We start from the raw sequence: 57,671 nt of genomic DNA, 5'->3' as shown, positions 1-57,671 counted from the left end.
CACCGCCACCACCTTCGGCTTCAGCTCCACCACTGCCGCCATTTCCACCGCTGCCACCGAAAACCGTTTGCCCGATGGCGACGGCGGCCGTACCGCCGCTGTCCAGGATGGCTCCATAGCCGCCAGCGCCGCCGCCACCGCCACCGCCACCATATCCGCCGCCAAGGTTCCACCCGTCTCCACCGTTTCCACCGGCTGCACCAGTCACGTCGGAGGCTGGCAGGCTTCCTCCAACAAAACCGTGCTCTCCTCCATCACCTCCATCGCCGCTGCCAGAGCTGCCGCCTCGACCACCGCCACCGCCGCCAGCACCACCACCACCGCCGCCACCTCCATTAAGCGGGTGCGATCCTCCGTCGCCGCCCTGAGGATTCTCCAGCGTGCCTCCTGCTCCGCCGCCGGACGCTCCGTCTCCACCGGCACCACCATCGGCAAGCGCGAGCGACAGCGACCCTGACAGCAGCAGCATCGATAGCGCTGTCGAATACAGAAGCGCACGTGTATTCAGGCGTGAACTGCGATTGCGACCTGTCATGGAATTTTCTCCGTATCGCTCATCGAGGCGGGCAGGCATCTCGATTTGTTTTTTCATACTGGAGGCCCACCTTGCGTATGGCGGGCCTCCATCTGCCCCTTCCCCCTTTAGAACCTGACCCTGAAGCCGGCGGTGCCGTTGAGTGTGTAGCTGTCGGCGAAGTTGCTGAGACTGGTGTTGAGCGAGACCTCGCCATAGAGCGCGTATTTATCGTCGTTCCAGTTGTAGCTGCCGCCGGCGCCGATGCCGCCCCATGTCCGCTCGTTCTCGTTGGAGAACTTGATGCCCGCCACGTCGGTCACGCTGCCGTCGAGGAACTCGTGATAGAGGTTGGCGATGCCATAGACATGGCTGCGGCTGATCTTGCCGGTATCGCCCAGCCATGCGCTCTCATAGCTGGCGGCAAGGCCGAGCCGGCCCCTTAAGCTGTCGCCGCTGTCGAGCGTCACACCTGCGCCGAAAGGATCGGTGAAGCTGTCGAAGTCGACACTGGAATAGACCAGTTGCGCCTGCGGCGTCAGCGTCCAGTTGGCGTTGAGGTCGATGCGCTTGCCGGTCTCGGCACTGAAGGCATAGCCGAACCCGTCATTGCCGTCGGCAAGCCTTCTCCCGAGCGTATCCGAGGTCAGGTCGCTGTCGTACCAGGTCGCCCTCGCCTGGCCGTCCAGATAGAAGCCGTTCTGGCCATACCAGGTCAGCGTGGCGCCAAGTCCATAACCGTCAGTGTCGATCGATCCCGTGCCGTAGGGCGAGGAAATATCGGCCGAGGCATGGCCGTAATGCACAGTCACCCCGCCGATCAGCCTGCCGGCTTCGCTTTTATAGAACTGGCCATCGATGCCGGTCTCCATCTTGAAGGTGTCGAGATCATAGTCGGCCGAGCCTGTCGAGCTCTTTGGCTCGTAATGGCCATGAGCGCCTTCGATGCGCGCCCAGATGCCGCGGGCATCCATTGCCACGCCGCCGCCGGCCGATGGCATCGGCTCAGCTTCAACTGTACCCGGTCCGTCGCCCTGCGCCACACTTCCATTACCGGCCCCCGTCCAGTAGCGGTTGCCGACACGCTGCCGCAGCGTGGAAACTCCGTTCAGTCCCTGCAGCAGCTGCCCATAGACCTCATAGATCGGCGCGCCCGGCTGAAAGACCGGATCAGCTGGATCTGTCGGACCACCCGGATCAATCAGGCCTGAGCGAAGATACCAGTCGCCGTCGTCGGGCGTGCTGACGCCGTTCTTGTGCAGAGTATAGCCATAGGCCCCGACGACCACGGCCTGCTCACCGTTCATGATATAGTCGCCCAAAAGCGAGAATGTGGCATCGGAGGCGCCGCCGACATCGACGATCTTGATGCCTTCGACAGTTGCCGCGCCCGTGCCGCCACGATTGATGATCTCGACGGCGGCATTGCCCGACGTATTGCCGGTCACGACCAGAAGATCGGTGTCGGAACTGTCGTCGCCCAGCACCGTCTCGATCTCCAGCACACCGCCGTCGCCGATGAAGTCGCCGTTGACTGTCAGCGTACCGATAGAGGCACCGGGTGCAATCACGCCGCCTGAATGAAGCGTCGTCGTGCCTACGGTGCCATGACCGCCAAGCCGTCCGCCCGAAAGCACGTCAAGAACACCGCCCAGCATCGTCGCGGAACCCGCACTCCCGCCGACCAGAAGCGTGCCACCCACCACATCCGTCTGGCCCGCAAAACCCGACCCGTCGCCTTCGAGCGTCAGTGTGCTCGCGCCTGTCTTGGTAAGACTTCCATTGCCGGAAATAAGGCCGTTCACCGTCAGATCGGCATCGGTCTGAAACGTCCCGCCACCGCCATCGACGGTGAAATTGCGTGCGGTCGTGAAGGCCGCCGTATTTTCCAGCGTGCCACCGTCAAAGGTGACGTCGCCGGAAGCGTCGCCGAGGTTGACGTCGGACGAGATGGAGAGCACGCCGTCGAAAAGCCGTGTGCCGCCGGTATAGGTGTTGGTGCCCGACAGCGTCAGCGTGCCCGGCAGCAGTTTGAAGAGCCCATTCGAGCCGGCAAGAATTCCTGAGAAATTGCCGGTCGCTATGCCAAGCGCAGATTGCCAGTCTACCGTGCCGCCGCCCGTCGGGCCGTCTTGCAGGTTCCAGATGTTCGTCGAAAAGGAACCGAGATCGAGCGTCGCTGCCGTGTCTACCTTTATTGCTTTCGAATTCCATGACAGATAGTCGGCGAAAGTGTTGTTGCCAGCGACAAGGGTGCCGCCAGCGATGAGCACTTCGCTTGTTCTGTCGGCCCCTAGATGCACGCCGGCCGGCTGGAAAAAAATCGTCCCGGTGTCGATGGCGGAGCCGAAAACGACATTGCCGTCGACATCAAAGGACTGCCCCCGAGTGCCGTTGATATAAAGTATTGTGCCCGACGCGGTCGTGATCGTGCCGGTCGTGCCGGCGGCGATCAGATACGAATTCAGCGTGCTGGCGGCATTAAGCGTCGAGCGCAGCGTGCCGCCTGCAAGTGTGATCAGGCCGCTGCCCAAGGCGTCGATGACGCCGTTTCCGTCGGCACGGCTTGCCTCGATGACGCCATCAACGATCGTCGTGCCACCGGTGTAGGTGTTGGCACCCGAAAGCGCCAGCGTGCCGGCGCCTGTCTTGGACAGACCGCCGACGCCGGAAATAATGCCGCTTACCCCCAGGTCGGCATCGGTCTGGAACGTCCCCCCACCGGCATCGACCGTGACATTGCGTGTGGTATCGAAGGCAGCCGTATTCTCCAGCGTGCCGCCGTCGAAGGTGACAGGCTGGGAAGGGTCGCCGAGCTGATTGTCGGCGGAGATCGAAAGCGTCCCGTCGACCAGCGTCCACGGAGTTGCGGCCGTCGTTGCGCCCGTCAAGGTCCAGGTGCCGGTGCCGGTCTTCTCGAACGCGTCGAAGCCGCGATATTGCGCAGCATCGCCGATCAAGCCTGTGTCGAAGACATCATCGCTGCTGCTGCCGCCGAGCACCAGCGTATCCTGCGCGCCGTTGGCGATGATATCGCCGTTGAAGACATAGCCGGTGCGAAGCTCAAGCCGGTTGACGCCGCCGGTGAAATCGACTGCCGCAGCCTGCGTCCCCGTCCCGTTGTCGGCCAGGCCGCCGGCAATCGTGCCCGAATTGATCACCGTCAGGTCGGAACCGGTGACGCCGACACCGCCGGCCCCGACGATAGAGATTCCCGTCGTCGCCGCCGCGCCGCCCGCGCCTCCTGAGATCACGCCGGTATTGAGAATCGTCAGAGCAGTACTGTCGACGCCCGCGCCGCCAGCCCCGCTAGAAATCCCATCCCATCCCGTTCCGCCCACGCCACCGGAAATCGTGGCGCTGTTGTCCAGATTGCCCGAAGCGGTGACGCCAGCACCGCCATTGCCGGCCTCACTGAACGCACCCGCGTCTGCTCCGACGCCGCCCGTTATCGTTGCCGAATCCTGATTGACGATTGTTACGGTATCGAATGCCCGGATACCGGCCCCGCCATTGCCCCCCAGACCTTCGCCCGCGGCACCGACACCTCCTATGATGGACCCGCTGTCCTGGTTGGTGATGTGGGCATTCTCGCCCACGAAGATGCCATGGCCGCCATTGCCATTGGCGCCGGTTACGCGGACTCCAGGCCCGTTGCGAGCGCCCGCACCACCGGTTGCCAATCCCTGATTGACGATGGCGACATGGTCACCGCCCAGGATCCCCGCACCGCCATTGCCGCCACCGCCGCCGATGCCAGTGAGAGTTTGCCCGCCTTCGCCGCCGGTGCCTCCGATAGCGTCTCCCGTATTGACGACCGAGGCTCCGTCGCTCAATCCGATGCCAGCCCCGCCGTCGCCTCCGCTCCCTGCGTTGGTTATAAAACCACCACCTTCATGACCTCCACCCAGACCGCCGTTTCCGCCTTGGGCTGTCCCGGCATTGCTGGCCGCGCCCGCATCCACCTGTGCGCCGTACCCTCCGGAGCCGCCACCGCCTGCGCCACCGCCGCGTGTAGTACCGGCAGCCTCGCCACCGGCGCCGCCTGCACCGCCCTTTACGGTTTCGCCTTCCGAAATCTCGATGGAAGCGCCCTGAACCCCGTGGGCGCCGCCGCCCCCGCCGCCCGCGCCGGTCCCGTTGGGGGCCATCTTGCCGTCCTGGCCATCTTCACCGGGCGCCGCCCCGGCGGCCCCGCCCGCAGAACCTGCGGTGCCATGGCCGTTATCGCCGCCGTCGCCGCCAGCGGCGGCGGCGCCTCCCCCGCCGCCCCCGGAACCGGTCGCCAACTTGGGATTAATGCCTCCGCCAGACCTGGTCTGGCCCTTCTCGCCGACGTCGCCGGCGTTGACACCTCCGGCACCGCCTGGAGCTGACGGATCATCGCGATAAGCAGCACCGCCCGCACCACCCGCCGCATAGACAGATGTCGGCGCCAGGATGAGACCGGGCACGGACAATGCGCCAGCCAATGCCAGCGCCGTCAAAGATACGGAGTGGCGAAGCTGCCTCTCTTTAATAGATTTCGTCATGTCAAATCAGTCCTCTTTGCCGCCTTGAGGACCCGGCCTTTAACAGCGTTCGCGAAATCGATTTGACAGTTCTTGCCTTTCTGGTCAGGCAATCTACGGCGTCGTCATTTTGCGCTTTGACGCCCATGCGCTCCAGGAAGCTTCATGTTGTAGGCCATGTTGGCGAAGACGACGCGGCTTCGGCGCGAGCGGTTCCGATGGTGCGGATGAACAGCCCCATACGGTCTTTCTGCTTGGCAAAACATGCTCGACGCGGGCGCAGGGCGTTGGCGTCGGGAACGGCATCGCCGGGACCGGGACCACAGAAGCGCACCCAACTCAGCCGATCGGCACGACATCGAAGCCGGGACGGCGGCCTCCGCAGGCGTCGCTGCGGCGCACCGCCTTCTCGAGCAACGCTCGAAACATATGGGAACCCACCGTTGCCGACGGCGGCATCGACGTCGCGACGTCAGGCTGCGGTTGGCAGACAGGCTGGCCCGATCGGCTCGAAACTCTTGTAGGTCAGGATAAACTCGCGATGGCCGAGATGCTCCGACTTGGTTTTGGTACCGCGTGCCACTTCCATTATCAACGTGAGTATCTCGGTGCCGACCTCATCCAGCGTCGCATCGCCTTCAAGAATCCGTCCCGCATCAACGTCCATGTCACCTGCAAGCTTGCGATAAGTCTCGGGGTTAGCGCAGACCTTGATGACCGGCGAGATCGCCGAGCCGGCGACCGAACCACGCCCCGTGACAAACAGGGTCAAATGGCAGCCAGAAGCGATCATCTCCACGATCTCGGCATTGTCCGAGATGTTGGGAAAGCCGAACCGCACCTCGCCATCGGGCACAACATCCATCAGGAACAAGCCACCTGTTGGCGCAATGTCGCCCGGCTTGATGATGCCGGAAATCGGCGAGGAGCCGGATTTGGCATAGGCGCCCATCGACTTTTCCTCGATAGTGGAGAGCCCGCCATCGGCATTGCCAGGTGCGAAGCTGCCATAGCCGAGCGTGGCGTAGTAGCGTGCGGCCTTGGCCACCGAAGCGCGCAGTTCATCGGCGAGCCCTGGAGTAGTGGCGCGATCGGCCATGATCTCCTCGCAACCGATAAGTTCGCCGGTTTCTTCGAAGATGCAGGTCGCACCTGCCTCGACCAGCCGGTCGAAGGCCCGACCCACGGCCGGATTGCCAGTGAGCCCGCTCGTGCCGTCTGAGCCGCCGCAGACGGTGCCGACGACGAGTTCGTCGAGGCGCATCGGCACGGTCTCAGCCGCTTTCAGGGCTTCGAGTTGCTCGCCCACCCAGGCCGTTCCATCTTCGATAGTCGAAAGCGTGCCGCCATTGTTCTGGATGGTCAGCGTCGCCACCGGGCGGTCGCTCGCCGCGACTATCCTGGAAAGCGAGAATTTGTTGAAGCTCTCGCAGCCGAGCGAAAGCAAAAGCACGGCACCTATATTGGGATGCGTGCATAACCGCTCCATCATGTGCTGTGCATATTCGTTGGGGAAACAGCCGGGGAAGCCGATCAGATGCACGTCCTTGCCACGAAAATTCGAGACGATCTCACGCCCGACATGGTGGGCGCATTCGACCAGATAGGCAACGATCACTACATTGCGAATGCCTTTGCGGCCGTCAGAGCGAGGATAACCGCGAAGCTCGGTCGCCTTAACGTCGGATTGTCTGCTCATCTTGACTTCTCCTCATCCGAGGCATCGATGATATGGGTGCGGGTGTAATCGCTTTTCATGTTGTGGACGTGCACATGCTCGCCCAAGGCGATCGCTCTGGTCGCCGACCCGATCGGCGCACCGTATTTACGCACCTTCTCGCTCTCGGCGATGGTCTGCCGGGCAATCTTATGTCCGAGCAGGATGTCTTTTCCGATGTGAACCGGAACGCCTGTGACCAGTATGGTCTCGCCCGCCGAAATGGGCTGGCGCGCGACCAACACATTGTCCTCGTCCGAAAGCAGCAGCAACCGGCCGTCGCTGCCGTCATCAGCCTGCGCATCTTCCGGCGTAGCCATCACATCACCCCGAAGGTCGAGAAAGCCTCGCAGGCGCTCATGCCGCCGCGGATGGCGACCGCGACTTCGCTTTCGGTGCGCACCTTCTCCAGCGCGCGTTCGATGGCTTCCGCTTCCACGGCGCGAGGAATGATCAGCACGCCTTCACGGTCGCCGAAGATGAGGTCGCCCGGCTCGATGCGGACACCTTGGATTTCAATGGCGCAACGATAGTCGATCACCTTGCCGCGCGCGCCCTGGTCCTGGGCGTAGATGCCGCGTGAAAACACGTTGAAGCCGAGCTTCTCAATCTCTCCGGTGTCACGAATGTAACCGTCGAGAATGGCGCCCGCCGCCTTCAGATGCAGTGCGCGGGTGGACATTAATCCACCCCACAACGCATAGCGCAACGACGCGCCTGTGGCGATGTAAACCTCGTCCTCCTTGAGATCGTCGAGCGCCTCCATCATCAGGCCAAATGGCTTATTGGCAAGCGGTCCCTTGGCATTGGGTGAGCCGTCGGAAAAGATGTCCGCCTCCAGCACCGGCATAGCTCGTCCCACCACCTTCATGTCGGGCTTTAGCGGAGAAAGCCCCGCCGGCAGGAACTGGTGACGATGACCGAGGACATCGAGCACATCGCCGACGACGGCGGTGAAGAGTTCTGTCCTGAGAGCGTCGAAAACCGCCTTGTCGGAAGAGAGTTTATGATCGGACATGATGAGCAATCCTTTTTATTGGGCGAGAAGTGTTGAGAGGATCGGCACGTAGGTGACCAGCAGCAGAAAGGCGAAGAGACCCGCATACATGCTGACTGCCTGGCGCGTGAAATCGCTGACCTTCACCTTGGCGATGTTGCAGACCATCAGCATCACCGTGCCGACCGGCGGAGTGAGCGTGCCGATGGAAAGGTTGACGATGATGACGATGCCGAAATGGATCGGGTCGATGCCCATCGCCTTGACCGTGGGCAAAAGCAGCGGAACCAGGACGATCATCAGCGCCGTTCCCTCGATCAGCATGCCCAAAAACAGAAGCACGATGTTAACCACCAACAGGAACAGATAGGGATTGTCCGTGATGGTCGAAATGAGGGTGGCCAGCGATTGTCCGGCCTGCTCCAGCGAGAATACCCAGGCGAGCGCCGATGATGCCATGATGACCAGCAGGACCGTAGCGGTCGATTTCGCGGTATCCACCAGCGATTCCACCACATGTCGCACCTTCATCTCGCGATAGACGAAGAAGCCTATGATGAGCACGAAGGTGACGGCGACAGCACCAGCCTCGGTGGGGGTAAAGATGTTGGCGCGAATGCCACCCAGTATGGCGATGATGAGCAGCACCGCCGTCCAGGCAGAGCCCAGCGTCTGGCGCACCTCGGCGCCGGTGAGCGCGCGCTCGCGGCTCGGCCTGTAACCGCGCCGGACCGATGTGGAATAGGCCGCGAACATGAGGATCGCCGCGCCAACGATGCCGGGTAGGATGCCGGCCATGAACATTTTGCCAATGGAGACATCGGCAAGCAGGCCGTAAATGATCAGTGCGATGCCGGGCGGGATGATAGGCGTAATCAGCGACCCGGCGGCGGTGACCGCACAGGAGAAAGCACGGTCGTAACCGCGCTTTTCCATCTCCGGCACCATCATTCTTGTCAGCATGGCACTGTCGGCGAGGTTCGAAGCACTGACGCCGCCCATCAGGGTGGAGACCATGATATTGGTCAACGCCATGCCGCCGCGCAGGCGTCCAACGAGCAGATCGGAAACTCTGATCATACGCTCGGCGATCCCTGTGTGCGACATGACGGTGCCCAGCATGATGAAAAACGGAATGGCGAGCAGCGAGGTGTTCTGCGCGGGACCGATGAAGCGCTGCACGGCAATCGCGATCGGAATCGGGTTGAAGAACACGAAATAGGCGAAGACCGCCATGAGGATGCCCACATAAAGACGCATATTGAGCGCGAACAGGGCAAGCATGATGAGGAAGACGGCGGTCAGGGTCATGGAGTGTACTCCGCAAAGGCTTTGCGTGCCTGAGCAACGCCTTGCGCCACCATGTAGGCTGCGATGACAACGAAACCGGCCGGAATTGCGATATCGATCCAGAAGTAGGAAACCCGCAATATGCCCGTGACTTTGAACTTCACGGAGAGCGCCAGCATCAGGCCCACATAGGCCACGTAAAGAAGGAACGCCGCCGACAGCACCGAAACGACGAGATTGATAAGGACCGTGACCTTCGGTGCGAACAGATCGACGAGAACGGGGATCGCCAGGTGCTGGTCGTCCCGTTCCGCGGCAATTGCGCCGAGCATGACGATCCAGACTATCAGCAGGCCGGAAACCTCTTCGGTCCAGTAAAGCGGGCGGTCGACGAAATACCGCATCACCACCGCGACGTTGAAAATCACAAGCAGCACGAATAGCGGCAACGCCGCCAGCCAGTCCGTAAGGCGGGCTATGAATTTCATGGAAACGTTCCTTGAGAGGCGTTCCTGGACAGGACCTCGGCCATTCAGGCGCAAGGCTGATGGTTGGGTTCGCGACGGAGGGAAGCCGTCATACCGCCTCCCCTCCATCGTCGGGAACGATGCCTAATTCAGCTCGGCCTGGATCTGGTCATAAAGACCGGGCGTCCAGTCCGGGAACTCGGTGTAAACCTTCTCGGTCAGCGCCTTGAACGGACCTTTGTCGACATCGATCACCTCGACGCCCGCCTCCTTCATCTTGGCAACCATTTGGTTGTCCAGATCCGTGGTCAGCTTCTGGCTGTAGAGGCCCGCGTCATAGGCGGTATCCTCGATGAGCTTGAGCTGGTCTGCGGGCAGTGTGCTGAAGAAAGCCTCGCCGCCGACGAACATGGCGGTGTTGGTAAGATAGCCGATCATGGAGAGATATTTGGCTTCTTCGTGGAACTTCTGGCCATAAAGAACCGAGATCGGATTCTCCACGCCGTCGATCACGCCCTGCGCCAGCGCCGGGAAGGTTTCCCCCAGCGGCATCGGCGTGGGCGTTGCCCCCATCGCTTCGAAGATCTTGATCTGCATATTGTTGTTCGGCACGCGAATCTTCATGCCCTTGAGGTCGTCAGGCGTACGCACCGGCTTCCTGGTGATGAGCTGGCGCACGCCGTAGAGGTAGTTGCGCATGACGACATGGATGCCCTTGGCCTTCAGGCCCTCGGACTTCTTCTTGAACCACTCGCCATCATAGATCTTGAACAGCTTGGATGGATCATCCGCCAGATAGGGGCCAAACAGCACGCCCAGATCGGGATCGTAGTCGGCAAGGAAACCGACATCGGTGATGGTAATCACGTTGAGGCCCATCATCGCCTGCTCAGTGACGTCCTTCTTGGAGCCGAGTTGCGAGGACGGATAAAGCTCGAGCGTGATTTCGCCATTGGAGCGCTTTTCGAGGTCATCCTTCCAATGATGCATGACCTGATCGACCGGCTCACCCGGATTGTTCTCATAGGCGACCTTGATGGTCACATTGGCGGCAACCGCCATGGCACTGGAAGCCAGCAGCACGCCGGCGGCCACAAGACATTTTAAAACAGGTTTCATTCTTTCCTTCCCTTTGGTTGAACTAAAACGGCTCAGAAGCCGACGAGAGCACCGCCATCCACGACCAATGTCTGGCCGGTGACATAGGCGGCGGCGGACGAAGCCAGGAAAACGGAAGCCCAGCCGATATCGTCAGGTGTTCCCACACGCCCCATTTGGATACGGCCCATGATCTTGTCGTAGCGGGCCTTGTCGTTGGACGTGGCGGCCCGGAACATGGGTGTGTCGATCCAGCCGGGCGCGATGGCGTTCACCCGCACGTTACGGCCGGCATATTCAGCCGACAGTCCGCGCACCACACCGGTCAGCGCAGACTTCGCGGTGGTATAGCCGATGACATAGGGCTGACCGATAAAGGAAGTCATGGATGCGATGAACTGGACTGAGCCGCCGCCCCGCGCCACCTGGCCTGGAATGATGCAGCGTGTCAGTTCCAGTGCGCCGCGCACATGCACATCAAAGACCTGATCGAGGTCCTCGACGGTCTGCTCCTCGAAAGGCTTCTTTACGGTGTTGCCGGCATTGTTCACGAGGATGTCCACTGGACCATACGCGACTTCCACCTCGGTGGCGAAGCCCTTGAGCGAGGCCATGTCACGCAGATCGAGACCCATGCCGTGAGCGCCATGCCCGATTTCGGCGACGGCCTTGTCCAGCAGTTCCATACGCCGGCCGGCGATGGTGACACTGGCACCGGCTGCGGCCAGCGCCTTGGCGATGGCAAGACCCAACCCGCTGCCGCCCCCGGTGACAAGCGCGTGTCTGCCGGCGAGTCCGAAGGCATGCTGCAATGCAAGCGTGGAGTTCTCCGCCATGTTCAAACCCGCTCTATGATGATCTTGAGGGCATCACGATGGCCGTCCCAATAGGGAAGCGCCGCCTCGGCCTCATCGAACGGGAAGACTTTGGAGATAAGCAGATCCGCCGTGTCGCCAATTGTCTCCAGGTGGGAAATGACATTGCGGAAATCCTGCAATGTGGCATTGCGCGACCCCATGATGTCCAGTTCCTTCAAGTTGAAATACTGGGTCTGGTAGATCACCGGCGCCTTGGAATAGCCGACATAGACAACGCGACCGGCAAAGCCGGCGAGATCGACCGCTTGCGTGAAGGTGGCCGGCGAGCCGACGGCCTCGAAGGCCGCATCGACACCGTCGTCGTCTGTCAGCTCCATTACCCTGGCCACCAACTCCTCGCCGCCAGCGGGCAATGCCTGCCAAGCTCCGAATTTCAATGCCAGATTGCGTTTCTCTTCGCTTGGGTCGATGGCGATAACGCGTGCGCCCTTGGCCACCGCACCGATCAGCACGCCCATGCCGATCATGCCGCAGCCGAGCACGGCAACGGTTTCGCCCGCATCCACGCGCCCCCGCCCGACAGCGTGGAAGCCGACCGAAAGCGGCTCGACCAGCGCCAGATGGCGGGGTTTCAGCGTGTCGTTGAGGATCAGCTTGTCGGCGGGCAGGACGATCTCTTCGGCTAGCCCGCCGTCCTGCTGCACGCCCAGCGTCTTGTTGTGGCGGCAGGCATTGAAACGACCTTTCCGGCATGACGAGCATTTACCGCAATTTGTATAGGGCATGACGATGACATGGCGGCCGGGCCGATAGGTTTCGTCCACCCCAGCGCCCGACGCGATAATTTCACCGCCGATTTCATGGCCAGGAATGCGCGGCAATTCAACGAGAGGATTCAAACCCTTGAAGGTGTTGTAGTCGCTGCCACACAGGCCCACGTGATGCACCGACACCCTGACCTGCCCTTCGCCGAGGCCGACCCGGGCCGTTTCGTGGAAACGGGTTCGGTTTTCCTTTTCTATGCGCAGCACCTTCATCATCTGCCCTCTTGCTGTCGGCCGTCCGTACCGGCGATCTGCGGCGCGGCCTTCTCGAAGACTGCTCTCACGCTTTGCTCGCTGTAATTGTAATGTTCGCTGAATGCCTTGATCGCGGCCTCAAGCGAGCGGCCCCGCAATGCCGTGATGATCGCCCGATGGTCATCAAAGGTTTTTTCGCGATTGACTGGATTGCTCTTGCCGATCTCCATGTAGAAAACCAGCGTGTGAGACAGCACCTTGTAGAGCGTCTCCAACACATGATTGCCGGAAATGCGGACAATTTCATTGTGGAAAGCGTAGTCGGCCAGCGCGTCCTCGCGCGCCGTCAGCGACCGCTGCATTTGAACGACATGACCTTCGAGCGTTTGCACGTCTGCGTCGGTGATATGCTTTACCACCTGCGAGAGTGCACCGATGTCGATCATGCGCCGGAAGTTAAGCAGGTCCAGGCATGTCTTGAGACTGCGATCGAAATACTGATCCATGACATGGAAAACAGCTCTGACGCTCGGAGCGCAGACCCGCGGGCCGCGCTGGGTCTTCTCTATGATGCCAAACGCTTCGAGATGAATAAGCGCCTCGCGTACGGTGTTGCGGCTGACGCCGAGACGTTCAGCGATAAGCCGCTCGTTCTGCAAGAGATCGTCCGGTTTATAGTTCTGCTGAATGTCGGCGCGCAGAATTTCTGCAATGCTTTGCACGGCGCTTGTGCGGACCATAATTCCTCCATTGGTCCAACAATAGGACCAATGGAGGCGATCGATAGCATATGGATATTCGTTCTGTCGATAGGGTGCTTTCCAGGCGCAGCAATTTCTGTTCCGGCTTCGACAGCACTCTTCAGTTATCTCGTCCTGATCGCGCCAGACGGCGCATTGCCCGAAATCGCCTGAATGGAGATCCGGCCCATTATCCGTTCTTGGTAAGCGGGCCGCCCAATTGTGCTGTTGTTCTCGGTATGGCGTCGATTGATGTTAGTCCCCGCGGGAACACACAGACATAGCTATGCCCGCCTGCCGGAGCGATAGAATTATGTCGGCTGATCTTTCAGCAAAAGCAGGACGCGAATTTGGAAGAAGCAGAAGGAGAAAGTCGGCGACCGGTCTGGTTATGTCATGGCGGACTGTGGAATGCTGGGGCGCCGGCGCATGTCTGTTCTTGAATACGGGGGCTTTTTTCCCGCTTATGCTGATCGGCTCGGACGCAGCGCTCGACGAGGCGGCCAAGGCGAAATTGCGGCTTCTGTTGCTGCCCGCCTACGCATTCACACTTTTGATCCTCTCGCGTCACGTGCGGCAGTTCATCACTGCGCTTGTCCGGAACCCGCTTTTTAATCTGCTGATCGCCATGGCGTTCGTCTCCGTTTTCTGGTCGATCAGCCCTTCGGTAACATTGAGACGCGCGACAGGATTATTATTTAGCGTCCTTTCATCCTACATGTTGGCGATCTGCTTTACGCCCCGCCAACTGCTCGTTCTCGTGACAGCCACGGTCGGATTATGCATCTTGCTCAGCCTGGCCTTGCTTGGTGTCTCACCTACGCTTGCCATCGATCAAGAAGGTATGCTGCAGGGCGCATTTGTCACCAAGAACATCTTAGGATGGTATTCGTCCATACTGGCAGCGGCCACATTCATCATCTTGATGGATGGCTCGTTTGGTATGCGCCGGGCCGCAGGTATCCTGTTAGCCGCAAGTCTTACCTGCTTGGCCTGGTCCATGTCGATGACTTCGATCATCGCAACATCGTGCGCCTGCTTCCTGATCTGGTTTTACTCCAGCTTACCAAAGATGCACGGCCTCGCCCGTGCGGTGTTCATGTTGGTCTTCATCCAAGCGACCGTCGTTCTGCTGATCCTCTTGCACGAATTTCTGGTGCCAGTGCTTTTGACGTTGGGCAAGGATGCCACTTTGACCGGACGCGTGCCGCTTTGGGAACTCGTCGACGCATCTATCGGACGCCGCCTTATGTTGGGCTATGGATACCAAGTGTTCTGGACAGAAGCCAATCCCGACGCGTGGGCGATCTGGTCTCGGATTCAATGGATGGCTCCCCACTCACATAACGGATTTCGCGACACGCTCTTAAGCTTCGGATTAGGCGGGATGGCCTTGTTCGCTATGATCATTGCACGCGCGTTACGTCAGGGTGCGTCGCTGCAATGCCGCGTTCCGGAAGCCGGTTGGTTATGGTTGAACGTCTTCATGGTCATGATTTTGGTGATGAACCTGACCGAAAGCATTTTTTTGGTTCAAAACGACGCCATCTTCATCCTGTTTGCCACTGCCATCATTTCCTTTTCACTGCATAGCCCAGCTTCCTTGAAGCGGGTTGGTTCAGTTCACAGCAGGGTTCGCGCAGCCGAAAGGGCCGCGGCAATGTCGAGCGGGCAAGACAATAGGTCGGATCAGGCCTGGCGGCAGCAGATTGGAGCCAAATAGATAAGACGATGAGGTGACACGTGCGAATTCATGGCCTTTGTCTTGTTAAGAACGAGGCGGACATTGTGAAGCAAGGTCTCACGGCAGCCCGGCAATGGTGCGACCATATCTATGTCTTGGATAATGGGAGCACTGACGGGACTTGGGAGATCGTGTGTGAGATGTCCAAAAATGATCCCGGCATCGTCGCATGGAAACAAGACCCCTTGGCGTTCACAGACGCGTTGAGATGTTACATTTATCGGGAATTCAAAGGAAACGCCCTTCCCGGCGATTGGTGGGCGCGGGTTGATCCTGACGAGTTCTATGTCGAAGATCCACGCGAATTTCTCGCGGCGGTACCCAGAAGAGACGGCTATGTCTGGTATGCATCGCTATCCTTCTATTTCAGTACGGAAGAGGCGCGACGCTACGAGATCGATCCGAGCCAATTTGCTGACGAGGTCCCAATTACCGATAAGTGCAGGCATTATTTCAGTCATTGGAGTGAACCAAGGTTCGTTCGTCATGAACATATGGAACCATGGCGCGGCGAGGGTGAGCACTTCTGGCCTGGGTGGCCTGAACAGTTGCTTTACAGAGCAAGGTCACACCAGCGGCGTATCTTGTGCCGTCATTTTTCGTACCGCTCGCCGTCACAGATAGAACTCCGCCTGAAGACGCGTGCCGCCAACGCCGTGAATGGCGGAGAGTTTTGGCCGGAGGCCGTCAAGAACTGGAGCGAAATGTTCAGCCCGGCCGCGATAAGGGCGCGGCGACGCGGGCATCGATGGGGCACGGCCGAATTCCAGGCAAATCAATTCCAGGCGCCCGATCAGTCTTCATATTCCGATTGGCGGAGCCGCGTCATCGACGCCGCGCAGCTTGAATTCGATGCGCATGACGGCGCATTTGTTGTCAACGAGGACCTGATGCCGCCCATGCCGCGCTTCCATCCACTGTACTACGAATGGAAGCGTAGACTTCAACGAGTATTGAAATCGAAATAGCTTGCCTCTGACATGGACAAGTCCGGCTCGATCACCTGGCCAGCAGACAACCGGCCGCGCATCAAGCCTCACCGGCGACTGCAATGGCACGAAATTCTTCCGCTCATGCCGCACAAATGAATGCCGCATTGTTGTATCCAGCACAGATGCCTTTCATGTGGCCACGTCGTTGACACACTGGCAGAGCGATGGCCACTCTATTGCTGGCGGATCCAACGTTAAACGGACCAACTGCTGGAGGAGCTTCATGCCATGGCGAAAATGGCCACCACTCTCGTCGAACGTTTGCTGGCCATATCGCATGCACTTTCGGGCCATATTGATCCTGGGGAAGCATTCAGGGCAACCGCCATCGAAATCGGGACAATCATCCCGCATGACCATATGGATGTCGCTATCCTGTTGCACGATGGGCAGCAGCATGTTTGCTACGAGGCCGGCGTCCATACAAGCTGGGGTGCGCTCGCGAAGGCTCCGCTGTCGATCAATGTCAGCCCTGTCCGTTCCGTCCTGCGTGGAGAGGCGGCCTATCTGCTAACGGCGGATGCCCTGGAAGACCCGCGTTTCCATTTCGACGGCGCCATTGACGAGCCCATCTATTCGGCTGGCCTGCGCAGCCGCATCATTGTGCCATTGAAGGCACGCGGCGAAATCGTCGGCGCGCTCAACATCAGCAGGCACACGCCCGATTGCTACAGCGCCGATGACGTGGAAGCCGCCCAACACTGCGCCGACTTCGTCGCACCCTACATCTATGCCCTTATCCAGAGCGAGCAGGCACGCCGCGCAATGCTTGCGGAAAACGAGGCGCGTAACCGCAAGGAGCTTCTGCGCGTCGGTGCGGCGCGGCTGACCGAAGGCATGGAATGCGAACGGCGACGCATCGCTATGGATCTGCACGATCAGACGCTCGCCGACCTGTCACGCATCGTTCGGCAGATTTCCGCGCTACACCATCAAGGGGTGGCGCGCGCCGCCCAACTCGCGGACCTCGAACGGGAGATCGTCAATTGTCTAACCGAACTGCGTCACATCGTAGACGACATGCGGCCGGGCGTGCTCGAGCTTTTCGGCTTGCGCGACGCCATCGAAGCCCATCTGAACCGTAGCGTCAGCCGCGCGACACCGCCGATCGCCGTCCATATCAAGGATCAGAGTGAGGGAGCCGCTGACATGCTGCCGGAGCGCATCCGCACCGCCCTCTACCGGATCGTGCAGGAGGCAATCAACAACGCGGTGCGGCACGCCGCGCCCAAGCGGATCGACGTATCGCTGCTGGCCACCGGCCCGACACTCACGATTAGTATCACCGACGACGGTGTCGGCTACCAGGCGACGGAGGCGGAAGAAGGCGGTGGGATTGGTCATATGCATACGCGCGCCGCACTGATCGGTGCGGACCTTAAGGTCGAGCCCGGAAAAGAGCGCGGCACCCGTGTCTGCGTGGAGGCAGCGCTCGAAGGCGCCGCGGCGCCGATACTTCTCGAAGCCGATGTGATGGAGTAGGCTTGATGCTGGTCATGATCGCCGAGGACGACGGGCTGCATCGCGCCTTCGCGCGCTCAACGATCGAGCGCATCTGGCCGGGCGAGGTAGAGGTGATCGAGGCTGGCGACGGCGAGGAGGCGATCGAGGTCGCTGGCCGGCGGCAGCCGCCTTTTGTCGTGCTCGATCTGCAACTTCCGAAGGCGACGGGAATTGACGTAGCCCGTTCTATATGGGGACAGCACGCCGAGACCCACATTCTGTTCTGGTCCAATTTCGCCGACGAATCCTATGTTCGCGGCGTGGCGCGGATCGTGCCGCCCGGTTCGGTCTACGGCTATGTCCTCAAATCCGCCACCGAGGAAGGCATGCGCTCTGCCCTGCGCGGTGTCTTCGGCGAAGGTCACTGCATCATCGACCGCGAGGTGCGAGGCATCCAGAACCGGGTGCAGAACCGGCTCGAAGGCATAACCGACGGCGAGTACGAAAGTCTTATCGACGTCGCGCTGGGCCTGACCGACAAGGCCATCGCAATGCGTCGTGGTCTCTCGACGCGAGGCGCGCAGGCTCGCATACGCCATCTCTACGAGAAACTCGGCATCGCAGCGTGCGAAGACGGAGCGGATGTCGCATCCCTCTTCAACTCGCGCACCCGCGCCATCTATTTGGCGCTGGCGCGCGGCCTCATCAATGTCGACGCACTCAGGCGAGAGCAGCAACGCCTCGGAGCCTGGATCGGGAACGATGGGCATCGCTCCGATGACGACTGACCGGCCATGCCAAGGAAGTGTGCGAAAGCACAGTCGGCAATGCGCTTATACCCCTATCGAGTCGCGCTGCGCGCGTTTAGCTTCCGGGATCAACAAGAATAAAAATCCGGGAGAATGCCGATGCCGTTCGTCAATATACGGATATTGAAGGGCCATTCGCAACAGCGCAAGGATGAGATCGCCCGGCGCGTCACCGAAGCCGTCAGCGAAGTCGCCGAGCTTCCCAAGGAAGCCGTATGGGTTGTCTTTGAGGATGTGACTGCGCCCGACTGGTATGTCGGCGGGACGACTGTCGAGAAGCCGGCGAGTTGAATGCCATGGCGCAAAAGTATCGCGATGCGGATTTTGGCGATGTCGTCGGTGAATTGGCGCTGGAGACGCTCGCCTCGGGATTCAGTTTTATAGAGGGGCCGATCTGGCATCCATACGAGAAGTGGCTGATCTTCAGCGACATGGCAGGAAACCGCATGCACCGGCGCGGACCGGACGGCAAAATCGAGATTTTTCGCGAACCGAGCAACAAGGCAAACGGCAACACGCTTGATCGCCGGGGCCGGCTCCTGACCTGTGAACACGCGACGAGCCGGGTAACGCGGACAGAGGCCGACGGTAGTATCGCCGTACTTGCCACCCATCATGACGGCAAGGAACTGAATAGCCCCAACGACATCGTCGTCGCTGCCAACGGTTCAATCTATTTTACCGACCCGACCTATGGACGAATGGAATTCTACGGCGTTCCGCGCGAGCAGGACCTCGCCTTCCAGGGCGTCTATAAGATGGAAGTGGACGGCGGCGGTCTGGTGCTTCTGGTGGACGATTTCGCCCAGCCGAACGGCCTTTGCTTCTCGCTCGACGCCTCGCGACTCTTCATCAACGACACGGAACGCCAGCATATACGCGTTTTCAACGTTGCGCCCGGCGGCAAGCTCACTGGCGGCGCCGTCTGGGCGGAAACGAAAGGAAAAGAGCCGGGGGCGCCCGACGGTATGAAGATCGACAGCCGCGGCAATCTCTATTGCTGTGGTCCCGGCGGCATCCACGTCTTCAATCCGTCGGCGGATTTCCTGGGTATAATATCGACGCCCGAACAGGCCGCCAATTTCACTTTTGGGGATGACGATCTGCGAAGCCTTTATATCACCGCGTCGACATCTCTATACCGGCAACGCGTGCGCGTGCCGGGGTTGAGACTGTTCTGAGCCGGAGGTCCGGTTTGGAACCGTCGCTGGTTCAGCGACGGAACAGGGTGCGCAGGCACGGGGAAACGGTACGCCTACGGCTGAAGGCGGCCGCAACGACCAACGGGAGGTAACGGAAATGAAGAAAAAAATATTGGCCTTGAGTGCGCTTGCAGTCCTGCTTGCGTCAGGAACCGCATTCGCCGACACAAGCGACAAAAAGATCGCCTTCTCCAACAATTATGCCGGCAATTCCTGGCGGCAGTCGATGCTGAAAAGCTACGAAAAGGTGGCCAACAAAGCTGTCGCGGACGGGATCGTGGCCGCTGCGGACGTCTTCACGACGGCGGACAAGGAAGTGCCCACTCAGGCCGCGCAGGTCCAGAACCTCATCCTGCAGGGTTATGACGCAATCGTCATCAACGCCGCCTCCCCGGACGCACTGAACGGCGCCATCAAGCAGGCATGCGATGCCGGCATCGTCGTCGTCTCCTTCGACGGCATCGTCACGGAACCCTGCGCCTATCGTGTCGTTGTCGACTACGAGAAGATGGGCAAGGAAGAAGTCGAACGCATGGCCAAACTCCTGCCTGAAGGCGGCAATCTACTCGAGATCCGCGGCCTGGCCGGCACTTCGATCGACGACGCGATCCACAAGGGCATCGAGGAAGGCGTGAAGGCGCATCCGCAATTCAAGATCGTTGGCTCGGTGACCGGCGACTGGGACCAGACGACGGCGCAGAAGGCCGTCGCAACCATCCTCCCCTCACTTCCCGAGATTGTCGGGGTTGTTGACCAGGGCGGCGACGGCTACGGCGCGGCGCAGGCATTCGCCGCTGCAGGCAAGCCCCGCCCGACCATCATCATGGGCAACCGCCAGGACGAGTTACAGTGGTGGAAGGAGCAGAAGGATAAGGATGGGTATGTGACCTGGTCGGCCTCGATCGCTCCCGGCGTCTCAACGCTCGCCTTCTGGGTCGCACAACTCGCGCTCGACGGCCACGATGACATTCCGCATGATCTGATCGTGCCGTATCTGTCCTTCGACCAGGACAATTTCGAAGCTGCCCTGCCCGATATCCCGAAGGGCGGCGTCGCTTCCCACGAGTATACCCAGGAAGATGCGCTGACGGCCATCAAGGACAACATGAAGTGAGGGGCCGCACTCTTTGTGGGCGGCTTGATCTGTCGGCTATCGTGAGCGATGGTTGACGCGCGCACGATATTGGTGAAGCTGGAGGGCGTCGAAAAGCATTTCGGCGCCGTCCGGGCGCTCGACGGGGTTGATCTCAATATCTTCGCCGGCGAGTGCGTGGGCCTTGTCGGCCATAACGGCGCAGGCAAATCCACGCTGATGAATATCCTCACCGGAACGCTGGCTACCGGTGCGGGCACGATTTCGATAAGCGGATCGGTGGAAGACAGATACTCGGTCAGCCGCGCGCTGGCACTCGGCATACGCTGCGTGTTCCAGGAATTGTCGCTTTGCCCGAATCTCAGCGTGGCGGAAAACACGCGCATTAATCACCCGTCGCTCAAAGGCATCGGCTGGCAGCGCAAGGCCGCAGCACTTATCGCACAGAAGCTCGACGAGATTTTCCCCGGCCATAGCATCGATCCCTCCGATATCGTCGGCGACCTGTCGATCGGCCGACGTCAGATGGTGGAGGTCGCACGCGCATTCACAGTGACCGACGCGCCACTGGACCTCGTCATTCTGGACGAACCGACCTCATCGCTGGACTCGCATACGGCCGGGCAACTGCTCGATTTCGTGCGCCGCTTCGTTGGCAGCGGCAAGAGTTGCATCCTGATCTCGCACCTCCTCGGCGAAGTGCTCGGCAATGCCGACCGCATTGTCGTCATGCGCGACGGCAAGGTCGTCGCGGCGGATCGTGCCGCCGTGTTCGACCGGGACAAGCTGGTCACCTCGATGGGCGGTGCAGCGGCGCGGGAAAAAGTCGCCGCCGAAGCGGCGAAAGGAACAAGGGAAATCGGTCCGATTTGCGTCAAGGCACGGCCAGCGCGCCAGCGAGACGACATGCAACTCGTCGCCCGTTCCGGCGAAATCATCGGCCTCGCCGGCCTCGCCGGAAACGGACAAACGGACCTCTTGCTGGCAATATTCGAAGCGGCCGGCGGCAGCCGGTCCGGCATCGAGGTGACGGCACCGCTTGCGCTCGTCGCCGGCGACCGTCAGTCCGATGGCATCTTCCCACAATGGTCGATCGCCCGGAATATCGGTATCCGTTCGATCGAACGGATGGTGCGTGGCATGCTTATCTCGTCGCGGCGGGAAGCGGAGCTTGCCTCCCGCTGGCAGGAGAGGATCAAGATCCGCACGCCGGACATGAACAACAATATTCTGTCGCTTTCTGGCGGGAACCAGCAGAAGGCGCTGTTTGCGCGAGCACTTGGCTCGGACGCCAGGATCATTCTCATGGATGACCCGATGCGCGGCGTTGACATCGGCACCAAGCTCGACGTCTACGACCTCATCCGCGAGGAAGCAGATAGCGGCCGCACCTTCCTCTGGTACACGACCGAGACGGAAGAACTCGACAACTGCGACCACGTCTACGTTTTCCACGGCGGCCGCATCGTCGCCAATCTCAGCCGGGACGAACTCACCGAGGAAAAGGTGATCCAGTCCTCCTTCGACGAGGCGGTCTGATATGCCGGCGCTCCCGCCTGCCAATGCGGCGAATTACTCGGCTCGCGAGACGGCGCGCCGGACGCGGCTCCTACGCGTGCTCCTTCCGGCGCTTTCGCTGGCGCTCGTCCTTCTCGCGATCGCCTGGCTCAATCCACGCGCCATCAGCTATTTCGGCTTCAGCCTGATGCTCAACCTGGCGATCCCGATCGCGCTGGCGACCATCGCACAAATGTTCGTCATCACAGGCAATGAACTCGACCTTTCCATCGGCACATTCGTCGGCTTTGTCGGCTGCGTCACCGCAACCTGGCTGCGTGACGCGCCTTTGCTCGGCATCGCTGTCCTGCTCGGCTCCATTGCTGTCTATGCATTACTCGGCGCACTCATTTACCTGCGCAATCTGCCTTCCATCGTGGTGACGCTCGGCATGAGTTTCGTCTGGCAGGGTCTCGCCATCCTCGTCCTTCCCAAACCCGGAGGCAAGGCGCCGGACTGGCTGATGGCCATTACCGGTTTCAAGCCACCCTTCGTACCCTTTCCGATCATAGCCGCCCTGCTCATCGCCGCAGTCGTCCATTTCGGGTTGATGCGGACATCTTACGGAGCAGTGCTGCGGGGGTCGGGCGGCAACCCGGCAGCCATTGGCCGCGCAGGCTGGTCGCTGCTTCGGACCAAGATGGTGCTTTTTGGAATGGCCGGCGTGTTCGGTGTGCTTTCCGGCATGACTCTCATCGGCATTACGACATCCGCCGATGCCAATATCGGCAATGGCTACACGCTCCTGGCGATTGCCGGCGTCATCCTCGGCGGCGGCGAATTCATGGGCGGGCGCGTCTCGCCGGTCGGCGCGGTGATCGGCGCGCTTACACTGGCACTCGCCGCCTCGCCGCTTCTGACCTTCATGCGCGTTCCGCCCGATTGGCAAGTGGCCGCCAATGGCGCCATCCTCATCATCGTACTGGCAGCCCGTGTCCTGATCAGCCGCAGGGAGGCTTGAACGATGGAGCGGGCTCGAGCACTTCTGGCAAAACCATGGATCTGGTCGTTCGTGGGAGCATTCATAGTCTGGGCAGCGACGGTGGCCTTTACCGGCGGCCATGGCGGAGGCGGCATGATAACAGCAGCTTTGGCGCTGGCCGTCTTCATGGTGATCGTCGGCATCGGCCAGATGTTCGTCATCACGCTCGGGCCTGGCAATATCGACCTGTCTCTGCCCGCCAATATCGGCCTGGCGAGCGCGGTCGCGATGAAAGTCATGGACGGCAGCGACAGCATGCTGGCCATCGGGCTGATGGCTGCTCTCGCCAGCGGCTTCGCCGTCGGCACGGCCAACTATCTCCTGATCCGGGCGCTGCGCATCCCGCCGATCATCGCGACGCTCTCGGCGGCCTTCATCATCCAGTCGATCGACATCAGCTACGGACGCGGCCTGCAGATCAAGCCGCCGCCCGGCTTCGCGGATTTCGCCAATCTCAGATATTTCGGCATTCCGGTCCTGGCGATATTGGGAATCGTGCTGGCAATTGCAGCTGCGATAGCGCTCAACCGCACGGTCTATGGACGTTCGGTGCTCGCCATCGGGCAGAACATGAGGGCGGCAAAGCTCGCAGGGGTGAAGGTGCACCGCACAAGCTTCATAACCTATGCGTTGTGCGGCACACTAGGCGGCCTCGACGGTGCCTTGCTCGCCGCCTATTTTCGTGGCGCCAATGTCGATATCGGCAACGAATATCTGTTGGCTTCGATCGCCGTCGTTGTCATCGGCGGAACATCGGTTGCCGGTGGCAAGGCCAATGTCCCTGGCGTATGGGGCGCGGCACTCTTTCTCGTGCTATTACTCACCATGCTCAACACGTTCGGCTTCAGTGTTGGCGTGCGCCTCGTGCTCACCGGCTTGATCATCGTCGGTGTGATTACCGCCGCCGGTGGGCCGCGTACGGAACGCTGAAAATTAGTTCCAACTAATGTAGTAAACCTTCGCCAGTCGATCGCGCGGGTGTTAAGTCGTCAATGGTCGATCGATCCCAGAGTTGGCGAAGAGATTTGCTGCCCAGTCAACGAAGACCCGGAGCCTGTTGCTGAGATGCCGGTTCGGTGGATATACGACATGGATCGGCAGCGGATCAGGATCCCATTCAATCAGGACCGGGTCGAGAGCCCCTGTCTTCATGGCATCACGGACCATGAAGAGCGGGGCTTGCGCGAGACCGAGTCCGGCCTTAATCGCGGAAACGTAGGTCAGTGCCTCATCGACAGAGACGATGCAGTTGCGGACGACTTCGATCCGCTCACCGTCGCGGCAAAAGATGAATGGAACCTGGCTCCCGTTCTGCGGCCGGAAATAACTGACAATGTGATGACGTTCCTGCAGATCGCGAGGATGACGGGGTTCCCCGAACTTCTTCAGATAGGACGACGCGGCGCAGGTGACCATGCGCATCGAAGAAATCCTTCGGGCGATAAGTGATTGGTCCGACAGTTCGCCAACCCGTACCGCACAGTCGACGTTCTCGGCGAGAATGTCGTTCTGCCGGTCGGAAACGCCGAGGTCGATGCTGATATCCGGATAGGCTTCATGGAAGCCGCAGAGCGCAGGAACAACGATCATGCTGGCAAGCGCTCCTGGCATTTCAACGCGCAGCTTGCCTCGTGGCAACGTTCCTGACGAGGCCATGCTGCTGTCGAGTTCATCAATGTCGGCAAGAACTCGTATGGCACGTTCGTAATAGAGCGCCCCGTCCGGAGTCACCAGAACGCGACGAGTGGTGCGATTCAGCAGCTTGGAGCGAAGATGCGCCTCCAGGTTTTGGATGAGTTTGGTGACAGTGGCCTTGGGCGTCGAAAGTGTGTCTGAAGCCCGCGTGAAATTCCCGGCTTCGACAACTCTGACGAAGGCCCGCATCGCAGCAAGTTGATCCATGAAAGTTCTCAGATGATTGATTGTTCATGATTATGAACAGTGTTCTCCGTTTTGTCCATCTTTTCCCAGGCAAGAACAATACCATCTAGCTTAACAGTACGGCGTCTTGCCGGATACCTGACATGCAGTTGTCAGGTGGCTTGTGCGATACGGACGTCCGGGTGGCGAAGTGCCGATGTGAATGCCAGGATGGGCGAACAGGAAAATGAACTGGCGAGAGGAAATCCTCGACTGTGACGCGGCCGGCCCGGTACCGGTTCGAATCTATAAATGCTCTGGTGCGCACCCCGCACCGCCGCTTGTCCTGCACCTGCATGGGGGACGTTTCCTTGGCGGTTCACTCGCCGGTGGAGAACGGATCGCCTTTCAGTTGGCTCGCGCCGGTGCAATCGTTGTTTCAGCCGACTACACAGTGGCGAACGAAAAACCTTTTCCTTCTGCGCTGCGCTTCGCGTTCGCCGTTTTGACGTCGTTGCGCCAGCGATGTGCAAAGCTCGCAGGTCGGAAGTCATTTCTCCTGGTTGCCGGAGAAGAAGCCGGCGGCAATCTGGCGGCGGGTCTGGCTTTAATGGCAAGGGACCAGTTGCCGAGCGCGCTACAGGGGCAGATTTTGCTGTCGCCGATGCTCGATCCATACATGGCGACCGTATCATTCCGTGAGGAGACATTTTCGGATCAGTGCCGGTGGGCAGAAGGCTGGAATCGCTATCTGGGCTCGTCCGCCAGGGCCTGCCATCCCTACGCGGCGCCCGCTTATTGCCAGCGTCTCGCCGGTGTTGCGCCGGCACTGGTCATCACCGCACAAGACGACCCGATGCATGACGAAAGCCTCGATTACGCAAGACGCCTGCGGGAGGCAGGGGTGGCTGTGCGCCAACATATCCTGACTAGCCGAACCGGCTGGCCAGCCAGTTATGCGGATTGCACAGATGTAAAGCGGGACTGGGAGGAGACCGTATGCGGCGAGTTCGCCGCGTTCTTTCACGAAGTGGGGGCGTTGTCTCACTAGCCGGTAAACTTCTCTGGTCGGCTTCGAGCCGTAAAGGACAAAAGCAATGGAATCTATCATCACTCGCCGGCTCCTCATGGGCGCCGGACTGGGACTTGTCGTCTCTGTCGCCGCAGTCTCGATCATCATGGACCGTGCCAGCGATGCAAAGGCCGGACCGGCGGCAGCCGCGCCGGCACCGGCAGTTCCGGTCTCGGTCGTGACCCTCAAGCCGCAAGACGTGACCACGTGGCAGGAGTTTTCGGGGCGGCTTGAAGCCGTCGACCGCGTCGACCTGCGCTCGCGAGTCGCCGGGGCAATTCTGGCCGTCAATTTCCGTGAGGGAGCGCTGGTGAAGAAGGGCGATCTGCTCGTCAAGATCGATCCGGCTCCCTATGAAGCGGCAGTTGCCGAGGCCCAGGCTCAGGTTTCGGCGGCTCAGGCACGCGTCGAACTGACAAAGCTTGAACTCGAGCGGGGGCGCAAGCTCATCGAAAGTCGAACGGTCTCGCAAAGTGCCCTCGATCAGCGGCGTAGCGCTTATCACGAGGCAGATGCCGCCTTGCGTTCGGCCGAAGCGGCCTTGCAATCAGCACAGCTTGATCTTGGCTACACGGAAATCCGCGCGCCGATCTCGGGGCGTGTCGGCAAGCGGCAGATCACGGTCGGTAATCTGGTCACCGCGGGTGCCGGATCGCCGGTACTAACGACACTTGTCTCCACCGATCCGATCTATGCGAGCTTCGATGTCAGCGAACAGGTACTCGGTCGGGCTTTGGGCGGGCTACCGTCTGGCGATGACGGAATGCGGCCTATCGGACGCATTCCCGTCGAGATTGAGGCGGCAGGTGCGGCCGGCGGGCCGATTCACGGTCACCTTCAGTTTGTCAACAACAGGGTCGATACGGGAAGCGGCACGGTTCAGGTCAGGGCGGCTTTCGATAATCCCGACGCTCTCTTGATTCCGGGGCAGTTCGTGCGGGTGCGCATCGGGCAGCCCAAGCCGCAGCCGCAGCTCCTCATCAGCGAGAAGGCGATTGGAGCCGACCAGGACAAGAGGTTCGTCCTGGTGGTGGGCAAAAACAATCAACTCAGTTACCGCCAAGTCGAACTCGGCGATTGGGTCAATGGCCTGCGCATTGTTGCGAGTGGTCTGAAGCCGGGTGAGCGCGTCGTCGTCGACGGTCTGCAGCGCGTGCGCTCAGGCGCCTTCATCGATCCGCAGCCCTTGCCGACAGGCCCTGTAGAGCAGGCATCCGCTGCCGGATTCTAGTGGTCGGCTACTGGTACTACCGGTCGACGTGCCTGGTCAGTCGAAAACATCAACATGCAGTCGCGGTCGACACATTCATCGGCAGCGATCGATCCTTGAAGCCAGATTTACACGCCCGAAGGGGGACGTGAGATGAATATTTCCAGGTTTTTCATAGACCGGCCGATCTTCGCCGGTGTCCTTTCTGTCCTGATACTGGTGGCAGGGATCCTCGGCCTTCGGTCATTGCCGATCTCTGAATATCCTGAAGTCGTGCCGCCATCGATCGTTGTGCGTGCGCAGTATCCAGGCGCCAATCCCAAAGTGATAGCCGAAACGGTCGCCATGCCGATCGAGGAGGCGATCAACGGCGTCGAGGACATGCTCTACATGTCCAGTCAGGCGACCACCGACGGTCAAATGACGCTGACGGTCACTTTCAAACTCGGCACTGATCCGGATAAGGCGCAGCAACTCGTCCAGAACCGCGTATCTCAGGCCGAGGCGAGGCTTCCTGAGGAAGTACGCACTCTCGGCATCACCACGGTCAAGAGTTCGCCGGACCTGATGATGGTCGTCCATCTGCTCTCGCCGCAGGGCCGCTACGACGTCACCTATCTTCGCAACTACGCCGTCCTCAATGTCAAGGACAGATTGGCAAGGATCGACGGCGTCGGTGATGTGCAGGTGTTCGGCTCTGGCGATTATTCCATGCGCGTGTGGCTTGATCCTGAAAAGCTTGCCGAGCGGCAGCTTTCCGCGAGTGATGTCGTCACTGCAATCCGCGAACAGAATGTCCAGGCAGCGGCGGGTATCATCGGTGCTTCGCCTGGCGAGGACGGCCTGAACCTGCAGCTTTCGGTCAACGCCCAAGGGCGGCTCGAGACCGCGGATGAGTTCGGCGACATCATTGTAAAGACAAGCGAGGGGGGCGCCATTACGCGTCTGCGAGACGTCGCCCGCGTCGAGCTTGGCGCGGCGGACTACTCACTGCGGTCTCTGCTTGCCAACAAGCCGGCGGTCGCCATTCCGATCTTCCAGGCACCGGGATCCAACGCCATCGAAATCTCCGACGCCGTACGCAACGTGATGGACGAACTCCAACAATCCATGCCGGAGGGCGTAAAATACCAGATTGTCTATGATACAACGCAGTTCGTGCGTGCCTCTATCGACGCCGTGGTCCATACGCTGCTCGAAGCGATCGTATTGGTCGTGCTCGTGGTCATCCTGTTCCTGCAGACATGGCGCGCCTCGATAATTCCGCTCATCGCAGTACCTGTATCGGTGATCGGTACCTTCGCGGCGATGTATCTGCTTGGCTTTTCGATCAATGCACTCAGTCTGTTCGGTCTGGTGCTGGCGATCGGCATCGTCGTCGATGACGCCATCGTCGTGGTGGAGAATGTAGAGCGCAACATCGAAGAGGGCCTGACACCGCGCGAAGCGACTTATCAGGCTATGCGCGAAGTCTCCGGGCCGATCGTCGCAATTGCCCTGGTATTGGTTGCGGTTTTTGTTCCGCTTGCTTTCATCACAGGTCTGAGCGGGGAGTTTTACCAGCAGTTCGCCCTCACGATAGCGATCTCGACGGTGATCTCCGCCTTCAATTCGCTTACGCTCTCGCCAGCGCTGGCAGCCTTGCTGCTACCATCGCACAATGCACCGAAGGACCGAGTTACCCGCGCGATGGACTTTGTGTTCGGACGGTTCTTCCAGGGCTTCAACCGCTTCTTCACACGCAGTTCGGCGGCCTATGGCGGGGCTGTCGGGCGCCTTGTTTCGCGCAAGACGCTTGTGATGGGGGTCTATCTTCTTCTTGCGGCAGCAACTTTTGCAATGTTCAAAACGGTTCCCGGCGGCTTTGTGCCGGCACAAGACAAGCAGTATCTCGTTGGTTTTGCGCAGCTTCCGGATGGAGCGACCCTCGACCGCACGGAGAGCGTGATCCGCCAGATGAGCGACATCGCACTCAAGCAGCCGGGGGTGGAGAATACAATCGCCTTTCCAGGCCTGTCGATCAACGGTTTCACCAACAGCTCCAATGCGGGCATCGTTTTCGTGACGCTGAAGCCGTTCGAGCAGCGGGAGGGTGCGGAGCTCTCCAGCGGGGCGATCGCGCAAGCACTAAACACACAATATGCCGGGATCCGCGACGCTTTCATTGCCATGTTCCCGCCGCCGCCTGTCCAGGGCCTTGGCACGATCGGTGGCTTCAAGCTTCAGATCGAGGACCGCGCCGGACTGGGCTATAGGGCGCTTGACGACGCGACGAAGGCATTCCTCGCCAAAGCCTATCAGGCGCCGGAATTGGCAGGGCTTTTCTCGAGCTACCAAATTAACGTACCGCAGCTCTTCGCCGATCTCGACCGCACCAGGGCGCATCAGCTTGGTGTTTCGGTAACCGATATTTTCAACACGCTCCAGATCTATCTTGGTTCGCTCTACGTGAATGATTTCAACCGGTTTGGACGAACCTATTCCGTGCGGGTCCAGGCGGATGCCTCCTATCGCAGTCATGCCGATGATATCGGTCGGCTGGAGGTGCGCTCGAAATCCGGGGAGATGGTGCCGCTATCGGCGTTACTGAAGGTCGAGCCGGCCACGGGGCCGGAGCGCGTCGTGCGATACAATGGCTTCCTGTCGGCCGACATCAATGGCGGCCCGGCTCCGGGTTATTCATCCGGCGAGGCGCAGGCGGCTGTGGAGCGCATCGCGGCGCAGACCCTGCCGAAGGGAGTCGCGTTCGAATGGACGGACCTCACCTACCAGCAGATCATCGCCGGGCATTCGGGGGCGATTATTTTTCCGCTCGCCATATTACTGGTCTTCCTGGTCTTGGCCGCCCAATATGAAAGCCTCGCCCTTCCGATCGCGATCATCCTGATCGTTCCGATGGGACTTCTGGCCGCCCTGACCGGCGTCTGGCTTACTCATGGAGATAACAACATCTTCACGCAGATCGGCTTTATGGTGCTCGTTGGCCTTTCCGCAAAGAACGCCATATTGATCGTGGAATTCGCGCGCGAGCTCGAACTTGCGGGAAAAACGCCAAAAGAGGCCGCGATCGAAGCAAGTCGGCTAAGGCTTCGGCCTATCCTGATGACTTCAATGGCGTTCATTATGGGCGTGGTGCCGCTCGTCACGTCAACCGGAGCTGGGGCGGAAATGCGCTCAGCAATGGGTGTCGCGGTCTTCGCGGGAATGATCGGCGTCACGGCATTCGGCATCTTCTTGACGCCGGTCTTCTATGTCGCCATCCGGCATTTGGGCGGGCGCCGGCCGCTCAAGCATGCGGGGGCCGTGACGATCACGCCAATTGCGGATGGTCGAATGGAATCCGACCACCAAACCGTGTGATCCAAGGCCGCATCCGGGATCTGCACGGTCAGCACCCACTGCGAGAACGGTGCACTCGGCCTGCTCCCAATGCAACAGCGCCGCCACAACGAGTTCAAGCACGATTCCAAGACAGTCAAGGCCCTGCTAAGGATGGCAGGGCCTTGACCGTCCGGCGGATTTTCTAGCGTATCCGCGGCAGGCGCTCGAATTGGTGATAGGGCGGCGGCGAAGACAGTATCCACTCCAGCGTGGTCGCGCCTTCACCCCACGGATTGTCACCGGCGACGCGCTTCCTGGCGAAGGCCTCGACAATCATGATGAAGAACACCAGCATCCCCAAAGTGGAGATGTAGGAGCCGATCGAGGAGACGAAATTCCAGCCCGCGAAGGCGTCCGGATAGTCCGCATAGCGGCGCGGCATGCCGGCCAGCCCGAGAAAATGTTGCGGGAAGAACACCAGATTGACGCCGATGAACATCAGCCAGAAATGCAGCTTTCCCAGTGTTTCGCTGTACATGTAGCCGGTCATTTTCGGGAACCAGTAGTAGAAGCCGGCGAAGATGGCGAAAGCGGCGCCCAGCGACAGCACATAGTGGAAGTGCGCGATGACGTAATAGGTGTCCTGGAACAGCCGGTCGATGCTCGGATTGGCGAGCTGGACGCCGGTGACGCCGCCGATGGTGAACAGAAGCACGAAGCCGGCGGCCCACAGCATGGGCGTCTTGAAGGTGATGGAGCCGCCCCACATGGTCGCCAGCCATGAGAACACCTTGACGCCTGTCGGCACGGCGATGACCATCGAGGCGAAGGCGAAATAGCGTTGCGTGTCCACCGAAATGCCGGTGGTGAACATGTGGTGCGCCCACACGACGAAACCGATGACGGCGATGGCCACCATGGCATAGGCCATGCCCAGATAGCCGAAGATCGGCTTCTTGGAGAAGGTGGAAATCACATGGCTGACGATGCCAAAGCCCGGCAGGATCATGATGTAGACTTCCGGATGGCCGAAGAACCAGAACAGATGCTGATAGAGGATCGGGTCGCCGCCGCCTGCCGGCTCGAAGAAGGTGGTGCCGAAGTTGCGGTCGGTCAAAAGCATGGTGATCGCCCCGGCCAGTACCGGCAGCGAAAACAGCAGCATGAAGGCCGTCACCAGCATCGACCATGCGAAGAGCGGCATCTTGTGCATGGTCATGCCCGGCGCGCGCATGTTGAGAATGGTGGTGATGAAGTTGATGGCGCCAAGGATCGAGGATGCTCCCGCCAGATGGATCGACAGGATGACGAGATCGACCGCCGGACCCGGCTGGCCGACCGTCGAATAGGGCGGATAGAGCGTCCAGCCGCCGCTATGGCCGTTTGAGCCCGGTGCGCCCGGCACAAACAGCGATGTGAGGAACAGGATGAAGGCCGAGACCAGCAGCCAGAACGAGACGTTGTTCATGCGCGGAAAGGCCATGTCCGGCGCACCGATCATGATGGGCACCATCCAGTTGCCGAAGCCGCCGATCAGCGCCGGCATGAGCACGAAGAAGATCATCACCAGGCCGTGCGCGCTGACGACGACATTGTAGCTGCTCGGATCGGTGAATATCTGGAGGCCTGGTTCCTGAAGTTCCATGCGGATCAGCACCGAAAGCCCGGTGCCGAGAATGCCCGCGATGATCGAGAATATCAGGTAGAGCGTGCCGATGTCCTTATGGTTGGTGGACCATATCCAGCGTCGGAAAAAGGCCGGATGATGATGGACTTCCATGCTGGCGGCTTCGGACATGACATTCCCTCCGTGCTCACGGTTCCGGCCGGATGAAGGGTCAGTCGCAATGGTCTGGTGAGGGGGTCGTGCCTCGTCGCCGAGGGCGGCCTCATGTCCCGGTCAGGCCACAAGACAATCTGTGTGGACTTTGCCACGCCGGCTTCGGCCGGCGTGCGTCCCCGCGTGTCTGCGATTGGCTCGGTCGAGCCGTGCGCTCGACATCCAACCTCCCCATAACCTAGCGCGCTATAGATGCACCGGCAATATATCTTTTGAGTTTGATGGGGTGGATCGATTCCATCCCGATTTGAAAAATGGTCTTGATCGAACAGTGGGAGCGGATCATCCTTGTTCGCCGCCGCCCCAGGAGATGAACATGCGTGACGGATCGAGTTCTATTGCAGTCGTCAAGGGAGCCAACGGGCAAGACGTTCAGGCGCTTCTGGCCGCTGTCGCGGCAGACGGCCGGTCGGCGGGTGTCAGCGTCGTCGGCGTCATTGCCGAAGAGCATGGTCTGCCTGAGCGCACATGCAGCGCCGGAAGCCTGCGCGACATCGTCTCCGGCTCGCTTTGTTCGATCTATCTGGAAAGCACCCCGGTGGGAACGTCCTGCCATCTCGACGCCCGAGGCGTCGAAGCGGCGTGTTCGCTCGTGCTCGACCAACTTGAGGGCAGCGATCTTGTCGTGCTGAGCAAATTCGGCAAGCTCGAAGCCATGCGCAAGGGCCTGTTTGCGGCGTTCGAAGCCGCGCTCGCGGCCGGCAAGCCTGTTCTGACCGCGGTGTCGGGAAAGCATCTGGAAGCCTTGCGGGCCTTCGCGCCGCAAGCCGTTTTCATCGAGGCCGACGCAGCGGCGTTGCGGCAATGGTGGCGCTCACGCGTCGACCTGCCTTTACAAAAGGCCGAGCATTAGAGCCGCGTCCGTAAAGATGAATGTTCAGTCGATCATATGACTGGTAGTAATAGCCATAAGAGCTTGCGCGGCAGATTCATCCGGCAGTTCGGTTTATGAGCGTGACCTGATCCTGGCTGGTATCCGATGCGATTGACGATGTTTACCGACTACGCCCTGCGGGTGTTGATGTATGCCGGTACGGCGGGCGACCGCCTGATTACGATCGAGGAAACATCGAAGAATTTCGGCGTCTCCCGCGCCCATTTGATGAAAGTGGTCAATAACCTGACCAAGATCGGCTATTTGAAGGGCGTGCGTGGGCGCAGGGGCGGCTTCACGCTCGCCGAACGCCCGGAAAACATCAATCTCGGCGCGGTGGTGCGGCAGACGGAACCCGATTTCGCACTGGTCGAGTGTTTTGGCCGAGGCAACCAATGCCTCATCACCGGGTCCTGCCGGCTGCCCAATGTTCTCAACCAGGCCCTTAACGCGTTCGTCGCGACGCTGGATCGCTACACGTTGGCCGACCTGATGCTGACGGAGGGCGATTTCAGCGAGCCATTTCCGCTCGACGGCCGGATTCGCGGCCCTGAATTCATCGAAGCAACCGCCCAGGGATAGACACAAGTGACGATGCTTCACGGCTTGCCGGTTCCGTGAAGGCTCCGCGGGAGCGGGCGTTCGCCATAATTGACGATCGATCGCCGCAGGATCCGGCCCGCTTCGTCGACAGTCAGCCGCGCGCGGCGTCCCCTGTAGAAGAAGGTGAGCCTGTATTGCCCGGCATGTTCGGCCTCGCCGCGCTCGCAAATGCTGGTAATTTCGTTTCGGCGCATCAAAGCCTGGACGCGTGACGGCGGGACATTCAACAATTCCGCCATGAGCGAGGCATCGACAGAGAAGTTGTCACCGCTCCGTTCGATGATCATCGGCGTCTCTCCAAAATTTCCGTCCGTGTGCTGCCTCAGCAAGTCAGCGCGGCGCCAGACGATACAACGATACATCGAAGCGGCGTGTCGTAGAAGAGTTCGTATCGCGCGGCCTCACGCATGCCTGAGTGGCCGACACGCCGTCTCGTTCCTTGCTCACAGTCGCGCATTGTTACAGTAACGTACTCCAATCGGCAGTTCAGAATGGGATTGTGCGTCGACGCCAGGGGCTGACAAGGAGCAGGTGGCGACAGGATCCGCCTAATCATCTTGGATTAATGGCCGGCGGCACGCCCAACACCGACAAGTCGCCGACGAAAGCACGATTCCCTCCAGCGACTGCTCTCTTGGCAGACCGTTTGTGCTGCCTGTCATAAGGGAGTTGGACGGAAAATACGTCGCAACCGTACATCTTATCCTCGGGAGGAAGACATGCGTGCCATCAACGCTTTCATCGACCGGACCATCAAGTGGTTTCTGATCCTATTCGGGCTGGTCACATGCGCGACGCTGCCGCTCGCATTCGACATCGGTGCAATCACGTCGCAGCTTGGCGGCTTCGTCGATTACACACCCGCCAGCGTGCCGATCCTGCGGCATTGGGGGCTCATGGTGTTCGGCATCGGCGCCTTGATGGTTGTCGCCGCATTCCGTCCATGGCTGCGTTTCGAGACGATGCTGTTCAGCGCTGTCGAAAAGAGCCTTGTCGTCTATCTTTTTCTCAGCAATCTCGATGAGCCGTGGATAATGGGCTACTTTCCGGCCTTTCTCGCCGACGCCACGATTGTCGCCTATAGCATCGTCTACTTCATAAGCGAGCGAGGCAGGCCTGGGCGATGGATACCGGCAGACGGCGCGACTACAGCCTAGCCTTCCGTTTGGACCGCGTTTCGATCGGCGCGGGGGCGAAGGTGACGCAGCAGGCGCCGAGTGGGCATGCGCCCCAACACGACCGGCTCCAGTTTTTCGCCGAACGACACGACCGATCGGCCGCCATCATGGGCGGCGACGTTCTCCACATGATCGAGATTGAATAACAGCGAGCGGCTGACCCGCACGAATGGCGGCCCGGCAAGCTCGGCCTCGAAGCTTCGGAGCAGACGGCATACGAAATGGTTGTGGCCATCGGCCATCAGCATGCGGGTGAAATCACCTTCGGCCATCAGCAGTGCGATCTTGTCGGCAGAAACGATGGCCGAACGGCCGGGCAGCCTGATGTGGATGCGTTGCGGCTGATCCGGATGGGTTGAGCGATCCCGGCTTGCCTGCTCCCGAAACCGCCGTATCCGCTCCAAGGCGACCGAGAGCCGGTCTTCATCAACCGGCTTCAAGAGGTAGTCGAGCGCCGCGACATCGAATGCCTGTGGCGCGTAGCCGCTGTGGCCCGTCACGAAGACGATGGCCGATCCCGGATATATCTGGTCCAAAAGGTCGAAGCCATGCCCATCGCCGAGCTCGACGTCCAGAAAGATGGCGTCCGGCTTAAGCGTGTTGGCCAGTTGGCACGCATCGGCGATCGAAGCCGCTTCGCCGACGATCTCGGTGCCTGCGTCCCTGGTTATGATCCGCTTCAGGCCGCGGCGCGCACGCGGTTCATCATCGACCAGCATCAGGCGTAACATGCGCTCCCCCGTAGCGTCAGTTTTACAACCACCTTGCCCTCCTCCTGATCGATGGTCAGCCGATGGCGATCGGGATAATGCAGTTCCAGGCGGCGGCTTGTGTTGGCAAGGCCGACGGCCGGCCGGTCCCGGCTGTGCTTTCTCAGCCGGCCGGAGTTGCAGATTTCCACGGCGAGCTGCGTGCCGACTCGTTTAGCTGTAACCGAAATTGCAAGAGGCCCATTGGTGGTGGCGAGACCATGCTTGACCGCGTTTTCGATAAGCGGCTGCAGGATGAAATGGGGAACCCGAGTTCCCTCAATATTCGGGTCTGCGTCCAACTTGCAATCCAGCCGGCTTTCGAATCTCAGTTCCTGGATGCGCAAATAATTGCGCACCGCTTCCAATTCCTCGGCCAAGGAGCACAAGCGCTGATCATGATGAGCGAGAGAGTAGCGCAAATAGGCTGCCACGCGCTTTGTCATTTCAAGCGCGATATCGGGAGATTCCGGAATCTCCATCGCCACGACATTCAGAGCGTTCAACAAGAAGTGGGAATCCAGTTGCGAACGCAGCTGGTTCAATTCTGCGTTGAGGGCGGCTTCTCGCGCATGGCCGCGTTGGAACCACGCGGTGCGGGCATCGGCTTCGGCGTTGATCCACAGATAGGCAAGCGACCACCCCATGAACACCAGCGTATAATAGACGGCAGGTATGACGAGCTTGCTGGAAACCAGACCGGGGTCATTCTGCGGCAGCATCGCAGTCTTGATCGCATCGGCAACCAGCATCTGACCTAGCCCGGCGAGAACCGAAAGCATCAGCGCAACCGCGACGATCATCAGGGTTATGCCACGCCTGATGCGGTCGCGGAAGAACGAGTGGGCTAGCGCGGTCAACGAAAATCCGATTGGTTCGAGAACAGCCGTCAGCACAAGGGCAAACACCAGATCTTCGAAGGCGATGATCCGGCAGACGAAGCCGAACATCGCTCCGAAAAGCCAACCGGCGGTTTGCGCCCGCCAGAACGAACCCAATGTTCGCTCCAGGCTCGTATTGGGGAGGACCACAGGTTCGCGCGTTGAAACCTGGGCAAGTGTGCTGCGAACGGTAGCCGGATGCGACCCTTGCTGCTCGAGAACCACAACGACGCTCATTGTACCCCCCCAATGCGCGGCGGCCGCTCCAACCGCCACTTCATCGACTTAATCGACCCCTTGGTCGAACGGGATATGCCGGTGCACCTCCCACTGTGCCACCTTGTGACGCAATGGCAGGCAAGGCCTAACATGGAACCACTGAATGACCAAATCGCGAGTAGGTAAGATATTGAAGGAAAAGCTTAATTAGCAAATGTTTTGGAAACATGACACGCTGGGCCGGCTTCATTTGAGTCCGGTCAAAATGGGACGGGGACCGCCAAGCGAGAGGATTGTCGCCGAAGAGGGGTGGTCGTCCTTCGATGACGAGTCCAAGGGTCCGCCGGTTTCCCAAGAGGAGACACTGGCGGAACTGGAGCGGGTGCTGACTGACCCCAATTTTCGCTCATCCGAGCGGAACAAGCGTTTTTTGCGTTACGTCATGGAAAAGGTGCTTGAGGGTGCTACCGACAAGATCAAGGCTTATTCGGTCGCCGTGGACGTTTTCGGTCGGCCAGCGGATTTCGATCCGATAATCGACCCCATCGTACGCATAGAAGCGATGCGGCTGCGCTCCTCGCTCTCTCATTATTACGAAGTTCACGGGCAACAAAGCCTGCTTCGCATCGGGCTGCCCAAGGGCGGGTACGTACCTACGATCAGGAGGCGGCGACCTTCCCCGGAGCATGTGTCCCAAACCCTTGACAAGACAGTGACTGTTGCCGGTACTGCGGATGCCGTATCCGAGGAAAAGCATTCCGCGCACGCGTCGAAGCTGTTTCGAGGGCTTTCAGCAGCACTGGTCGCGAGCGGGGTTGCACTGGCCGGATTTGCCCTGTGGCGATTTGTGGCGCCGCCGACGCACACCGTATCGGAAAGGCCCCGAACCATCCTGACTGTCTCGGCAGGCGGCGACGAAACCGTTAATGCCGCGCGCGATCTCAAAGAGGCCTTGCTCATTGCGATGTCCCGGTTCCAGACCGTCACAATCGTGGACGGGTCCGGTGGTCCGGCCCGGCGCCACAATACCCAAATGACACCTTCAACCCCGGCGATCGATGCCGCTTACCAGATCGCTGTGGATTATCGCTCAACGTCGCCGCAGCAGACGCTCTGGTGGCAGGTCAGCGACCGCAACGGCGTGGTCCTCACGTCGCATATCGAACCGATTCCACAGAATGCGGAAGAACGGGACCGGATTGTGGCGCGGCTTGCAAACCGCATTGCCGGCCTGCGGGGAACGATCAGCAATTCGGAATTGCGTAAAGACTATGCTGCGCCGACCCTGGGCAACGGGTGCGTCCTGCGTGCCTATCGGTCGCTGCATTCGCTCGATCCGGCAAGGCTGCGAACGGCGAAAGCCTGCCTTGAACAAACCATCAAGGTTCTGCCGGGCCACGCTGTCGCCCATGCCGTCCTTTCCCGAGTGCTGCCGATGCTCGATTCCGCTCAGCCTCCCGCTTCGGCTGGGCACGCCCTCGACCTTGCCAATACAGCGACCGTTCTCTCACCAACATCCGCCGTCGGGGCCCGGTCGCAAATGGAAGCGTTGTTTCATCTCGGCTACACCGACGCGGCGCTCAGGGCTGGTCGCCGTGCAATGACATTGAACCCATACGACCCCGATGCCGTGGCGGCTTTTGCCGGTGTGCTGGCGCTTACCGGGCGTTGGGACGAGGCGATACCGCTTATCGAGAAGGCACGCGATCTCACTGAAACGGCCAGCCCCGAAATTCATGCCGTACTAGCCATGGATGCTTATCGGCGGGGCGCCTATGCGGTGGCTCTCTCCCGGCTTGTGCAGAGCAATCCGGCACCCTGCTGTGAAGTCAGCATCCTGCATGTCGCGACGCTGGGGCAACTGGAAATGCAAGCGGACGCACAGACGGAAGCCGCCTCGCTACAGAGGAGGGGCTTGGGATCGGAGGCTTCGGTTCACCGCTACATGACGAAACGTCACTTCGATCCCGGCTTCGTTGCGCTGTTACAGGATGGCATTTCCAAAGCCAGCTTGCCTAGCCGATAGCATTCAAAACACCAAAGCGGCGCGGTCTTTACACTTCCAAGAATTACGGCAGTGACAGCGGCTACATCTGAAGCGGTTGCCCAAGGCCAAGCTTATTACGGTGGACGCGCGACGCGTGCAGTTTCGAGAGAATAAACACATCATGTCACCGTGCCAAATCCCGGCATGGATCGAGCCTCCAAGCGCTTGTCGTGATGCATGTCATCGCCCCGAAAAGTGGGGCAGTTTCGGGACGACATACATTAGAACTTACCGGACACGTTTAGATAGAAAGCGTTTCCCTTCATCCTGTTCTTGACGCCGAACTCCGGTGCCCAGCTCAGAGAAGCATTGATGGGATTTGCCTCCGACCCACCCGTATATTTCAGCATCGGGCCGATAGCGAAGGATCTCCCCTTGAAGCCATCGAGGCGGTCTGCCAAGACGCCTTTGTCGTCTTGGAGCTGATAAAGGATCGAGCCAAATATCCCGACCCCAAACTGCTTGTTGAAATGCTGGATGACAGCCGCGTCGACATGCGCCAACGCGCCGCTGGTGTAGTCTGTGGCCGAATTCCTGGTGTTGAAGTCGATGCCGGCTGTCAAGTCGAATTCAAGGCCGGTCTCCGGATTGACCGTGGTGAAGGAAAAGTTCGGCGAAAAGGTCCAGTAATTGGTGCCTATGTTGGCGATCGCGTTTGGATCATAATTGCCGGTCGGCGCGAAAATGCGCAGGCTGGCCGATGCAAAAGTCGTTCCCGAAGCCGAACGCCATCCGAGCATGGGACCGAAGACGATGTCTCCCAGTCCACTGTCACTGTCGGATATCCCGAATCTTCGGACGTCAACGGAAGCACGTAGGTGCTGCAGGGGCAGCGACATACTGAAAGCCAGTGTCAGATTATGGCCGAGTTCCAATTCCGGCACCCATATGCCGGTGAAAGTCTGGCTGACATAATCGCTCTTCAAGCCGAGTTGGATAGACCTGCCGAGAGGAATCTGAAGATTTTTCGAGGCCGAACCATGATAATACATTGTGGAGCTCTGCCAATACACGCCCGGTGCAGGAGGTACGTATCCGACGCCTGGCGCGGCAAAGACGCCGGGAGTGTAGCGCCCGAATGCCGCCTCGGTGGCCGAGGCATTCGTGGATGCCAGCGCACAGATCGTGACGGCAGATGCCCCTGCCAATTTGAATATACTGGTTTTCACGGACAGTCCCTCGCATTGTCTCAGCCGAACGAAGCCGGGGCCGAACTTCGGCGCATTGCGTAATCAAGCGAAGTACGTAACTGTAACAAGTCGTCTCTTTCTTCGCCGTTTCGGGCGGCTATGGCCCTCAGACAACACGCTTGCCGACTACGAAAGAGGTGCCGATCTCGGCTTGCCGAGCAAGCCGGCCTTCCCACTCATTCGGTCGCGCAAAGAGAAATGATGTCGTTTTCGATTTCGTCGCAAATGTTCCGGTACTCTTCGATTTTCTCTCGATTTGAAGGGCTGTTTTCTTTTAACAGCCGTTCCAGCGTGACGCTGGCCTCTCCGAAGGCGGCGCAAAGGTCCAGGACATCAGGGTCCCTTCTGCTGAGGATTTGCAATCGGCCACGCAGGACCGGCATCTTCAGCATCAGCTTGGCGAGTCCCTGGTGACTATAGTCGACTTCCCTGGGCATTGTGGTGCCTCCCCGGTAAACAGCCGCTACCCCGCAGGCAATCCATGCCCGAGCCTTGCCAGAACGCCTGCCAGTTCTTTGCATCCGTTGGCTGGAACGAGATCTGCTGGGGACAGCGCGCTACCATCAACAAATTGTGCCTCAGTTTTGTCGAATGCATGAGCACGTTACGGTAACAACGGGCGCAGGCGCTTCACCGCCGCCTCCACCTTCGGCCGCCGTCTAAAGGCGCTGAAAGGGCTCACGCCGTCCATACGAGCCGAACAGAATTCCGAACCCGATGTTCTGCGGCGCGCCCGCCAGCCTGTTACGGTAACGTACTTCAATAGGGAACGCGTTCTTCCGAGGGTCCCGGCGACAAGACAAGTCTGTCCGACGCGGATGGACCACGCCAATGAGTTCAGCAGGTTTCTCAAAACCAGCGAGCGGGACCGGTCAATGAAAGCGGACAATCTCTCTTTTGGGAACGATGGCGTAACCACGACCCACGCCTTTGCCGCGCATGCCGTGGAAAGCAAGCCGGACGCAGCCGCCCGCACCGTGCAAGGCCCGGTCGTCTGCCCGCCCGGCATGGTTTTCGTATCCGGCGGAACCTTCCGGATGGGCTCGGATGCTCACTATCGTGAGGAGGCTCCCGCCCACAAGGTGAAGGTCGACGGGTTCTTCATCGACAGAACACCCGTCACGAATCGCCAATTCAAGGCGTTCGTCAAGGCGACCGGCCACGTCACGCTTGCAGAGCGGGTACCCGACCCGAAGGACTACCCCGGCGCGCTCCCGCACATGCTCTTTGCCGGATCTTTGGTGTTCCAAAAGACGGCGGGGCCTGCCGATCTGCGCAATCCGGCAGAATGGTGGGACTTCGTCGAAGGTGCCAACTGGAAACATCCCCTCGGCCCTAAGAGCGGTCTTTTCAAGAAGGAAAGTCACCCGGTGGTTCATATCGCCTACGATGACGCGCTGGCCTACGCGCGCTGGGCGGGCAAGGAACTGCCGAGCGAAGCCGAATGGGAATATGCGGCATGGGGCGGCGTCGAGGATGCCGAATTCGCCTGGGGTGACGAATTCGCACCCGGCGGCAGGCAGATGGCCAATACCTGGCAGGGCGACTTCCCGCATCAGAACCGCCTCGACGACGGCTTCGAGCGGACATCGCCGGTCGGCGCTTTTCCGGCGAACGGATACGACCTCCGCGACATGATCGGCAATGTCTGGGAGTGGACGACGGACTGGTGGTCGAACCGGCATCCGGACAAGGAGGCGAAGAGCTGTTGCATTCCGCAGAATCCACGAGGCGGGTCCAAAGCCGCCAGCTTCGACGAACGCCAGCCGACGATCCTGATCCCGAGAAAGGTCGTCAAAGGCGGCTCTCACCTCTGTGCGCCGAACTACTGCCGCCGCTACCGCCCGGCCGCGCGCCACGCGCAGCCCGTCGACACCTCGATGAGCCATGTCGGCTTCCGCTGCATCGTCAGGGCGGCGTCCGTTTCATCGTTAGAAAGAGAAAGGTGAACAGCTATGAGCGATACATCCAGGGATGAACGGGGCTCGGCTCCGAACGCAGGGCAGGTCCCTGCCACGGGCAGTGTCAGCCGTCGCAGCATCCTGCTTGGCGGAACGACACTTGCCGCCGCTGCCGCGCTGGCCCAGACGACCAGCGTGCGCACCGCGCAGGCGCAGGAGCAATCTGCGCCGGCGGGCGACAAGCCGAATATCCTGGTGATCTTCGGCGACGACATCGGCATCGCCAACATCAGCGCCTACTCGCACGGTCTGATGGGTTACCAGACGCCGAACATCGACAGCATTGCACGCGACGGCATCATGTTCCTCCACTACTATGCCGAGCAGTCATGCACGGCAGGTCGCGCGGCATTTCTCACCGGCCAGCACGGCCTACGGACCGGACTGACGAAGGTAGGCTTCCCCGGTGCGCCGATGGGCATGAGCCAGTTGGACCCTACCGTGGGCGGATTGCTGAAGAACCTCGGCTACGCCACCGGGCAGTTCGGCAAGAATCATGTCGGTGACCGGAACCCATCGTTACCCACCGTGAATGGTTTCGACGAATTCTTCGGCAATCTCTACCATCTCAACGCAGAAGAAGAGCCGGAACTGCCGGACTATCCGAAGGATCCTGGATATCTTGCCAAATACGGCCCGCGCGGCGTTCTCAAATGCAAGGCGACCGACGTGGACGATCCGACCGAGGATCCGCGTTTCGGCAGGGTCGGCAAGCAGACGATCGAAGACACCGGCGCGCTCACCAAGAAGCGCATGGAGACGATCGACGACGAAACCTCGGCTGCAGCCATTGACTTCATGCAGCGTCAACAAGCTGCGGGGAAGCCGTTTTTCTGCTGGTTCAACTCGACCCGCATGCATCTGCGCACACATGTCCGGGACAGCCATCGCGGCCGATACCAGCATGGTGACAGCGAATATGTCGACGGCATGATGGAGCACGACGATACCATCGGCGTCGTGCTCAAGGCGCTCGAAGACATGGGCGTCGCGGACAACACGATCGTCGTCTACACGAGCGACAACGGCCCGCATATGAACACCTGGCCGGACGGCGCCATGACCTGGTTCCGCTCGGAGAAGAACACCAACTGGGAAGGAGCTTTCCGCGTGCCCTGTTTCGTCCGCTGGCCGGGCGTCATCAAACCCAATACCGTCACCAATGAGTTGATGAGCCATAACGACTGGCTCCCGACACTCTGTTCGATCGCCGGCGAACCGGACATCGCCGAGAAGCTGAAGGCGGGCTACACGGCCAACGGCCTCGACTACAAGGTGCACCTCGACGGCTACGATCAGTCCGAATTCCTGCGCACCGTGACCGGCCCTGCTGCCGACAACAACGGGGTAAAGAGCGCCCGCGACAACTTCTTCTACGCGGACGACGATGGCCAATTGGTTGGTTTCCGCAAGGGCGATTACAAATACGTCTACTCGGAGCAGCGCTCGCCCGGCACGTTGGAATTGTGGGCGGAGCCGTTCACGACGCTTCGCCTGCAGAAGATCTTCAACCTGTTCCAGGATCCTTTCGAGCGCGCCGACATTACATCCAACACTTTCTGGGACTGGCAGATCGACCATCTCGGCGGCATCTATGGGGCGACGAACGACGTCTTCGAGTTCATAGCCACGTTCAAGGACTTTCCGCCTCGGTCCTTCCCACCGAGCTTCAATCCCGCGAACATCATGGAAAGCACTATGGATAGCTTCAAGCGGAGGGAAGCGTTCCGGCAGAACCTCGATCTCGAGAGGGTCCAAAGTGGGCTCAACAACATGATCAACGAGGCCCTCCAGCATCGCGGCGCTAACTAGCGTCAACCATTGGCTCCGCTCGCTTCCCGCCGGGCGGAGCTGTTCGCTGGATAGATCTGTGGGTGGCGTTTTCTGGGAAGCGCCGCCCGTACTGCCCGGATTTGAGGAGGGCCTGATGTTGAACCGCCGTTTCGCTATCCTGACCTTTGTCTTTTTCAGCTCCTTCTGGCTAAGTCCCCTTGCGTGCGCGCAGTCCGATCCATTGCCTTCGTGGAACGATGGAGCGACGAAATCGGCTATCACGGAGTTCATCGCGAGAGTGACGACCGAAGGCGGTTCAAATTACGTCGCGCCGGCCGAGCGCATCGCCGTTTTCGACAATGACGGCACGCTGTGGAGCGAACAGCCTGTTTATTTCCAGTTCGCCTTCGCCATCGACCGTGTAAAGGCCATGGCTCCCGAGCATCCCGAATGGAAGGATAGCGAACCGTTCAGATCGATATTCGCCGGCGACGTCAAGGGCGCTCTAGCGTCGGGGAAAAAGGGCGTCGCCGAAATCATGGCGGTGACCCACGCCGGAATGACCACCGACGCGTTCGCGGGCACGGTCAGGGACTGGATCGCGACGGCACGTCATCCGAAGTTCGCCCGCCCCTACGATGAGTTGATCTATCAGCCTATGGTGGAACTTCTGGCCTATTTGCGCGCCAATGGCTTCAAGACCTTTATAGTCTCGGGCGGCGGCGTCGAGTTCATGCGCCCCTGGGTGGAGAATGCCTACGGCATTCCACCCGAGCAGGTGGTGGGCACGTCCGGCATGGTAACCTACGAGCTGAACGGCGATAAACCGGTCCTCAAGAAAGAAGCCAAGATAGAATTCATAGACGATGGTCCTGGCAAGCCGGTCGGCATCAACCGCTTCATTGGCCGGCGGCCCATCTTCGCGGCGGGAAATTCGGATGGCGATCTGCAGATGCTGCAGTGGACGACACTCAATGACGGTCCCCGCTTCGCGCTTATCGTCCACCACACCGATGCCGAGCGGGAATTTTCCTATGATCGCGAGTCGCAAGTCGGCAAGCTCGACAAGGCACTGGACGAGGCACCCGGTCGCGGTTGGACCGTTGTCGACATGAAATCCGACTGGAAGACGGTTTATCCGGCGGCAAAGCAATAGAGCAGGTTCTGTGATCGATTGTGATGTCACGGAGCCATCATGTGTTGATTCCTGCCGAGAACTGACCGGGATTTTTCCGTCGAGAAATAACCATGTTTGAACCTGATCCTGCTCGACAGGCGCAGCGGACATTGGAGTGATGGACATGGCGTTACCCGTGCGCCGCCAATTCGTCGTTCGGCCCATGCAGCGTTAGGTGTGATGCCTGATTGTTGCATTCGACGATGAATGACCGGTTCCGGCTCCAGAATGCGCTTGCGATACCCACCCATCTTGCTGCGGCAGACCGGAGCTCTCACGATTCCGTCGATGCCTGAACGGCTCTAATCCCGCGAGCCATCCAAAGCTTCGGCTGGCACGCTGGTTTTCGATGAACTGCGTCCGCGCAGAGCATCCTTCGCCTTGATCACCAGGCTTTCCAGCCCATCCGGCAGGAACAGGATCGCCAGGATAAGGATCAGGCCGTAAAGTGCCGGGCGGATCTGGTCTGCCCCGATTCCACGCAGAATGACTTCGTCGATGATGGTGAGCGTCACCACTCCCAAGATGGGACCGTACCAGCGACTGGTTCCGCCAACGATCGTCCAGATCAGGACATAGACCATCGCATTGACGTCGAACTGGTTGGGATTGACCGTGCTCAGATTGTGCGCGTAGAGCGCGCCAGCCAGCCCGGCAAAAAACGATGCTATCACGAAAGCCAACATGCGGTAGCGGAAGGCATCGACGCCGACTGATTCCGACAGCTTGTCCTGCCAATGGATGGCGTGGAATGTCAGGCCGATACGCGACCTCTCGATCCGGTAGAGTATCCACAGAGAGACAAGCACGACCAACAGAACCAGATAATAATAGTTGATCGGGTTGAAGAAATCGATGTGGAGCGGGCCGATATTGATGTCGGGAAAGCCGGGAATGCGCTGGATGCCCTTAGGGCCGCCGAACGGATCGGTGAAGCGCTTCCAGATGAGACGCAGGATCTCGCCGGCAGCGAACGAGCCGATTAGAAAGTAGAAGCCCTTCATGCGAAATAGCGGGAAGCTCAGCACCGCAGCGACCACGCCGGCCGTTATGGCGCCGCCGATCATGGCCACCGGCACCGGAGCGCCGAAGCTCTTGGCGTAAAGCGCGCTGCCATAGGCACCCGCGCCCATCATCACCAAATGGGCCAGCGACCATTCGCCGGTCAGCGTCTGCAAGCGGTAGCTGGCCACGACAAGGACGTTGATGGCCAGCAGAACCATGAGTTCGCGCTGCGAGAAGGTAACGAAATACGGAGCCACGATGATGATGGCGGCGAGAACTGCGATGCCGATCAGGCCGGCGCCGCCGATTGTGGTTTTTTCAGGCACGTTCGCGCACTCCAAACAGGCCCTGGGGCTTGACCACAAGCACTGCAAGCATCAGCAGCAGACCGACAATATTGGCGATGACACCGTCGTAGAACGTCGTCACGAACGTATGGACGAAGGCATAGAGGATGGCGGCCACGACCGCGCCCTCGAGGCTACCGACACCACCGACGATGATGATAATGAACGCGGTCACGATGACGCTGTGGCCCATATAGGGCGACGGCGCGACAAGCGGCGCGGTCATTGCGCCGGCCACACCGGCAAGGGCCGCACCGATGAACATGGCATAGCGTGCCGTCTGGTTGATCGATATGCCTTGCAGGGCGGCCGCTTCGCGATCCTGCGCGCAAGCGCGCAACGCCCAGCCGAACTTGCTTCGACGCAGGAACAACCACAATGCGGCCAGCAGCACGATAGTCACGACGATCACCGCGAGCCGTTCATAGGTGAGCACGGCACCTCCGACGGTGATGCCGCCTTGCGACACCCGCGGAACATTCTGGTTGCGCAAACCGAAGCCGACCACCGCCACTGTCTGCAAAATGAGCAGAAAACCGATCGAGGCGATCAGACCACCCAGCGGATTCGTTCGCAGCGGCCTGAACAGCGTCAATTCCATCAATATGCCGAGGCAGCCGACAAATACGAGGCCGAGCGCCACCGCAACGAAAAAGGGCAACCCATTCCAGGCGTAGAAGAAGACGATCGCATATGCGCCGGCCATATAGAGTTCGCCATGCGCGAAATTCACGACGCCCATGACGCCGAAGATCAGCACCAACCCAACGGCGATCAGCGCCATATAGCTCGCTGCATAAGATGCATTGAAAACGGTTTGCAGGAGAAAGTCCGGCATTGGCTAGCCCCATCCGGTGACGTCATGATCGAGAGGTGGACCGGCGAGCCACAAGGGCCCGCCGGGGCATGTCTCAGGTCCGCTGGTTCCACATCTGGCCGAGCGCCGTCATGTGCTTGACCAACAACTCACCGTTCTTGTCCCACCAGTCGGGGATTGAGCGGAATTCGGCGATCGTGGCCTTGCCATCGCGGATAACGACCACCGGCCAATCACCGACCAGCGCATTGTCGATGCCGAACAGTTCCTTGCCCCACCAGCGGGCGTCGCCAAAGGCATGCTTGCCCTTGCCGCCTTCCTTCATGGCTTTGAGCGTATCTTCCGGTTCGGCACTGCCGGCGCGATTCGCGGCATCCGCCCACAGATCGAGGATCGATGCGTATTCCCACGACACGGCCGACCATTGCGTCGCGCCGTAACGCTTGACGTATTCGGCGTAATATTCGTTCGGCTTCTTGAAGTTGATGCGCGGGTCGTTGAGGGCCTTGTCGTCGAAATCCGGAAACTGGAAGATGACGCCTTCCATGAATTCCTTGGAAGTGCGGTCCACGATGCGCTGGTAGAAATCCAGCGTACAGGAGATGATCTGGCCCTTGTAGCCCTGCTGGAATGCCTGTTCGCACAGTGGCTGCACGTAATCGGCATAGCAGGTGTCCAGGCACAATATGTCCGGATTGTTTGCCAGGAGTTGCGTCATCACCGGCGCGAAGTCGGTGGTCGCCGGATCGAAGAACAATGGTTCGCTCGCCATCTTGATGCCGGCAGCCTCGAACGCGGCCAGATAGGTCGCGACCGATGGCTTGCCGAGGGCATCGTCCTGCGCGCAGATCACCGCCGTTTTCAGTTCGGGGCGGTTGGCGGCCAGCCATTCCACTCCCGTGACATTATAGATCGGGTGCACCTCGCATGGCGCAATCAGGGTCGTGGTGTCGGGCGTCAGATCGCTCGGCAGCAGCGTCGAGACCATCATGCCCTGACGAGCCGCGATCTCCTCGACACCCGGCCATGAGTTGCCGCCGAGCATCATGATGAACTTGACCTCATTTTCACGGATGAGCTGCGTGGCGCCGGTGCGCGCCTTGCCGGCGTCATCCTCGTCGTCATAGGACACAAGCTCGATCTTGTAGGGCTTGCCGCCGATCTCCACGCCGCCGGCCTCGTTGGTCCAGTCGGCCCAGATCTGGCAGCCGTCGAGGCCTGGCTTGCCCCATGCGGCGACAGGCCCGGTCAGCGGCGCCAGAAAGCCGATCTTGATGACATCGCCCTCGGCGAACGCCGCTTTCGGCATGCCGACGATCGGCAAGAGCGCGGCACTCGCCGCTCCGGTCAGGAGAGATCGCCGGGTCAGCGAAAAATTCGGTTCCGATTTCATTGCAATTCCTCCGCTCGTTTTGATGCGTGACAGGCAATCGCCCAGACAGTTCCCATCCCGGCGCCTTTTGTTTCTGGAATGCGTCGTGCCGGGTACGACGTATCCATCTTCATCCGCCTTACCGGTGGAGTTGTCTTTCCGCTTCCGGCACATGCCTTGCAGCGTCCGGCGCGCCTTTTTCACGGGCCGCAAGCAGGATGACGGCAGCCATCAGCTTGCGGGGGTCACTCAGGGTCACCGGTCGCTCGCGATGCCAGCGCGCGAGGCGCGATGCCGCCTCCTCGGGGGCGATAAGGGCCAGTGGCGCGTCGGCGTGTATTTCTTCTCGCAGGGTGGCCAACAACTCACGCCCCCTGACACGCCAGCGCTCTTCATAGGCCGGACGATGCAGCCGCTCCATGCGCAGGTGGAACATCGAGGAGCGTGCGGTTCGCGGCGCGGTCATTGCCTCTATCCAGCCATCGCAGGCCGCCCAGGCTTGAACCGCCGCCGCCCTGATCCGCTCCGCTCCACCGTTTCCATCCGTCGCAACGATGGCCGCCTGGTTGCTGAGGCTGGCGGCAAGGCGCGGGTCGTTGGCAGCGAATTCGGCACGCGCCAGCCGCAACGCGGCGGCTATCTCGGAGCCGACGACATCGTTTTTCCCCGCAGCCAGCGCGGTGAAAGCCGCCTCTGCCAGGCGTTCCCACTCAAGATCGGCTTCGCTCCAGCCCGCGGCAAGAAGGTCCTGAAAAGTCCAGTCCTCACGCACCAAGATACGCCCTCCGCACATGGTCATTGGTCTTCAGATCGGCGGCCTTGCCTTCGACGGCAACCGTGCCGACCTCAAGCACATAGGCATAGGACGCCAGTTTCAGCGCCAGGCCGGCATTCTGCTCGACCAGCACCACCGGCACACCGCGCTCGGCGATGCCCGAAACGATGCTCGCCATTTCCTGCACCATCACTGGCGAAAGCCCCATGGAAGGCTCGTCCAGCAACAGCAGCTTCGGCCCCGACATCAGCGCCCGGCCGATTGCCACCATTTGCTGCTCCCCACCCGAAAGCGTGCGCGCCCATTGAGTGCGCCGCTCCTTGAGACGCGGAAACCGGTGAAAGATGTCCTCGATGTCGCTTTCTATCTTCGCCTTGTCGGCGCGCAGGAACGCGCCGATACGCAGATTTTCCTCGACCGTGAGGTCGGGAAAGATGCGCCGCCCTTCCGGCACATGGGCGATGCCGCGCGCAACGATCTTTTCCGCCGGCAGATTGTCGATCCGCTCGCCATCGAAATGAATCTCGCCCCGCGAGGCGCGGGCAAGCCCGGAGATCGATCGGAGCGTCGTGCTCTTTCCGGCGCCGTTGGCGCCGATGATGGTCACGATTCCACCAGAGGGCACCTGCAAGCTGACACCCTTGAGGGCGGCAACCTTCTGGTAGTGGACATGCAGGTCGCGAACTTCAAGCAGCATCGTCAGCACGCCCCAGATAAGCCTCGATCACGCGCGGGTCGCTGGCGATCTCCTGCGGCGTTCCTTCGACAAGGAACTCGCCGAAGTTCATCACCGTGATGCGTTCGCACAGACCCATGACGGCCTGCATGTCGTGTTCGACCAGCATGATGGTGATGTCGCGCTCGTCACGGATGCGGCGCACATGCTCCATCATGCGCCGCGTCTCCTCCGGGTTCATGCCGGTGAACGGTTCATCGAGCAGGATCAGTGTAGGGTCGGCGGCCAGCGCCACCGCCATGCCGAGCGCACGCTGATGGCCATGCGGCAGGCTGGATGCCGGCTCGTTCGCAAGCCCACCGAGATCGAACAGTTCCAGCGCCTCGCGCGCCTTCTTGTCGGCAGCACGCTCGATCGTCGCGTCACGCCCGGTGATGCGCGATGTAAAGCTGGCGCCAGCCGAGCGATGGCAGCCGACGCGGACATTGTCGAGCACGCTGAATTCCTGAAACAGCGTCGTGCCCTGGAAGGTGCGGATCAGGCCGCGCTGGGCCAACCGGCTTGTCTTGAGACCGGAGACGTCCTGCCCTTGATAGAGGACATTGCCGCTGGTCGGTTTGTAATACCCGCTGACCAAACTGAAAGTCGTGGTTTTTCCCGCGCCATTCGGACCAATAAGGCCATGGATACTGTTGGGCGCGACGGAAAAGGAAAGATTATTGACGGCAGTCAGGCCGCCGAATTTGCGCGTGACATTACGCAATTCCAGAATCGGTGCGTCGGACAGTGCAACCTCCCGTTGGATACTGCCAGGCATGCCCGCGCGGATTTTTCCATTCACGAACTCGCCGATTGAATACAAGCGCGACAAAAATTCTTCACGACGCTCCATTCATGGAACGCCTCACAAGTCCCCATATCGCGAAAGTTATTTCACTGTCAGTGTAGGTTCGTGCGCGACAACCTGTCAACCACTTTTATACCAAATTAGGACCAATCACGTTTTCCGGAACGGACCGCGTGAACCACGCCGCGCATATTGGCTCTTTCGCGAGGTGGGCCAATTGCGAGACAAGGAAATAATTTCCTGATTTCGCATGACTCAGATGTCGGTGTTGGTTCAATGCGCCAAGATCGAATCTCTGAACATCGTCATGGTCTCGATCTTGGAGAGCGTGGCGAAGGCACGACACCCTTGCAACCGCCCATGTTGTTTCCAGCAGGCAGGCGGCGGCGCGTTGCAGCGAGCCAAAATTCATTTCTGACAAAGCAGCGCTAATTTTTGCGCCGCCGCGCTCATCCCAATAAAATCCCGGCCTGATGGGCTATGTCGCGCAGGAATGGCAGCCCGACTTCGACGACGTCCGCCGGCCGTTTGGCGACCGGCCGCCATATGGCAAGAGCGCCGGCGATGTCGACATCGACATGGTTCATGCTTTCGAGCGTGACCGGTCCACGATAGTCGATATTCGCCAAGGCATTCATGCAAGCTGCCCAGTTCAACATTCCCTGGCCCGGTACGCCGCGATTGGCTTCCGAGACGTGCAGGTAACCCAGGAACGGCGCCGCGGCCTCGAACCCTGAGGAAAAGCTCTCTTCCTCGATATGCATGTGATAGGTATCGAGATGGATGAAGATGTTGTCCGCACCGGTGCGCCTGATGATGTTCGCGGCTGCCTCGCCCGTATTGATCAGATGCGTTTCATAGCGGTTGCAGGGCTCGATGCCGAGCTTGAGCTTATATGACTTTGCGAGCGCGGCAGCCTTTTCCAGAAAGCGGCATGTCCCATCGATTTCCCTTTGCGTCGGCGCGCGCCCCGTCGTCTTGCCGAGGGTTGCGTAGGTAACGCCCGCCAGGCCGAAGCTGCCGATTTCGGCACAGACGCGGAACGCCGGCTCCAGAAATGCCAATCCGTCCTGAGGCTGCTCGATGACGTCGATCGTCGCAGGCAGGCCGAGCGAAGCGATCAGTTCAATATCATGGCGATCGGCGAACGAGCGCGCCGCGCCAGTGTCGATTTCCGATGGACGCAGAAGCGGAATTTCCAGCAAGCCGATGCCTTGCGCCTTCAACTGTTCCATCTGTGGTTCGATCCGGGCAATATCCCAGACAGGCGCGATAGCGAAAGTGTGCAGTCCGAAGGTATTGGCCATTGAATTCAACCTTGTTGTTCGTGCGCCGCCGCAGCGCTGGTGTCACCACCGCCGACGATGCTGGCGACGACCTCGTTCATGCCGGTTTCGGCCGTTGTCAGATCGGCAGCGGCGCGGCCGTGGCGCAGCACCACGATGCGGTCGGTAACGGCAAGCACGTCGTTTAGCCGGTGAGAGATCAAGATCACGGCGATGCCTTCCGAGCGCAGCCGCCGGATCAGGTCAAGCACGCCCTGCACCTCGCGCACGGCGAGCGCGGCAGTTGGCTCGTCCATGATGACCAGCTTCGGATTGAAGGTCAGCGCGCGTGCAATCGCCACCGTCTGCTGCTGGCCGCCGGAAAAGGATCCAACCGGGCGGTTGAGCGCAGGCAGACGCGCGCCCAGACGCTCAATCATCTGTTGCGCCTGCCTGTTCATTGCACCCTTGTCGACGAAGCCGGGAATGAACCCGAACAGCTTCACGGTCGGTTCACGGCCGAGAAAGATGTTGCTGGCAACATCCTGCTGCTTTGCCAGCGACAGATCCTGATAGATCATCTCGATGCCGAGTTGGCGCCGTGCGCCAGGATCCAGCGGCAGAATGTCCTGTCCGTCCAGTTCGACCGCGCCGGCGTCCGCCCGATAAATACCGGTGATTGTCTTCATCAAGGTCGACTTGCCGGCGCCGTTGTCGCCGACGAGGCCGACTACCTCCCCCTTGCGCACCGTCAAATCGACACCATGCAGAACGTCGACCGAACCGAAGCTCTTGGTAATGCCCGTCAGTTTGAGCAAGGTCATACCCGACTCTCCCGGCGCACCTGGTATTGGTCGATAAACACCGCAAGGATCAGCACCGCGCCGATCGCCATTTGCTGGTAATAGGATTGGACGGCCATCAGCGTCAGCCCGTTCTGCAGCACCCCCATGATCAGCGCGCCAATGATGGTGCCGAGAATAGAGGCGCGACCGCCGAACAGATTGGTGCCGCCAATTATGGCGGCGGTGATTGCCGTCAGTTCATAGTTGAGACCGGCTGTAGGATCGCCGGCATTGACGCGCGCCGTGAAGAGAAGGCCGGCAAGGCCGGCAAGTGCGCCGGAAAGCGTGTAGATGATGCGGCTATGATGCGCCACACGGATACCGGCTGCCCGCGCCGCACCCTCGCTATCACCTAAAGCCAGGGTGTGCCGGCCAAAGCGGGTATAGGCCAGCACACAATGCGCCAGCAGGGCCGTTACGACGAAGATGATCACCGGCATCGGAATGCCGAAAGGGCGCCCTTGGCCGATGTAGACCATGGCAGAGGGCAGACCATAGATCGCCCGGCCATTCGAAATGACCAAAGCCAAGCCACGGGCCAAACCCAGCATGCCGAGCGTCACGATGAAAGCCGGCACGAAAGCACGCGTGACGAGTTGCCCGTTGATGTTGCCGGCTGCCGCACCTGCCAACAAGCAGGCCAATACGGCAAGCGGCCATGGCCAGTTCAGGTTCACCGCAACCAATGCGCCCACCACGCCAGCCAGGCCCATCACCGATCCGATCGAAAGGTCCAGCCCGCCCGCGCCAAGCACAAAGGTGGCCGAGATCGCCAGAACACCAATCGTGGATGTGGCGAGCAGGATGTTCAAAAGATTGGAAAGCGACAGGAAATAAGGCGACAGCACCGTCATGACGGCGGCAAGTCCAATCAGCACGACAAGCGATTCCAGCCTTATATGCAGGCTCTCTACACAGGCACGTTGCGCGCGTGTCCATGGATTGGATTGTGTCCCGTCAGCAATCATTGAGTGCGGCTCGCTTTTGTCCAATGCGCTCCCGAGAATGCCGCGAGCGATATTTCCTGCCGGCCGGCGGCACCGGCCGGCTCGGACAGTCATCGTGCTTATTTCAGATATTTCAGCAGCGGATCGGTGCCAGCTTCAAGCGTGTCCTTGGTCACGACAAGCGTAGGAACTGCAATGCTTTCAGGTACGGTTTCTCCGGCCAACGCTTTCTTGACGTTTTCGACGGCCTGTTCTCCAACCAGATAGGGCAGTTGAGCGACCGATGCGTTGAGGCGGCCCTGCTTGATCGACTTGACCGCATCCGAATTGCCGTCGACGCCGATGATCGTCACCTGATCACCCTTGCCGGCTGCATAGACAGCCTCGACCGCTCCCAGCGCCATTCCGTCATTGGCACAGAAGATGGCCGCGAGATCGGGATGTGCGGTCAGCGTATCGTTGGCAATCGACGCGGCCTTGCCGCGATCCCAGTCGCCCGGCAACGAGCCGATGATTTCAAGGCCCGGCGCCGCTTCCTTCAGCCTGTCGGCAAAGCCGCTGGCCCGCTTCTGGCTCGTAATATTGCCGGACAGGCCTTCAATGACCAGAACCGGTCCTTTGGCATCCTTGCCGAGCTTTTGTGCGAGATAATCCGCGGCTTGGGCGCCGGCCGCAATGTTGTCGGATCCGATATGGAAGGTAACCTTGATACCCTCATTGTCGAGCACAGTCTGGTCGAGATTGTTGTCCAGGTCGACGATCTTGATTTTAGCGTCCTGCGCGGCCTTGAGACACGGCAACAAATTGGTCGAGCTGATGGCCGCGGTAATCATCGCCACCGGCTTGCGCTGCAACATCGTATTGCACAGATTGAGCTGTGGCTCGCTTGCCTGGTCGCTTTCAGCGGCTTGAAGGAAATATTTTACGCCAGCCTTTTCTGCTCCGGCCTTCACGCCTTCAGCCATTGCGCCCCAAAATGGATTGGCCAGCGTCTTCATGAGCACGCCATATTCGCCATCATCAGCCTTGGCTATTCCCACGGACGCCACCGCTAAAGCGGCGCCGAGCGCGGCAGCAACGCGCCATTTACTCCGTTTGGACATAATTATTCCTCCCTTGTTGCAAGAAAATGTCACGTCGTCAGTGGACAACTGATAGCTCCGACCTGTGGGGGCAAGCCATTGCTCGCCTTTTGATCTCGAAAGCGGTCGCTGCCAGGCGGGCTGACGGATTCGCGCATCAACACCTTGCAAGGTTCAAGCAGCATCCGTGGCGGACCGTCATCTCCCTCGATCCTGCGAAAGAGCAGATCCATGGCCTGCATCGCTATGCGCCGCACCGGCTGAACCACGGCCGCGATGGCCGGAAATGTCACCTGCATCCATTCGGCATCGTCAAAGCCGACCAGCGATATATCGGCAGGGCAATGCCAAGCCTGCCGCCGAAATTCCGACAAGGCCACCAGAGTGCCTTTCAAAAAAAGTGAATACACGGCGGTTGGTCGCTCGCCCTTGCTGAAATAGCTGCGGAGCGCGGCGCGAAGAGGAGCCACTTCGCTTTCCGAAAGGATAACATCGATGCGCATGTCCGGCGCGATCGCCTGCGCCTGACTGCGGAAACCGTCCAGACGCGCATGCACCGTCGCGGCCTGTTCCCCAAGCCCGATGACCAGGACATGGCGGTGGCCCCTGGCGACCAATGCACGAGCCACCTCGGCGCTGGCCGCAGCACTATCGGCCGAAACCGTGTCGAAGGTATCGCTGGCAATCACCCGATCGATCATGACGCCGGTCATGCCATTGGTCTTCATGAAGGCAGCCGCCGGGCCGTGTTCGTTGCGTACCGGCGACAATACGACGCCCGAAACACGCCAGTCGTGCATGCGTTCGAGAATTTCCGTCTCGCGCGTTTCGGATTCGCGGCTGGATGCGGCGACCAGGGCGTAGCCACGCTGTTCAGCCAACCGTTCCAGTTCGGTCACGATGCTGCCGAAGAATTCGCTTTCGAATTCAGGCACTATGGCCCCGATGATACGGCGTTTTGAACGTCTGAGTTCGGAAGCCAGCGGATCGATGCGATAGCTGAGTTGTTCGACAGCTTCGAACACCCGTTTGGCATTGGCGGATTTTACGGTTGCCACGCCTCGCAATACCTTCGACACCGTGGCAGCGGACACGCCGGCATGACTGGCCACGTCGTGGATCGACGGACGTCGCTGGTTAAGACCCTGCCTGGCCATTGACCTCCTCCCAAAGGGCAGACCCTCGATGAGCGCCCGCGAGAGCAGTGGTAAATCGATTTTTCGCAATTGTAAATCGATTCATTTTTAATATGCTTGCATCACGGCTGCCATTGGGCGTGCCGCCGGCAGGAGGAAATTCAATGCTGGACAGCGATCCGCCCCTGGTTATCAGCGCGCCTGAACCGCGCACGCTGGATCTGATATTCACACCGCAGCAACTGGCCGAATTCCAGTCCCGCTACCGCATCGTGGAGACATGTGCATCCGGTCTGGCCTCCTTGCCGGAAGATGTGTTGGAAAAGGTTCGTTACATTGTCGGGCAGCCGCCGATTTCTTTGCAAACGCTCCACCAGATGAAAGACCTGCGTTGCATCTTCAATGTAGAAACCAACCTCATAGACAACATGCCTTATGAAGTGCTGTTTCAACGCGGGGTTCACGTCGTCACCACCGGGCTGGTTTTCGCCGAACCGGTCGCCGAACTCGGCTTGGCTTTGGCGCTTGACCTGGCGCGTGGTGTCATTGATGCCGACCTCGCTTTCCGGGAGGGTCGCGAACTTTGGGGCGGTGACGGCAATGCGACGGCACGGCTTTTGTCCGGCGCGGAGGTCGGCATCGTCGGCTTCGGCGATCTCGGTCGTGCGCTAAACAGGCTTCTTGCCGGTTTCCGCACCCACACGCGCGTTTATGATCCCTGGCTGCCGCCTTCCGTGTTGGCCGACAACGGTGTCGAGCCGGCGACACTGGACGAGGTGCTCTCTCGAAGCGATTTCGTCTTCGTGGTGGCTTCGGTGACTTCGGACAATGAGGGTTTTCTCGGCGCTGATGCCTTTGCCAGAATGCGTAAGGGCGCGGCCTTCATTTTGCTGTCGCGCGCCGGCGTCGTTGATTTCGATGCCCTCATGGCTGCTGTCAAAAGCAAGCATATTGTCGCTGCAAGCGACGTGTTTCCGGAAGAGCCGCTGGCAAAAGATCATCCTGTGCGCGCATTACCCGGTTTCATCCGCTCAGCCCATCGGGCCGGTGCGCTGGATATCGCCTTCAAGCGCATGGGCAGCATGGTTTTGGAGGACATGGCGTTAATGGATCGCGGCTTGCCGCCGATGCGCTCCAAGCGTGCCGAGCGCGAGACAGTCTCGCGCATGCGCTCGAAGCCCGTCGACAAGAACTAAGATCCAGACACTGGGGTAGCTCCGGCTCGTCCGTTCGTTGTATCTCACGGTCAAATCATGGCTGTTGTCGAACCACGAGGACGGCCGAGTCCGTGTGGATGGAAATTTATCGCCTGCCGTAATCGATAAGAATAATTCCGTTGCCAATCAGGCGCTTGCCCCGTTAACGGCGATTTCTTTCTCGCCGCTTTATCCACACCCATCATCCTTCCCGCATAATCCGTCTCAGCAGCTTGCCAGCGGGAACGGGTGTGCACACTCGAGCATCCAGGCAAGTGTGGCGCCGGGTGTGTTATCCGTAACAGTGAACGGAACCGCCCGGCCCGAACCGGACCTGCGTTGCTCGCGCTCGCAAATGGGCGATGGGCCGGGAAAGGCAAGGGTAGAAACGCCGGCGGGCGCGGACAACCGTG

At 60.1% G+C, this 57,671-nt stretch carries 51 protein-coding genes and 1 pseudogene (1 of these 52 running past the window's edge); 21 read left to right on the top strand and 31 right to left on the bottom strand.

Annotation, left to right across the window (positions count from 1 at the left end; all coding sequences use genetic code 11):
• The 12 genes from BFN67_RS25090 to BFN67_RS17595 all read right to left on the bottom strand — a co-directional run.
• Window positions 1–208, bottom strand: partial view of an autotransporter outer membrane beta-barrel domain-containing protein gene (locus BFN67_RS25090; protein ID WP_158083529.1) — the 5' portion only. The gene continues 3,026 nt to the left of window position 1, outside the view; only the first 208 of its 3,234 coding nucleotides appear in the window; its start codon is at window positions 206–208; its stop codon lies off the left edge, out of view.
• Window positions 205–417, bottom strand: coding sequence for a hypothetical protein (locus BFN67_RS24385; protein ID WP_158083528.1), 213 nt, complete (start codon window positions 415–417; stop codon window positions 205–207). Before BFN67_RS24385 ends, BFN67_RS25090 begins: the two co-directional genes overlap by 4 nt.
• A 225-nt stretch (window positions 418–642) precedes the next feature.
• A complete protein-coding gene (locus BFN67_RS17645) occupies window positions 643–5,046 on the bottom strand; it encodes an autotransporter outer membrane beta-barrel domain-containing protein (protein ID WP_139789234.1) in 4,404 nt (1,467 codons plus the stop codon).
• 451 nt (window positions 5,047–5,497) lie between these two features.
• Window positions 5,498–6,724 (bottom strand): UxaA family hydrolase, encoded by a 1,227-nt coding sequence (locus BFN67_RS17635; RefSeq protein ID WP_080920845.1) that lies wholly within the window; start codon window positions 6,722–6,724, stop codon window positions 5,498–5,500.
• Entirely contained in the window at window positions 6,721–7,062 is a 342-nt protein-coding gene (locus BFN67_RS17630; protein WP_080920844.1) for a UxaA family hydrolase, read from the bottom strand. Before BFN67_RS17630 ends, BFN67_RS17635 begins: the two co-directional genes overlap by 4 nt.
• Entirely contained in the window at window positions 7,062–7,760 is a 699-nt protein-coding gene (locus tag BFN67_RS17625) for an RraA family protein (RefSeq protein WP_080920987.1), read from the bottom strand. Before BFN67_RS17625 ends, BFN67_RS17630 begins: the two co-directional genes overlap by 1 nt.
• A 15-nt stretch (window positions 7,761–7,775) precedes the next feature.
• On the bottom strand, window positions 7,776–9,050 hold the full coding sequence (locus tag BFN67_RS17620; protein ID WP_080920843.1) for a TRAP transporter large permease: 1,275 nt from the start codon (window positions 9,048–9,050) through the stop codon (window positions 7,776–7,778).
• Window positions 9,047–9,517, bottom strand: coding sequence for a TRAP transporter small permease (locus BFN67_RS17615; protein ID WP_080920842.1), 471 nt, complete (start codon window positions 9,515–9,517; stop codon window positions 9,047–9,049). Before BFN67_RS17615 ends, BFN67_RS17620 begins: the two co-directional genes overlap by 4 nt.
• A gap of 123 nt (window positions 9,518–9,640) precedes the next feature.
• Window positions 9,641–10,615: a C4-dicarboxylate TRAP transporter substrate-binding protein gene (locus tag BFN67_RS17610; protein WP_080920841.1), complete on the bottom strand. Its 975-nt coding sequence runs from the start codon at window positions 10,613–10,615 to the stop codon at window positions 9,641–9,643.
• Window positions 10,616–10,647: 32 nt separating this feature from the next.
• Window positions 10,648–11,430, bottom strand: a complete 783-nt coding sequence (locus BFN67_RS17605; RefSeq protein WP_080920840.1) for an SDR family NAD(P)-dependent oxidoreductase — start codon at window positions 11,428–11,430, stop codon at window positions 10,648–10,650.
• A 2-nt stretch (window positions 11,431–11,432) separates the two neighbouring features.
• Window positions 11,433–12,452 carry a zinc-binding alcohol dehydrogenase family protein gene (locus BFN67_RS17600; RefSeq protein ID WP_080920839.1) on the bottom strand — a complete coding sequence of 340 codons (1,020 nt, stop codon included), beginning with the start codon at window positions 12,450–12,452 and terminating at the stop codon, window positions 11,433–11,435.
• Window positions 12,449–13,171: a FadR/GntR family transcriptional regulator gene (locus BFN67_RS17595; protein ID WP_080920838.1), complete on the bottom strand. Its 723-nt coding sequence runs from the start codon at window positions 13,169–13,171 to the stop codon at window positions 12,449–12,451. The genes BFN67_RS17600 and BFN67_RS17595 overlap by 4 nt, the downstream gene beginning before the upstream one ends.
• Before the next feature lie 391 nt (window positions 13,172–13,562).
• Between BFN67_RS17595 and BFN67_RS17590 the strand changes: the two genes are divergently transcribed.
• The 10 genes from BFN67_RS17590 (at window position 13,563) to BFN67_RS17545 (ending at window position 23,923) form a co-directional block, all read left to right on the top strand.
• The gene (locus tag BFN67_RS17590; RefSeq protein ID WP_425349802.1) at window positions 13,563–14,894 is read left to right on the top strand and encodes an O-antigen ligase family protein; all 1,332 of its coding nucleotides are present in this window, start codon (window positions 13,563–13,565) and stop codon (window positions 14,892–14,894) included.
• 20 nt (window positions 14,895–14,914) lie between these two features.
• Window positions 14,915–15,883: a glycosyltransferase family 2 protein gene (locus BFN67_RS17585; RefSeq protein ID WP_080920836.1), complete on the top strand. Its 969-nt coding sequence runs from the start codon at window positions 14,915–14,917 to the stop codon at window positions 15,881–15,883.
• 252 nt (window positions 15,884–16,135) lie between these two features.
• Window positions 16,136–17,389 (top strand): GAF domain-containing sensor histidine kinase, encoded by a 1,254-nt coding sequence (locus BFN67_RS17580; protein ID WP_080920835.1) that lies wholly within the window; start codon window positions 16,136–16,138, stop codon window positions 17,387–17,389.
• Between the two features lie 5 nt (window positions 17,390–17,394).
• Window positions 17,395–18,138: a response regulator transcription factor gene (locus BFN67_RS17575; RefSeq protein WP_080920834.1), complete on the top strand. Its 744-nt coding sequence runs from the start codon at window positions 17,395–17,397 to the stop codon at window positions 18,136–18,138.
• Between the two features lie 120 nt (window positions 18,139–18,258).
• The gene (locus tag BFN67_RS17570; protein WP_080920986.1) at window positions 18,259–18,450 is read left to right on the top strand and encodes a tautomerase family protein; all 192 of its coding nucleotides are present in this window, start codon (window positions 18,259–18,261) and stop codon (window positions 18,448–18,450) included.
• Window positions 18,451–18,455: 5 nt separating this feature from the next.
• Window positions 18,456–19,340 carry an SMP-30/gluconolactonase/LRE family protein gene (locus BFN67_RS17565; RefSeq protein ID WP_080920985.1) on the top strand — a complete coding sequence of 295 codons (885 nt, stop codon included), beginning with the start codon at window positions 18,456–18,458 and terminating at the stop codon, window positions 19,338–19,340.
• Window positions 19,341–19,458: 118 nt separating this feature from the next.
• A complete protein-coding gene (locus tag BFN67_RS17560; protein WP_080920833.1) occupies window positions 19,459–20,475 on the top strand; it encodes an ABC transporter substrate-binding protein in 1,017 nt (338 codons plus the stop codon).
• Between the two features lie 48 nt (window positions 20,476–20,523).
• The gene (locus BFN67_RS17555) at window positions 20,524–21,993 is read left to right on the top strand and encodes a sugar ABC transporter ATP-binding protein (RefSeq protein WP_080920832.1); all 1,470 of its coding nucleotides are present in this window, start codon (window positions 20,524–20,526) and stop codon (window positions 21,991–21,993) included.
• A 1-nt stretch (window position 21,994) separates the two neighbouring features.
• Window positions 21,995–22,972: an ABC transporter permease gene (locus BFN67_RS17550; RefSeq protein ID WP_080920831.1), complete on the top strand. Its 978-nt coding sequence runs from the start codon at window positions 21,995–21,997 to the stop codon at window positions 22,970–22,972.
• A 3-nt stretch (window positions 22,973–22,975) separates the two neighbouring features.
• Window positions 22,976–23,923 carry an ABC transporter permease gene (locus tag BFN67_RS17545; RefSeq protein ID WP_080920830.1) on the top strand — a complete coding sequence of 316 codons (948 nt, stop codon included), beginning with the start codon at window positions 22,976–22,978 and terminating at the stop codon, window positions 23,921–23,923.
• 51 nt (window positions 23,924–23,974) lie between these two features.
• On the opposite strand, the gene BFN67_RS17540 is transcribed toward BFN67_RS17545, so the two are convergent.
• Window positions 23,975–24,895, bottom strand: a complete 921-nt coding sequence (locus tag BFN67_RS17540; protein WP_080920829.1) for a LysR family transcriptional regulator — start codon at window positions 24,893–24,895, stop codon at window positions 23,975–23,977.
• A 205-nt stretch (window positions 24,896–25,100) separates the two neighbouring features.
• On the opposite strand from BFN67_RS17540, the gene BFN67_RS17535 reads away from it, so the two are divergent.
• From BFN67_RS17535 to BFN67_RS17525, 3 genes are all read left to right on the top strand, one after another.
• Window positions 25,101–25,904, top strand: a complete 804-nt coding sequence (locus BFN67_RS17535) for an alpha/beta hydrolase (RefSeq protein WP_080920828.1) — start codon at window positions 25,101–25,103, stop codon at window positions 25,902–25,904.
• A gap of 46 nt (window positions 25,905–25,950) precedes the next feature.
• On the top strand, window positions 25,951–27,156 hold the full coding sequence (locus tag BFN67_RS17530) for an efflux RND transporter periplasmic adaptor subunit (RefSeq protein ID WP_080920827.1): 1,206 nt from the start codon (window positions 25,951–25,953) through the stop codon (window positions 27,154–27,156).
• 132 nt (window positions 27,157–27,288) lie between these two features.
• Window positions 27,289–30,495: an efflux RND transporter permease subunit gene (locus BFN67_RS17525; protein ID WP_080920826.1), complete on the top strand. Its 3,207-nt coding sequence runs from the start codon at window positions 27,289–27,291 to the stop codon at window positions 30,493–30,495.
• Between the two features lie 163 nt (window positions 30,496–30,658).
• Here BFN67_RS17525 and ctaD read toward each other — a convergent pair whose 3' ends face one another.
• Entirely contained in the window at window positions 30,659–32,254 is a 1,596-nt protein-coding gene (gene ctaD / locus BFN67_RS17520; RefSeq protein WP_080920825.1) for a cytochrome c oxidase subunit I, read from the bottom strand.
• 358 nt (window positions 32,255–32,612) lie between these two features.
• Between ctaD and BFN67_RS17515 the strand changes: the two genes are divergently transcribed.
• A complete protein-coding gene (locus BFN67_RS17515; protein ID WP_080920984.1) occupies window positions 32,613–33,149 on the top strand; it encodes a DUF2478 domain-containing protein in 537 nt (178 codons plus the stop codon).
• 126 nt (window positions 33,150–33,275) lie between these two features.
• Window positions 33,276–33,752 carry an RrF2 family transcriptional regulator gene (locus tag BFN67_RS17510; RefSeq protein WP_080920824.1) on the top strand — a complete coding sequence of 159 codons (477 nt, stop codon included), beginning with the start codon at window positions 33,276–33,278 and terminating at the stop codon, window positions 33,750–33,752.
• A 17-nt stretch (window positions 33,753–33,769) separates the two neighbouring features.
• Here BFN67_RS17510 and BFN67_RS17505 read toward each other — a convergent pair whose 3' ends face one another.
• On the bottom strand, window positions 33,770–34,060 hold the full coding sequence (locus BFN67_RS17505) for a DUF6522 family protein (protein ID WP_080920823.1): 291 nt from the start codon (window positions 34,058–34,060) through the stop codon (window positions 33,770–33,772).
• A gap of 432 nt (window positions 34,061–34,492) precedes the next feature.
• On the opposite strand from BFN67_RS17505, the gene BFN67_RS17500 reads away from it, so the two are divergent.
• The gene (locus BFN67_RS17500) at window positions 34,493–34,930 is read left to right on the top strand and encodes a hypothetical protein (RefSeq protein ID WP_080920822.1); all 438 of its coding nucleotides are present in this window, start codon (window positions 34,493–34,495) and stop codon (window positions 34,928–34,930) included.
• On the opposite strand, the gene BFN67_RS17495 is transcribed toward BFN67_RS17500, so the two are convergent.
• Together BFN67_RS17495 and BFN67_RS17490 are read right to left on the bottom strand one after the other, a co-directional pair.
• Window positions 34,927–35,682: a LytR/AlgR family response regulator transcription factor gene (locus BFN67_RS17495; RefSeq protein ID WP_080920821.1), complete on the bottom strand. Its 756-nt coding sequence runs from the start codon at window positions 35,680–35,682 to the stop codon at window positions 34,927–34,929. The genes BFN67_RS17500 and BFN67_RS17495 overlap by 4 nt on opposite strands.
• Entirely contained in the window at window positions 35,670–36,818 is a 1,149-nt protein-coding gene (locus BFN67_RS17490; protein WP_080920820.1) for a sensor histidine kinase, read from the bottom strand. Before BFN67_RS17490 ends, BFN67_RS17495 begins: the two co-directional genes overlap by 13 nt.
• A 247-nt stretch (window positions 36,819–37,065) precedes the next feature.
• Between BFN67_RS17490 and BFN67_RS17485 the strand changes: the two genes are divergently transcribed.
• Window positions 37,066–38,826 carry a tetratricopeptide repeat protein gene (locus BFN67_RS17485; protein WP_158083526.1) on the top strand — a complete coding sequence of 587 codons (1,761 nt, stop codon included), beginning with the start codon at window positions 37,066–37,068 and terminating at the stop codon, window positions 38,824–38,826.
• Between the two features lie 242 nt (window positions 38,827–39,068).
• Here the strand turns inward: BFN67_RS17485 and BFN67_RS17480 are convergent, their stop codons facing one another.
• Together BFN67_RS17480 and BFN67_RS17475 are read right to left on the bottom strand one after the other, a co-directional pair.
• The gene (locus BFN67_RS17480) at window positions 39,069–40,016 is read right to left on the bottom strand and encodes a SphA family protein (RefSeq protein WP_139789233.1); all 948 of its coding nucleotides are present in this window, start codon (window positions 40,014–40,016) and stop codon (window positions 39,069–39,071) included.
• A gap of 197 nt (window positions 40,017–40,213) precedes the next feature.
• The gene (locus BFN67_RS17475) at window positions 40,214–40,474 is read right to left on the bottom strand and encodes a hypothetical protein (protein ID WP_080920817.1); all 261 of its coding nucleotides are present in this window, start codon (window positions 40,472–40,474) and stop codon (window positions 40,214–40,216) included.
• Between the two features lie 570 nt (window positions 40,475–41,044).
• Here BFN67_RS17475 and BFN67_RS17470 point away from each other — a divergent pair.
• From BFN67_RS17470 to BFN67_RS17460, 3 genes are all read left to right on the top strand, one after another.
• Window positions 41,045–41,986 (top strand): formylglycine-generating enzyme family protein, encoded by a 942-nt coding sequence (locus tag BFN67_RS17470; RefSeq protein ID WP_080920983.1) that lies wholly within the window; start codon window positions 41,045–41,047, stop codon window positions 41,984–41,986.
• A 6-nt stretch (window positions 41,987–41,992) separates the two neighbouring features.
• Complete coding sequence (locus BFN67_RS17465; protein ID WP_080920816.1) at window positions 41,993–43,810, top strand: arylsulfatase; 1,818 nt, start codon at window positions 41,993–41,995, stop codon at window positions 43,808–43,810.
• Window positions 43,811–43,925: 115 nt separating this feature from the next.
• Entirely contained in the window at window positions 43,926–44,927 is a 1,002-nt protein-coding gene (locus BFN67_RS17460) for an HAD family hydrolase (RefSeq protein WP_080920982.1), read from the top strand.
• Window positions 44,928–45,081: 154 nt separating this feature from the next.
• Here the strand turns inward: BFN67_RS17460 and BFN67_RS25245 are convergent.
• The 12 genes and pseudogenes from BFN67_RS25245 to BFN67_RS17405 all read right to left on the bottom strand — a co-directional run.
• A pseudogene (locus BFN67_RS25245) lies at window positions 45,082–45,214 on the bottom strand (IS630 family transposase); the annotation flags it as partial.
• A gap of 36 nt (window positions 45,215–45,250) precedes the next feature.
• Entirely contained in the window at window positions 45,251–46,279 is a 1,029-nt protein-coding gene (locus BFN67_RS17455) for a branched-chain amino acid ABC transporter permease (RefSeq protein WP_204842222.1), read from the bottom strand.
• On the bottom strand, window positions 46,272–47,138 hold the full coding sequence (locus BFN67_RS17450) for a branched-chain amino acid ABC transporter permease (RefSeq protein WP_080920815.1): 867 nt from the start codon (window positions 47,136–47,138) through the stop codon (window positions 46,272–46,274). The genes BFN67_RS17455 and BFN67_RS17450 overlap by 8 nt, the downstream gene beginning before the upstream one ends.
• 73 nt (window positions 47,139–47,211) lie before the next feature.
• On the bottom strand, window positions 47,212–48,510 hold the full coding sequence (locus tag BFN67_RS17445) for an ABC transporter substrate-binding protein (RefSeq protein ID WP_139789232.1): 1,299 nt from the start codon (window positions 48,508–48,510) through the stop codon (window positions 47,212–47,214).
• A gap of 118 nt (window positions 48,511–48,628) precedes the next feature.
• Complete coding sequence (locus tag BFN67_RS17440; protein ID WP_139789231.1) at window positions 48,629–49,264, bottom strand: hypothetical protein; 636 nt, start codon at window positions 49,262–49,264, stop codon at window positions 48,629–48,631.
• Window positions 49,254–49,961, bottom strand: a complete 708-nt coding sequence (locus tag BFN67_RS17435) for an ABC transporter ATP-binding protein (RefSeq protein ID WP_080920813.1) — start codon at window positions 49,959–49,961, stop codon at window positions 49,254–49,256. Before BFN67_RS17435 ends, BFN67_RS17440 begins: the two co-directional genes overlap by 11 nt.
• Entirely contained in the window at window positions 49,951–50,757 is an 807-nt protein-coding gene (locus BFN67_RS17430; protein ID WP_139789230.1) for an ABC transporter ATP-binding protein, read from the bottom strand. The genes BFN67_RS17435 and BFN67_RS17430 overlap by 11 nt, the downstream gene beginning before the upstream one ends.
• A 479-nt stretch (window positions 50,758–51,236) precedes the next feature.
• Window positions 51,237–52,094: a sugar phosphate isomerase/epimerase family protein gene (locus BFN67_RS17425; RefSeq protein ID WP_080920812.1), complete on the bottom strand. Its 858-nt coding sequence runs from the start codon at window positions 52,092–52,094 to the stop codon at window positions 51,237–51,239.
• Between the two features lie 5 nt (window positions 52,095–52,099).
• Window positions 52,100–52,876: an ATP-binding cassette domain-containing protein gene (locus tag BFN67_RS17420; RefSeq protein ID WP_080920811.1), complete on the bottom strand. Its 777-nt coding sequence runs from the start codon at window positions 52,874–52,876 to the stop codon at window positions 52,100–52,102.
• A complete protein-coding gene (locus tag BFN67_RS17415) occupies window positions 52,873–53,865 on the bottom strand; it encodes an ABC transporter permease (RefSeq protein ID WP_080920810.1) in 993 nt (330 codons plus the stop codon). The genes BFN67_RS17420 and BFN67_RS17415 overlap by 4 nt, the downstream gene beginning before the upstream one ends.
• Before the next feature lie 98 nt (window positions 53,866–53,963).
• Entirely contained in the window at window positions 53,964–54,947 is a 984-nt protein-coding gene (locus tag BFN67_RS17410) for a sugar ABC transporter substrate-binding protein (protein WP_080920809.1), read from the bottom strand.
• Window positions 54,948–54,976: 29 nt separating this feature from the next.
• Complete coding sequence (locus BFN67_RS17405; RefSeq protein ID WP_080920808.1) at window positions 54,977–56,083, bottom strand: LacI family DNA-binding transcriptional regulator; 1,107 nt, start codon at window positions 56,081–56,083, stop codon at window positions 54,977–54,979.
• 143 nt (window positions 56,084–56,226) lie between these two features.
• Between BFN67_RS17405 and BFN67_RS17400 the strand changes: the two genes are divergently transcribed.
• Window positions 56,227–57,258 carry a hydroxyacid dehydrogenase gene (locus BFN67_RS17400; RefSeq protein ID WP_080920807.1) on the top strand — a complete coding sequence of 344 codons (1,032 nt, stop codon included), beginning with the start codon at window positions 56,227–56,229 and terminating at the stop codon, window positions 57,256–57,258.
• The last annotated feature ends 413 nt before the right edge of the window (window positions 57,259–57,671 follow it).

This window comes from Manganibacter manganicus, assembly GCF_002075885.1.
Taxonomy (GTDB): Bacteria; Pseudomonadota; Alphaproteobacteria; order Rhizobiales; family Rhizobiaceae; genus Mesorhizobium; species Mesorhizobium manganicum.
This window is presented reverse-complemented; position numbering and strand designations above follow the sequence as displayed.

Coding starts and splice junctions, on each gene's coding strand:
- BFN67_RS17645 (WP_139789234.1), bottom strand. CDS start 5,046: ATGACGAAATCTATTAAAGAGAGGCAGCTTCGCCACTCCGTATCTTTG.
- BFN67_RS17635 (WP_080920845.1), bottom strand. CDS start 6,724: ATGAGCAGACAATCCGACGTTAAGGCGACCGAGCTTCGCGGTTATCCT.
- BFN67_RS17630 (WP_080920844.1), bottom strand. CDS start 7,062: ATGGCTACGCCGGAAGATGCGCAGGCTGATGACGGCAGCGACGGCCGG.
- BFN67_RS17625 (WP_080920987.1), bottom strand. CDS start 7,760: ATGTCCGATCATAAACTCTCTTCCGACAAGGCGGTTTTCGACGCTCTC.
- BFN67_RS17620 (WP_080920843.1), bottom strand. CDS start 9,050: ATGACCCTGACCGCCGTCTTCCTCATCATGCTTGCCCTGTTCGCGCTC.
- BFN67_RS17615 (WP_080920842.1), bottom strand. CDS start 9,517: ATGAAATTCATAGCCCGCCTTACGGACTGGCTGGCGGCGTTGCCGCTA.
- BFN67_RS17610 (WP_080920841.1), bottom strand. CDS start 10,615: ATGAAACCTGTTTTAAAATGTCTTGTGGCCGCCGGCGTGCTGCTGGCT.
- BFN67_RS17605 (WP_080920840.1), bottom strand. CDS start 11,430: ATGGCGGAGAACTCCACGCTTGCATTGCAGCATGCCTTCGGACTCGCC.
- BFN67_RS17600 (WP_080920839.1), bottom strand. CDS start 12,452: ATGATGAAGGTGCTGCGCATAGAAAAGGAAAACCGAACCCGTTTCCAC.
- BFN67_RS17595 (WP_080920838.1), bottom strand. CDS start 13,171: ATGGTCCGCACAAGCGCCGTGCAAAGCATTGCAGAAATTCTGCGCGCC.
- BFN67_RS17590 (WP_425349802.1), top strand. CDS start 13,563: ATGTCATGGCGGACTGTGGAATGCTGGGGCGCCGGCGCATGTCTGTTC.
- BFN67_RS17580 (WP_080920835.1), top strand. CDS start 16,136: ATGGCGAAAATGGCCACCACTCTCGTCGAACGTTTGCTGGCCATATCG.
- BFN67_RS17575 (WP_080920834.1), top strand. CDS start 17,395: ATGCTGGTCATGATCGCCGAGGACGACGGGCTGCATCGCGCCTTCGCG.
- BFN67_RS17570 (WP_080920986.1), top strand. CDS start 18,259: ATGCCGTTCGTCAATATACGGATATTGAAGGGCCATTCGCAACAGCGC.
- BFN67_RS17565 (WP_080920985.1), top strand. CDS start 18,456: ATGGCGCAAAAGTATCGCGATGCGGATTTTGGCGATGTCGTCGGTGAA.
- BFN67_RS17560 (WP_080920833.1), top strand. CDS start 19,459: ATGAAGAAAAAAATATTGGCCTTGAGTGCGCTTGCAGTCCTGCTTGCG.
- BFN67_RS17555 (WP_080920832.1), top strand. CDS start 20,524: ATGGTTGACGCGCGCACGATATTGGTGAAGCTGGAGGGCGTCGAAAAG.
- BFN67_RS17550 (WP_080920831.1), top strand. CDS start 21,995: ATGCCGGCGCTCCCGCCTGCCAATGCGGCGAATTACTCGGCTCGCGAG.
- BFN67_RS17545 (WP_080920830.1), top strand. CDS start 22,976: ATGGAGCGGGCTCGAGCACTTCTGGCAAAACCATGGATCTGGTCGTTC.
- BFN67_RS17540 (WP_080920829.1), bottom strand. CDS start 24,895: ATGGATCAACTTGCTGCGATGCGGGCCTTCGTCAGAGTTGTCGAAGCC.
- BFN67_RS17535 (WP_080920828.1), top strand. CDS start 25,101: ATGAACTGGCGAGAGGAAATCCTCGACTGTGACGCGGCCGGCCCGGTA.
- BFN67_RS17530 (WP_080920827.1), top strand. CDS start 25,951: ATGGAATCTATCATCACTCGCCGGCTCCTCATGGGCGCCGGACTGGGA.
- BFN67_RS17525 (WP_080920826.1), top strand. CDS start 27,289: ATGAATATTTCCAGGTTTTTCATAGACCGGCCGATCTTCGCCGGTGTC.
- ctaD (WP_080920825.1), bottom strand. CDS start 32,254: ATGTCCGAAGCCGCCAGCATGGAAGTCCATCATCATCCGGCCTTTTTC.
- BFN67_RS17515 (WP_080920984.1), top strand. CDS start 32,613: ATGCGTGACGGATCGAGTTCTATTGCAGTCGTCAAGGGAGCCAACGGG.
- BFN67_RS17510 (WP_080920824.1), top strand. CDS start 33,276: ATGCGATTGACGATGTTTACCGACTACGCCCTGCGGGTGTTGATGTAT.
- BFN67_RS17505 (WP_080920823.1), bottom strand. CDS start 34,060: ATGATCATCGAACGGAGCGGTGACAACTTCTCTGTCGATGCCTCGCTC.
- BFN67_RS17500 (WP_080920822.1), top strand. CDS start 34,493: ATGCGTGCCATCAACGCTTTCATCGACCGGACCATCAAGTGGTTTCTG.
- BFN67_RS17495 (WP_080920821.1), bottom strand. CDS start 35,682: ATGTTACGCCTGATGCTGGTCGATGATGAACCGCGTGCGCGCCGCGGC.
- BFN67_RS17490 (WP_080920820.1), bottom strand. CDS start 36,818: ATGAGCGTCGTTGTGGTTCTCGAGCAGCAAGGGTCGCATCCGGCTACC.
- BFN67_RS17485 (WP_158083526.1), top strand. CDS start 37,066: ATGGGACGGGGACCGCCAAGCGAGAGGATTGTCGCCGAAGAGGGGTGG.
- BFN67_RS17475 (WP_080920817.1), bottom strand. CDS start 40,474: ATGCCCAGGGAAGTCGACTATAGTCACCAGGGACTCGCCAAGCTGATG.
- BFN67_RS17470 (WP_080920983.1), top strand. CDS start 41,045: ATGGTTTTCGTATCCGGCGGAACCTTCCGGATGGGCTCGGATGCTCAC.
- BFN67_RS17465 (WP_080920816.1), top strand. CDS start 41,993: ATGAGCGATACATCCAGGGATGAACGGGGCTCGGCTCCGAACGCAGGG.
- BFN67_RS17460 (WP_080920982.1), top strand. CDS start 43,926: ATGTTGAACCGCCGTTTCGCTATCCTGACCTTTGTCTTTTTCAGCTCC.
- BFN67_RS17450 (WP_080920815.1), bottom strand. CDS start 47,138: ATGCCGGACTTTCTCCTGCAAACCGTTTTCAATGCATCTTATGCAGCG.
- BFN67_RS17445 (WP_139789232.1), bottom strand. CDS start 48,510: ATGAAATCGGAACCGAATTTTTCGCTGACCCGGCGATCTCTCCTGACC.
- BFN67_RS17435 (WP_080920813.1), bottom strand. CDS start 49,961: ATGCTGCTTGAAGTTCGCGACCTGCATGTCCACTACCAGAAGGTTGCC.
- BFN67_RS17430 (WP_139789230.1), bottom strand. CDS start 50,757: ATGCCTGGCAGTATCCAACGGGAGGTTGCACTGTCCGACGCACCGATT.
- BFN67_RS17425 (WP_080920812.1), bottom strand. CDS start 52,094: ATGGCCAATACCTTCGGACTGCACACTTTCGCTATCGCGCCTGTCTGG.
- BFN67_RS17420 (WP_080920811.1), bottom strand. CDS start 52,876: ATGACCTTGCTCAAACTGACGGGCATTACCAAGAGCTTCGGTTCGGTC.
- BFN67_RS17415 (WP_080920810.1), bottom strand. CDS start 53,865: ATGATTGCTGACGGGACACAATCCAATCCATGGACACGCGCGCAACGT.
- BFN67_RS17410 (WP_080920809.1), bottom strand. CDS start 54,947: ATGTCCAAACGGAGTAAATGGCGCGTTGCTGCCGCGCTCGGCGCCGCT.
- BFN67_RS17405 (WP_080920808.1), bottom strand. CDS start 56,083: ATGGCCAGGCAGGGTCTTAACCAGCGACGTCCGTCGATCCACGACGTG.
- BFN67_RS17400 (WP_080920807.1), top strand. CDS start 56,227: ATGCTGGACAGCGATCCGCCCCTGGTTATCAGCGCGCCTGAACCGCGC.